At 52.5% G+C, this 57,671-nt stretch carries 51 protein-coding genes and 3 tRNA genes (2 of these 54 running past the window's edge); 14 read left to right on the top strand and 40 right to left on the bottom strand.

Going from position 1 to position 57,671, the window contains the following annotated elements:
- Positions 1 to 23: the beginning of a hypothetical protein gene (locus tag GSF27_RS05645; protein WP_160966526.1), read on the bottom strand. 1,210 nt of this gene lie to the left of the window's left edge; only the first 23 of its 1,233 coding nucleotides appear in the window; its start codon is at positions 21 to 23; its stop codon lies beyond the left edge, outside the window.
- Positions 24 to 232: 209 nt separating this feature from the next.
- Between GSF27_RS05645 and GSF27_RS05650 the strand changes: the two genes are divergently transcribed.
- The 3 genes from GSF27_RS05650 (at position 233) to GSF27_RS05660 (ending at position 2,712) form a co-directional block, all read left to right on the top strand.
- The gene (locus tag GSF27_RS05650; RefSeq protein ID WP_160966528.1) at positions 233 to 838 is read left to right on the top strand and encodes a TetR/AcrR family transcriptional regulator; all 606 of its coding nucleotides are present in this window, start codon (positions 233 to 235) and stop codon (positions 836 to 838) included.
- 79 nt (positions 839 to 917) lie between these two features.
- Complete coding sequence (locus tag GSF27_RS05655) at positions 918 to 2,192, top strand: cytochrome c (RefSeq protein ID WP_160966530.1); 1,275 nt, start codon at positions 918 to 920, stop codon at positions 2,190 to 2,192.
- A 157-nt stretch (positions 2,193 to 2,349) separates the two neighbouring features.
- Positions 2,350 to 2,712: a VOC family protein gene (locus tag GSF27_RS05660; RefSeq protein ID WP_370462581.1), complete on the top strand. Its 363-nt coding sequence runs from the start codon at positions 2,350 to 2,352 to the stop codon at positions 2,710 to 2,712.
- Positions 2,713 to 2,791: 79 nt separating this feature from the next.
- Here the strand turns inward: GSF27_RS05660 and GSF27_RS05665 are convergent.
- From GSF27_RS05665 to GSF27_RS05720, 12 genes are all read right to left on the bottom strand, one after another.
- Positions 2,792 to 2,868, bottom strand: a tRNA-Pro gene (locus GSF27_RS05665).
- Between the two features lie 98 nt (positions 2,869 to 2,966).
- Complete coding sequence (locus GSF27_RS05670) at positions 2,967 to 3,326, bottom strand: MerR family transcriptional regulator (RefSeq protein WP_160966534.1); 360 nt, start codon at positions 3,324 to 3,326, stop codon at positions 2,967 to 2,969.
- Complete coding sequence (gene ihfA / locus GSF27_RS05675) at positions 3,307 to 3,609, bottom strand: integration host factor subunit alpha (RefSeq protein WP_160966536.1); 303 nt, start codon at positions 3,607 to 3,609, stop codon at positions 3,307 to 3,309. The genes GSF27_RS05670 and ihfA overlap by 20 nt, the downstream gene beginning before the upstream one ends.
- A 26-nt stretch (positions 3,610 to 3,635) precedes the next feature.
- On the bottom strand, positions 3,636 to 6,035 hold the full coding sequence (pheT, locus tag GSF27_RS05680; protein ID WP_160966538.1) for a phenylalanine--tRNA ligase subunit beta: 2,400 nt from the start codon (positions 6,033 to 6,035) through the stop codon (positions 3,636 to 3,638).
- A gap of 452 nt (positions 6,036 to 6,487) precedes the next feature.
- Entirely contained in the window at positions 6,488 to 7,480 is a 993-nt protein-coding gene (gene pheS / locus GSF27_RS05685; RefSeq protein ID WP_160966540.1) for a phenylalanine--tRNA ligase subunit alpha, read from the bottom strand.
- Positions 7,481 to 7,692: 212 nt separating this feature from the next.
- Positions 7,693 to 8,049: a 50S ribosomal protein L20 gene (rplT, locus tag GSF27_RS05690; RefSeq protein WP_160966542.1), complete on the bottom strand. Its 357-nt coding sequence runs from the start codon at positions 8,047 to 8,049 to the stop codon at positions 7,693 to 7,695.
- Positions 8,050 to 8,091: 42 nt separating this feature from the next.
- A complete protein-coding gene (gene rpmI / locus GSF27_RS05695; RefSeq protein WP_160966544.1) occupies positions 8,092 to 8,286 on the bottom strand; it encodes a 50S ribosomal protein L35 in 195 nt (64 codons plus the stop codon).
- Positions 8,287 to 8,423: 137 nt separating this feature from the next.
- The gene (gene infC / locus GSF27_RS05700) at positions 8,424 to 8,963 is read right to left on the bottom strand and encodes a translation initiation factor IF-3 (RefSeq protein WP_160967527.1); all 540 of its coding nucleotides are present in this window, start codon (positions 8,961 to 8,963) and stop codon (positions 8,424 to 8,426) included.
- Between the two features lie 43 nt (positions 8,964 to 9,006).
- Positions 9,007 to 10,929 (bottom strand): threonine--tRNA ligase, encoded by a 1,923-nt coding sequence (gene thrS / locus GSF27_RS05705; protein WP_160966546.1) that lies wholly within the window; start codon positions 10,927 to 10,929, stop codon positions 9,007 to 9,009.
- Between the two features lie 153 nt (positions 10,930 to 11,082).
- Positions 11,083 to 12,156 carry a 5-(carboxyamino)imidazole ribonucleotide synthase gene (gene purK / locus GSF27_RS05710; RefSeq protein ID WP_160966548.1) on the bottom strand — a complete coding sequence of 358 codons (1,074 nt, stop codon included), beginning with the start codon at positions 12,154 to 12,156 and terminating at the stop codon, positions 11,083 to 11,085.
- Between the two features lie 63 nt (positions 12,157 to 12,219).
- Positions 12,220 to 12,708 carry a 5-(carboxyamino)imidazole ribonucleotide mutase gene (purE, locus tag GSF27_RS05715; RefSeq protein WP_160966550.1) on the bottom strand — a complete coding sequence of 163 codons (489 nt, stop codon included), beginning with the start codon at positions 12,706 to 12,708 and terminating at the stop codon, positions 12,220 to 12,222.
- Between the two features lie 278 nt (positions 12,709 to 12,986).
- Positions 12,987 to 13,063, bottom strand: a tRNA-Val gene (locus GSF27_RS05720).
- 251 nt (positions 13,064 to 13,314) lie between these two features.
- Here GSF27_RS05720 and GSF27_RS05725 point away from each other — a divergent pair.
- From GSF27_RS05725 to GSF27_RS05740, 4 genes are all read left to right on the top strand, one after another.
- Positions 13,315 to 14,232, top strand: a complete 918-nt coding sequence (locus tag GSF27_RS05725; protein ID WP_160966552.1) for an NAD-dependent epimerase/dehydratase family protein — start codon at positions 13,315 to 13,317, stop codon at positions 14,230 to 14,232.
- Complete coding sequence (locus GSF27_RS05730) at positions 14,226 to 15,257, top strand: glycosyltransferase family 4 protein (RefSeq protein WP_160966554.1); 1,032 nt, start codon at positions 14,226 to 14,228, stop codon at positions 15,255 to 15,257. The genes GSF27_RS05725 and GSF27_RS05730 overlap by 7 nt, the downstream gene beginning before the upstream one ends.
- Before the next feature lie 131 nt (positions 15,258 to 15,388).
- Positions 15,389 to 15,463: transfer RNA gene (locus tag GSF27_RS05735), tRNA-Asn, on the top strand.
- Positions 15,464 to 15,654: 191 nt separating this feature from the next.
- Positions 15,655 to 17,604 (top strand): nucleoside-diphosphate sugar epimerase/dehydratase, encoded by a 1,950-nt coding sequence (locus GSF27_RS05740; protein ID WP_160966556.1) that lies wholly within the window; start codon positions 15,655 to 15,657, stop codon positions 17,602 to 17,604.
- A 176-nt stretch (positions 17,605 to 17,780) separates the two neighbouring features.
- Here GSF27_RS05740 and GSF27_RS05745 read toward each other — a convergent pair whose 3' ends face one another.
- On the bottom strand, positions 17,781 to 18,074 hold the full coding sequence (locus GSF27_RS05745) for a GIY-YIG nuclease family protein (protein ID WP_160966558.1): 294 nt from the start codon (positions 18,072 to 18,074) through the stop codon (positions 17,781 to 17,783).
- Between the two features lie 243 nt (positions 18,075 to 18,317).
- On the bottom strand, positions 18,318 to 19,718 hold the full coding sequence (locus tag GSF27_RS05750) for an MBL fold metallo-hydrolase RNA specificity domain-containing protein (protein ID WP_160966560.1): 1,401 nt from the start codon (positions 19,716 to 19,718) through the stop codon (positions 18,318 to 18,320).
- Between the two features lie 180 nt (positions 19,719 to 19,898).
- Between GSF27_RS05750 and GSF27_RS05755 the strand changes: the two genes are divergently transcribed.
- The 5 genes from GSF27_RS05755 (at position 19,899) to GSF27_RS05775 (ending at position 24,325) form a co-directional block, all read left to right on the top strand.
- Positions 19,899 to 21,020, top strand: a complete 1,122-nt coding sequence (locus GSF27_RS05755; protein ID WP_160966562.1) for a glycosyltransferase — start codon at positions 19,899 to 19,901, stop codon at positions 21,018 to 21,020.
- Between the two features lie 51 nt (positions 21,021 to 21,071).
- Positions 21,072 to 21,623, top strand: a complete 552-nt coding sequence (locus tag GSF27_RS05760; RefSeq protein WP_160966564.1) for a histidine phosphatase family protein — start codon at positions 21,072 to 21,074, stop codon at positions 21,621 to 21,623.
- Positions 21,624 to 21,748: 125 nt separating this feature from the next.
- Positions 21,749 to 22,663 (top strand): glycosyltransferase, encoded by a 915-nt coding sequence (locus GSF27_RS05765; RefSeq protein WP_160966566.1) that lies wholly within the window; start codon positions 21,749 to 21,751, stop codon positions 22,661 to 22,663.
- 2 nt (positions 22,664 to 22,665) lie between these two features.
- On the top strand, positions 22,666 to 23,457 hold the full coding sequence (locus GSF27_RS18080) for a glycosyltransferase family 2 protein (protein ID WP_370462582.1): 792 nt from the start codon (positions 22,666 to 22,668) through the stop codon (positions 23,455 to 23,457).
- Positions 23,450 to 24,325, top strand: coding sequence for a sugar nucleotide-binding protein (locus tag GSF27_RS05775; RefSeq protein WP_160966570.1), 876 nt, complete (start codon positions 23,450 to 23,452; stop codon positions 24,323 to 24,325). The genes GSF27_RS18080 and GSF27_RS05775 overlap by 8 nt, the downstream gene beginning before the upstream one ends.
- 133 nt (positions 24,326 to 24,458) lie before the next feature.
- Here GSF27_RS05775 and GSF27_RS05780 read toward each other — a convergent pair whose 3' ends face one another.
- The 3 genes from GSF27_RS05780 to GSF27_RS05790 all read right to left on the bottom strand — a co-directional run bounded on the left by GSF27_RS05780 (position 24,459) and on the right by GSF27_RS05790 (position 26,923).
- Positions 24,459 to 25,199: a class I SAM-dependent methyltransferase gene (locus tag GSF27_RS05780; protein ID WP_160966572.1), complete on the bottom strand. Its 741-nt coding sequence runs from the start codon at positions 25,197 to 25,199 to the stop codon at positions 24,459 to 24,461.
- Between the two features lie 168 nt (positions 25,200 to 25,367).
- On the bottom strand, positions 25,368 to 26,039 hold the full coding sequence (locus GSF27_RS05785) for a hypothetical protein (RefSeq protein ID WP_160966574.1): 672 nt from the start codon (positions 26,037 to 26,039) through the stop codon (positions 25,368 to 25,370).
- Positions 26,036 to 26,923: a hypothetical protein gene (locus GSF27_RS05790; protein ID WP_160966576.1), complete on the bottom strand. Its 888-nt coding sequence runs from the start codon at positions 26,921 to 26,923 to the stop codon at positions 26,036 to 26,038. The genes GSF27_RS05785 and GSF27_RS05790 overlap by 4 nt, the downstream gene beginning before the upstream one ends.
- Before the next feature lie 238 nt (positions 26,924 to 27,161).
- Here GSF27_RS05790 and GSF27_RS05795 point away from each other — a divergent pair, with 238 nt between their 5' ends.
- Positions 27,162 to 27,875: a hypothetical protein gene (locus GSF27_RS05795; protein ID WP_160966578.1), complete on the top strand. Its 714-nt coding sequence runs from the start codon at positions 27,162 to 27,164 to the stop codon at positions 27,873 to 27,875.
- A 551-nt stretch (positions 27,876 to 28,426) separates the two neighbouring features.
- Here GSF27_RS05795 and GSF27_RS05800 read toward each other — a convergent pair.
- From GSF27_RS05800 to pyrF, 20 genes are all read right to left on the bottom strand, one after another.
- Entirely contained in the window at positions 28,427 to 29,833 is a 1,407-nt protein-coding gene (locus tag GSF27_RS05800) for an HAD family hydrolase (RefSeq protein ID WP_160966580.1), read from the bottom strand.
- On the bottom strand, positions 29,830 to 30,546 hold the full coding sequence (locus GSF27_RS05805) for a cytidylyltransferase domain-containing protein (protein WP_160966582.1): 717 nt from the start codon (positions 30,544 to 30,546) through the stop codon (positions 29,830 to 29,832). Before GSF27_RS05805 ends, GSF27_RS05800 begins: the two co-directional genes overlap by 4 nt.
- Positions 30,543 to 31,463 (bottom strand): NAD(P)-dependent oxidoreductase, encoded by a 921-nt coding sequence (locus GSF27_RS05810; protein ID WP_160966584.1) that lies wholly within the window; start codon positions 31,461 to 31,463, stop codon positions 30,543 to 30,545. The genes GSF27_RS05805 and GSF27_RS05810 overlap by 4 nt, the downstream gene beginning before the upstream one ends.
- A gap of 77 nt (positions 31,464 to 31,540) precedes the next feature.
- Positions 31,541 to 32,458 (bottom strand): hypothetical protein, encoded by a 918-nt coding sequence (locus GSF27_RS05815; RefSeq protein ID WP_160966586.1) that lies wholly within the window; start codon positions 32,456 to 32,458, stop codon positions 31,541 to 31,543.
- Complete coding sequence (locus tag GSF27_RS05820) at positions 32,455 to 35,067, bottom strand: rhamnan synthesis F family protein (protein ID WP_160966588.1); 2,613 nt, start codon at positions 35,065 to 35,067, stop codon at positions 32,455 to 32,457. The genes GSF27_RS05815 and GSF27_RS05820 overlap by 4 nt, the downstream gene beginning before the upstream one ends.
- A 145-nt stretch (positions 35,068 to 35,212) precedes the next feature.
- Complete coding sequence (locus GSF27_RS05825) at positions 35,213 to 37,282, bottom strand: glycosyltransferase family 4 protein (protein WP_160966590.1); 2,070 nt, start codon at positions 37,280 to 37,282, stop codon at positions 35,213 to 35,215.
- 99 nt (positions 37,283 to 37,381) lie between these two features.
- The gene (locus GSF27_RS05830) at positions 37,382 to 38,350 is read right to left on the bottom strand and encodes a glycosyltransferase (RefSeq protein WP_160966592.1); all 969 of its coding nucleotides are present in this window, start codon (positions 38,348 to 38,350) and stop codon (positions 37,382 to 37,384) included.
- 8 nt (positions 38,351 to 38,358) lie between these two features.
- Positions 38,359 to 39,654 carry a glycosyltransferase family 1 protein gene (locus tag GSF27_RS05835; protein ID WP_160966594.1) on the bottom strand — a complete coding sequence of 432 codons (1,296 nt, stop codon included), beginning with the start codon at positions 39,652 to 39,654 and terminating at the stop codon, positions 38,359 to 38,361.
- Between the two features lie 94 nt (positions 39,655 to 39,748).
- The gene (locus GSF27_RS05840; protein ID WP_202410271.1) at positions 39,749 to 41,053 is read right to left on the bottom strand and encodes a glycosyltransferase; all 1,305 of its coding nucleotides are present in this window, start codon (positions 41,051 to 41,053) and stop codon (positions 39,749 to 39,751) included.
- Complete coding sequence (locus GSF27_RS05845) at positions 41,050 to 42,621, bottom strand: polysaccharide deacetylase (protein ID WP_160966596.1); 1,572 nt, start codon at positions 42,619 to 42,621, stop codon at positions 41,050 to 41,052. Before GSF27_RS05845 ends, GSF27_RS05840 begins: the two co-directional genes overlap by 4 nt.
- Positions 42,618 to 43,985 (bottom strand): phenylacetate--CoA ligase family protein, encoded by a 1,368-nt coding sequence (locus tag GSF27_RS05850; protein WP_160966598.1) that lies wholly within the window; start codon positions 43,983 to 43,985, stop codon positions 42,618 to 42,620. Before GSF27_RS05850 ends, GSF27_RS05845 begins: the two co-directional genes overlap by 4 nt.
- Before the next feature lie 72 nt (positions 43,986 to 44,057).
- Entirely contained in the window at positions 44,058 to 44,813 is a 756-nt protein-coding gene (locus GSF27_RS05855) for an ABC transporter ATP-binding protein (protein ID WP_160966600.1), read from the bottom strand.
- Positions 44,814 to 44,830: 17 nt separating this feature from the next.
- The gene (locus tag GSF27_RS05860; protein WP_160966602.1) at positions 44,831 to 45,664 is read right to left on the bottom strand and encodes an ABC transporter permease; all 834 of its coding nucleotides are present in this window, start codon (positions 45,662 to 45,664) and stop codon (positions 44,831 to 44,833) included.
- An 8-nt stretch (positions 45,665 to 45,672) separates the two neighbouring features.
- Entirely contained in the window at positions 45,673 to 46,800 is a 1,128-nt protein-coding gene (gene wecB, locus GSF27_RS05865; RefSeq protein WP_160966604.1) for a non-hydrolyzing UDP-N-acetylglucosamine 2-epimerase, read from the bottom strand.
- 36 nt (positions 46,801 to 46,836) lie between these two features.
- Positions 46,837 to 47,121, bottom strand: coding sequence for an integration host factor subunit beta (gene ihfB, locus GSF27_RS05870; RefSeq protein ID WP_160966606.1), 285 nt, complete (start codon positions 47,119 to 47,121; stop codon positions 46,837 to 46,839).
- A gap of 1,243 nt (positions 47,122 to 48,364) precedes the next feature.
- Positions 48,365 to 50,047 (bottom strand): 30S ribosomal protein S1, encoded by a 1,683-nt coding sequence (gene rpsA / locus GSF27_RS05875; protein ID WP_160966608.1) that lies wholly within the window; start codon positions 50,045 to 50,047, stop codon positions 48,365 to 48,367.
- A gap of 764 nt (positions 50,048 to 50,811) precedes the next feature.
- Positions 50,812 to 51,981: a lipopolysaccharide assembly protein LapB gene (gene lapB, locus GSF27_RS05880; RefSeq protein ID WP_160966610.1), complete on the bottom strand. Its 1,170-nt coding sequence runs from the start codon at positions 51,979 to 51,981 to the stop codon at positions 50,812 to 50,814.
- Positions 51,978 to 52,319, bottom strand: coding sequence for a LapA family protein (locus GSF27_RS05885; RefSeq protein ID WP_160966612.1), 342 nt, complete (start codon positions 52,317 to 52,319; stop codon positions 51,978 to 51,980). Before GSF27_RS05885 ends, lapB begins: the two co-directional genes overlap by 4 nt.
- Positions 52,320 to 52,359: 40 nt before the next feature.
- Positions 52,360 to 53,046, bottom strand: coding sequence for a (d)CMP kinase (cmk, locus tag GSF27_RS05890; protein ID WP_160966614.1), 687 nt, complete (start codon positions 53,044 to 53,046; stop codon positions 52,360 to 52,362).
- A gap of 1 nt (position 53,047) precedes the next feature.
- Entirely contained in the window at positions 53,048 to 53,755 is a 708-nt protein-coding gene (gene pyrF, locus GSF27_RS05895; RefSeq protein ID WP_160966616.1) for an orotidine-5'-phosphate decarboxylase, read from the bottom strand.
- 153 nt (positions 53,756 to 53,908) lie between these two features.
- On the opposite strand from pyrF, the gene GSF27_RS05900 reads away from it, so the two are divergent.
- Positions 53,909 to 54,202: a helix-hairpin-helix domain-containing protein gene (locus GSF27_RS05900; protein ID WP_160966618.1), complete on the top strand. Its 294-nt coding sequence runs from the start codon at positions 53,909 to 53,911 to the stop codon at positions 54,200 to 54,202.
- Positions 54,203 to 54,685: 483 nt separating this feature from the next.
- On the opposite strand, the gene GSF27_RS05905 is transcribed toward GSF27_RS05900, so the two are convergent.
- Together GSF27_RS05905 and pheA are read right to left on the bottom strand one after the other, a co-directional pair.
- Positions 54,686 to 56,923: a bifunctional prephenate dehydrogenase/3-phosphoshikimate 1-carboxyvinyltransferase gene (locus GSF27_RS05905; protein WP_160966620.1), complete on the bottom strand. Its 2,238-nt coding sequence runs from the start codon at positions 56,921 to 56,923 to the stop codon at positions 54,686 to 54,688.
- A gap of 40 nt (positions 56,924 to 56,963) precedes the next feature.
- Positions 56,964 to 57,671, bottom strand: partial view of a prephenate dehydratase gene (pheA, locus tag GSF27_RS05910; RefSeq protein WP_160966622.1) — the 3' portion only. It continues 408 nt past the right edge of the window; the window shows 708 of its 1,116 coding nt (coding positions 409–1,116); its start codon lies beyond the right edge, outside the window; the stop codon is at positions 56,964 to 56,966.

Below are 57,671 nucleotides of genomic sequence, written 5' to 3' on the forward strand. Positions count from 1 at the left end.
CCGATACGATGGGATTTTTTCATTATTGTTTTTGCCGTAATCACTGTATTCGTTACCTGCAGCCTGAAGCTGACCGCAGAACCACAATTACTAACTGTAGTGTTAGAATTATTCTGACACCCCTGTTAGAATTGTCAACCAGTCAGCTGCAGTGCCCTGCCCCCACCCTGTAAATATTGGTTAAGGCCACGCACTACAGCAGCTCCAGATACCACAGACGGATACCCAAGCCATGGCCCGAACCCCTAGCGTGAGCGACGAAGAGATACTCAAAACAGGACAGGAAGTGCTCTCCGAGCGCGGCGCCAGCGCGTTTTCCATCACCGAAGTCGCCAAGCGGGTTGGACTCTCCCGCGCCGCCATTATCCTGCGCTATGAAAGTACCGACGCCCTTAAAGAGCTGCTGGTCGAACGGGGCGTACAGCGTTTTATCCAGCAACTGGGCACCCTGCCCAAGGAACCGGGTGGCGACAGCCTGCTCGCCATCGCCGGCTTTATCGGCCGCCATTTGGGCTCCCGCCGCGGCTCATCGGCGTTCTTTTCTGATCACTCGGACAAAATCAAAAACGGTGAGCTGGCCAAACTGGAATGGAAACGCGGCCAGGCGCTGCGGCAGGCGATTCTGGAGGTACTGCCACCCACGGCCATCAGCGCCGAATCTGCCGCCGCGGCCTTTGCCGCCCACCTGACCGGCAGCATATTTGCCTGGCTCTCCAGTGAGCATCCAAATGCCGAACTTTACCTGGGAGAGCGCACCCGGGAGTGGCTCACGCTGGCGGGTATTCCCTGTCCGGGCGCAACCCCCGTAACGGTATCGGACACAGCAACAGAGAGCTGAGCCTGCGCTAAAAGCTCACCCGACAACCCGTTTGCAATCCCGAAATTACGTTCCATAAAAACAATAATACGGAGGCTTGATGGCCCGTTTAACCCGGAAATATGTCGCTGCCCTGGCGGCAGTGAGCGTAGTCACAGCAATCGCTACCCTGATGTTGAAGTACCCCGACAGCGGCAACGCCCCGGCACCGCAGCTGAACACCCTGGGCGCCAGCGCCGAACAAGGCGAATACCTGGCCCGCGCCGGTAACTGTTCCAGCTGCCACACCACCCAGGACAACAAACCCTACGCCGGCGGTGTGGAGTTCAAGACCCCGTTTGGCACCCTCTACTCCACCAACATTTCCAGCGACAAGGAGACCGGCATTGGCGCCTGGAGCTTCGCCGATTTTTACCGTTCCATGAAACACGGCATCCGTCCCGATGGCAGTCATCTCTACCCCGCCTTCCCCTACACCGCCTTTGCCAAACTGTCGGACACTGACATCGGCTCGCTCTATCTGTACCTGCAAACCCTGGCCCCCGTGAACAGTCCGGCACCGCTCAACGAACTGAATTTTCCGTTTAATTGGCGGCCGCTGCTGAGCCTCTGGAAAGGGCTGTTTCACAACCCTGAGGCGTATGTTGCCGACAACAGCAAATCGGAAGAATGGAACCGCGGTGCTTACCTGGTAGAGGGCCCGGGACACTGCGGTGCCTGTCACACCCCCCGCAATTTGATGGGTGCAGAACAGGCCGGCCTCGCGCTGACCGGCGGCGTCTATCTGGATAAAACCAAGCTCGGTCACTACCGCAGCTGGTCGGCAGTTAACCTGACACCGGCCGACACGGGCCTCAGCAGCTGGAGCGCCGATGACATCAGCGGCTATTTGAAAACCGGACTCACCAACCGTTCGGTGGTGCACGGCCCCATGAACGAAGTGATCCTGAACTCCACCAGCCATCTGACCGAGTCCGATACCCGCGCCATTGCCACCTACCTGCAAGGCATACCTGCCAATTCCCAGCCCACCGGGCCGGCACCCGATGCCGAAAGACTGGCCGAGGGCGAAGTGGTCTACACAGTGCACTGTGGCTCCTGCCATCTCCCCGACGGGCTGGGCGATCCGATCCTGGGGTTACCACTGGCCGGTAACGCCATCGTCAATGCGCCGGACCCGTCATCACTGATCAATGTCATCCTCTACGGACCACACCTGCCACCGGCACCGTTTATTGCCGATCGCTCCCGCATGAAGATGATGGGAAAACGTTTGTCAGATGCCGATGTAGCAGCTGTCAGTACCTATCTGCGTAACAGCTTTGGCAATCGCGCCAGCGCCGTCACCCCGCAGCAAGTCAACATACAACGCTGAGCACCACAACCGGATGACGAATCCAACTGACCTGCGGAGAATACACATGAAAAACCGGCTGCTATTAATGATGAGCGGAGCAATAGGCGCCTGGGTTGCGAGCGCACCCGCCGCTCAAACTGATACCGTGACAGCCATGAGCCTGATGGGGGCATCCATGCCCTGTGCCGACTTCAGACGCTCCACAGACTTTTACACCCGGGGCCTGGGAATGACAGCAACCGCCGGTGCAGGCCCCAACGAACTGGTACTGCAATTCCCCGGTGGCGGCGCCGTGTTGCTGTGCCAAAAGCCGGTAGACACAGACAACACCCTGCCCTCACGCTACGGCACTTCGCGGCTGACTATTCTGGTGCCGGACCTCAAAGCCCTGGAGAAACAACTGACCGCTTCCGGTTACCCACTCCCCGAACCCATCAAAGTGCTGCCGCAATACAAAGTGGCCATCACTCACATCACCGATCCCGATGGCAACCAGCTGGAACTGTACAGAGGGGTGAAATCCGGCAGTAAGCGATAACCTGCTGCCGGGCCGGGCAACTACGCAGGTGACTAAAACGCAAAAGGCCACCCGATTGGGTGGCCTTTTGCGTTTAATATGGTCGGAGTGGCCGGATTTGAACCGACGACCACCACACCCCCAGTGTGGTGCGCTACCAGGCTGCGCTACACTCCGAAATCGCTGGATAACCCGTTGATTTCTATTGGGTTAACCGTAAAAAGCGAGGTGTGCATCATACCCAAAACGGGTTGGATTGCAAGTGATTTGTCGACTCAGGGACGATTGAGAACGACCAGCAACTCTTCCAGCTCGCTGATCATTTGCGCCACCAGCTGGGAGAACTGGGAGGCGTCCTGTTGGGCGTGCTCACCGCTCATCTGCTGACGGGCACCACCGATGGTGAAACCCTGATCGTAGAGCAGTGCGCGGATCTGGCGGATGGTGATTACATCCTGACGCTGGTAGTAACGGCGGTTGCCACGGCGCTTTACCGGTGTCAGTTGCGGAAACTCCTGCTCCCAATAACGCAGTACGTGAGGTTTTACCGCACAGAGCTCGCTGACTTCGCCGATGGTGAAATAGCGTTTGCCGGGGATGACCGGCAGCTCGTCGTTATTGGTTGGTTCCAGCATGATTTTCTACTCGAGCCTTGAGTTTTTGTCCTGGCCGGAAGGTAACAACCCTTCTGGCTGAGATGGGGATCTCTTCGCCGGTTTTGGGGTTTCTGCCAGGACGTGACGTTTTATCGCGCAGGTCGAAGTTGCCAAAGCCCGACAACTTGACCGGCTCATTATTTTCCAGGGCTGTCCTGATCTCTTCAAAGAAGAGCTCTACCAGCTCCTTGGCCTCACGCTTGTTGAAACCAAGCTCCTCGTAGAGCATTTCCGCTAAGTCCGCTTTGGTCAGCGCCGCCATGGCTAATGGCCTCTGTCTGCCCCGTATTACCGCAGGGAAGCGTTAAATGATTCCTCCAGAGATTTAACCACCGCATCCATAGAGGCATTAATTTCGTCCTCAGTCAGAGTGCGTGAAACATGCTGAAAGGTCAAGCCCATGGCGACACTTTTTCTATGTGGATCAATGCCTTTGCCCACATATACGTCAAAAACCTTTAACTCAGAAAGGTTGATTCCAGCGCCACTGCGAACCGCCTTTTCCAGCTCCAGAACCGGTACCGTCTGATCCACCACCACGGCGATATCACGGCGCACTGCCGGGAAACGGGAGAGTGGGCGGAACTCCGGCAGGCGGGCATTGGCAATGGCGGAGCGGCTGATCTCGAACAGGTAGGCTGCCTGTGGCAAATCCAGCTGCTTCTGGATCTGCGGGTGCAGGGTACCCACATAGCCCACAGGCTCACCGTTACTCAGCAGTACTGCGGTCTGGCCTGGGTGCAGCGCGGGATGCTCGCCGGCAGCAAATTCAAAGCGCTGCTTGTCTGCCACCAGCTCCAGTACGGACTCCAGGTCGCCCTTGATGTCGAAGAAGTCCACCGGCTCGGCTTTGCCGGTCCAGCTCTCTTCCAGGCGGCCGCCGTAGATCAGGCCTGCCAGCATAGGCTCCTGCTTGAGGTTGGCGACGCCCTCCCCTTCAGGAACGAAACGCAGGCCGCTCTCGAACAGGCGCACACGGCCCTGCTGGCGGTTGAGGTTGTACTGCAAAGCGCCCAGCAGGCCAGCCCACAGGCTGGTGCGCATCACTGCCAGGTCGGCGCTGATGGGGTTCTGCAACGGCACAGGCTCTACCGCCGGCTCCAGCAACGCCTGCATTTTGGGATCCACAAAACTGTAGGTGATGGCTTCCTGATAACCGCGCGCCACCAGCTGGGCACGCACCGCGCGCAGGCCGAGTTTGGCCTCCTGATGAGCAGGGATGGTCATATCCAGCGCCGGACTTGTGGTGGGCAGGTTGTTGTAGCCGTAAACCCGGGCCAGCTCTTCCAGCAGGTCTTCTTCAATACTGATGTCAAAGCGGTAGCTGGGCACCTTGAAGCGCCAGCCGCTGTCGGCCTTGACGGTCATTTCCAGACCCAGGCGGGTGAGGATATCCACCACCTCGTCGTCCTTCATGGAGAAACCAAGGCCACTCTTGATGCGGCTGCGACGCAGGGAGACTTCTTTCTCTTTCGGGCAGTGTTCGTTTTCCACCAGGGTAACCGGACCTGGCTCACCACCAACAATATCTAACAGTAGCTGGGTGGCACGCTCGATGGCCACTTCCTGCAGCTTGTAGTCCACGCCGCGCTCAAAACGGTGGGAGGAGTCGGTGTGCAGGCCGTAGCTGCGGGCACGACCGGTAATGGCAATGGGGCTGAAGAAGGCGCTCTCGAGGAAGATGTCTTTGGTGGTGTCGCTTACCGCCGTGTCATCGCCACCCATAATGCCGGCCATGGCCACAGCGTTGTCGTCGTCGGCAATGACCAGTACGTCTTCGCGCAGTTTGACAGTCTGGCCGTCCAGCAGCTTCAGCTCTTCACCGGCTTCGGCCATACGCGCCTGCACACCACCACTCAGAGTGGCCAGGTCAAAGGCGTGCATGGGCTGACCCAGCTCCAGCAGTACGTAGTTGGTGACATCTACCACCGCGTCAATGGTACGCAGACCGGAACGACGCAGCCGCTCCTGCATCCACAGCGGGGTTGGCTTGCTGACATCCACACCGCGGATCACACGGCCGGCGTAACGGGCACAGGCCTCGCCGGCGTTGAGGGAGACCTTCAGCGTGTCGTCAATAGTCGCCGCCACCGGTTTGATCACTGGTGGTTTCAGGTCCACACGGTTGAGTACCGCCACATCGCGGGCAATGCCGCGAATGGAGAAGCAGTCACTGCGGTTGGGAGTCAGGTCCACCTCAATACTCTGGTCATTCAGACCCAGGTATTCGATCAGGTCGGTGCCCACCGGTGCATCGGCTGGCAGCTCCCACAGGCCATCGTCATCTTCACCAAGCTGCAGTTCGGTCTGGGCGCAGAGCATGCCGAAGGATTCCACACCGCGCAGCTTGGCCTTTTTGATCTTGAAAGGCTTGCCGTCTTCACCGGGAGGCAGGCTGGCACCTACGGTGGCAAACGGGATTTTGATACCCGGACGGGCGTTGGGCGCGCCGCACACCACCTGGCAGATCTCGTCGCCATTGCCGGCCACCTTGCAGACACGCAGCTTGTCGGCGTCCGGATGCTGCTCGGCTTCCAGAATTTCGCCCACAACCACGCCGGTGAGCTCCGGTGCCACCGCTTCCACACCGTCAACTTCCAGGCCGGCCATGGTGATCTGTGCCACCAGGGCTTCACTTGTCAGCTTGGGACTTACCCACTCTCGCAACCACTTTTCGCTAAATTTCATCGAACCGTTTCTTCCAAATTTAAGTATGCCGCTTGCAGCATATGCATTGAATTTGTCTTTACTGCCTCAGCCCCGTCGTTGCGAGCGCAGCGTGGCAACCTATGCTCACTCCGGGCCAGAATCTGTGCCACACATGGATTGCTTCGTGGCTTAAAGCCCCTACTCCTGGCCCTGCGCTCCTCGCAATGACGGTCCACGTCGTTGCGAGCGCAGCGTGGCAACCCATGTTCACTTCGAACCCGAATCTGTGCCACACATGGATTGCTTCGTCCCTGCGTTCCTCGCAATGACGGTTCACGTCGTTGCGAGCGCAGCGCGGCAACCCATGTTCACTCCGGACCCAAATCTGTGCCACACGTGGATGGCCCAAGCCACCCTCTCTTGCCCCCGGGCAATTCACCTTGTTGCTTCGTCCCTGCGTTCCTCGCAATGACGGGCAATTTATCTGCGACTTACCGGAACTGCTTGAGGAACTTCAGGTCGTTCTCGAAGAACATACGCAGGTCGTTCACGCCGTAGCGCAGCATGGCCAGACGCTCAACGCCAAGGCCAAAGGCAAAGCCTGTGTACTGCTGCGGGTCGATACCGCTGGAGGTCAGTACGTTCGGGTGCACCATGCCGCAGCCGCCTACTTCCAGCCAACCGGTCTTGCTGGACTCCCACTGAATGTCGAACTCCGCAGATGGCTCGGTAAACGGGAAGAAGGAGGGGCGGAAGCGCACTTCCAGATCCTCTTTCTCAAAGAAGGAGCGCAGGAAGCCAACGATGGTGCCTTTCAGGTCGGCAAAGCTCACCTCTTTATCAATAACCAGACCCTCCACCTGATGGAACATCGGGGTGTGGGTCAGGTCGGAGTCGCAGCGATACACGCGGCCCGGACAGATGATGTAGATGGGCGGCTCCTGGGTCTCCATGGTACGCACCTGCACCGGCGAGGTGTGGGTACGCAGCACGTGGTCTTCGTCGATGTAGAATGTGTCGTGCATGGCACGCGCCGGGTGGTGCGCGGGAATATTGAGGGCATCGAAGTTGTGGTAGTTGTCTTCGATTTCAGGGCCCTGCTCTACCTTGTAGCCCACGGAGGAGAAGATTGCCTCGATGCGATCCAGGGTTCGGGTTACCGGATGCAGGCCACCGGTGCTCTGGCCACGACCGGGCAGGGTTACGTCCACCGTCTCTGCCGCCAGTTTGGCGTTGATGGCTGCCTGCTCCATGTCGTTCTTGCGCAGGGAGATCTGCTCCTGCACCTTGTCTTTGGCCTCATTGATTTTGGCTCCCGCTGCCGGACGCTCCTCGGCAGACAACTTGCCGAGGCTCTTCAGCAGCGCGGTGATCTGGCCCTTCTTGCCCAGATACTCCACCCGCACATGGTCCAGCGCCTCGAGATCCTGTGCCTCGGCCACCAGTTTGAGCGCTTCTTCAGTCAGCGCAGCCAGGTTTTCCATGCAAAACTCCAAATAGGGTTTAACCAAGTCTGTTCACGACAGATGACCAGCAGATGACCAACGCTGATAAGCTGTCGTGAGCAGACTGAATTGTGGCGCCGGAGTGCCGTGAGGAGGTGCTTAACGGTACGCGGGAGCCAGAAAACAAAAAGGGAGGTGCTGAACTACAGCCCTCCCCTTTCGCATTCGTACTGAATAGGAACGCCGGCCGATTAGGCCAGAGCTGCTTTTGCCTGGGCTACAACAGCTGCAAACGCTACCTTGTCGTGTACGGCCAGATCAGCCAGAACGCGACGGTCCAGTTCGATACTTGCTTTCTTCAGACCAGCGATCAGGCGGCTGTAGGACAGACCTTCCTGACGAGACTGGGCATTGATACGGGTGATCCACAGAGCACGGAAGTTGCGCTTCTTGACCTTACGGTCGCGGTAAGCGTACTGACCAGCTTTGATAACCGCCTGCTTGGCAACGCGGAATACACGTGAACGTGCACCGTAGTAGCCTTTAGCCTGCTTCAGGATCTTCTTGTGACGACGACGCGCCTCTACACCACGTTTTACACGAGCCATGGTTTCTTCCTCTTAAAATGTGTCTACGTTAAACCAGGCCAATTACTTGGCGCGGAGCATGCGATCTACTGCTGGTACGTCCGCTGCATTCAGCGTGCTGGTACCGCGCAGCTGACGCTTACGCTTGGTAGTCATTTTGGTGAGGATGTGGCTCTTGAAAGCGTGTTTGTGCTTGTAGCCGGCACCGGTTTTCTTGAAGCGCTTGGCGGCGCCACTGTGTACTTTAGCTTTTGGCATGAGAATACTCTCGATTTTAAGTTAAACAAATTCACTAACGCAGAACCGAAAACGACATTGCATCCGATACATCCGGGCGCAATGCCGAAAGTCCTGCCAAGTGCCATATAAAGTCATCCAGGCAGCTAAAAGCCCGATCACTTTCTCTTTTTGGGGGCAATAACCATGAGCAGCTGACGACCTTCCATCTTCGGATACTGCTCTACGGTGCCAATCTCTGCCAGGTCGGTTTCGATGCGTTTCATCATCTCCATGCCGAGCTCCTGGTGAGCCATTTCACGACCGCGGTAGCGGAGTGAAACCTTGACCTTGTCCCCTTCCTCGAGGAATCGACTAACATTACGAAGCTTAATCTTGTAGTCCCCGATATCCGTCCCTGGGCGAAACTTCATTTCTTTTACTTGCTGCTGCTTTTGCTTCTTTTTGTTGGCATTCTGAGTCTTCTTTTGATCGAAGAGGTGCTTGCCGTAGTCCATAATCTTACAGACCGGCGGCTCGGCATCACCGTTCATCAATACCACATCCAGGCCAGCAGCCTGAGCTTGCTCCAACGCGTCTTCCAGGCTGACAACACCCACCTGGCTTCCGTCCGCTCCAATCAGAAGTACTTCTGACGCCTCAATTTGATCGTTAATGGGCGCCTTCTTGGAACGTCCTTTGGAATTATCTCGTTTGATAGCAAAAATCTCCTAAATCCTGACCGCGCTTTATAACGCTGGCCTACAACGACGAGCGGCCGCGACGTGCAACGTCCGCGGCCAAGAGTTCTGCGAAAGCCTCTGTGCTCATCGATCCCAGGTCTTCGCCGGTGCGTGTACGAACGCTGACGGACCCTGTCTCCACCTCTTTATCCCCAACAGTAAGCAGGTAAGGGATCTTCTGAATGGTGTGCTCGCGGATTTTAAAGCCGATCTTCTCATTTCTCAAGTCGGAGATAGCCCGGAACCCCTTGTTTCTCAAGGATTCTTCCACTTTTTGCACAAATTCCGCCTGGTTGTCGGTGATATTCATGATCACCGCCTGCTGTGGTGCCAGCCAGGCCGGGAAAGCCCCCTCATAATGCTCGATGAGAATGCCGATAAAACGCTCGAAAGAACCCAGGATGGCACGGTGCAGCATGACCGGAGTCTTGCGGGAACCATCTTCCGCCACATATTGGGCGTCCAGGCGGCCGGGCATGGAGAAATCCACCTGAATGGTGCCGCACTGCCAAACCCGGCCCAGGCAATCCTTCAGGGAGAATTCGATCTTCGGACCGTAGAAAGCGCCCTCACCCGGCAGCAGCTCCCAGTCGTAACCCTGGGCATCCATGGCGTCCATCAACGCCTTCTCGGCCTTGTCCCACACTTCGTCGGAACCTACGCGCTGCTCCGGACGGGTGGAGATGCGGATAATCACATTCTCGAAGCCAAAGTCCTTGTAGACGCTGTAGAGCAGCGTCGTAAAGGTGGCCACCTCTTTCTGGATCGCCTCTTCGGCACAGAAAATGTGGGCGTCATCCTGGGTAAAGCCGCGCACGCGCATAATGCCCTGCAGGGTACCGGAGGCCTCATTGCGGTGGCAGGAGCCGAACTCCGCCAGACGCAGCGGCAGATCGCGGTAGCTCTTCAGGCCCTGATTGAACACCTGGATGTGACAGGGGCAGTTCATGGGCTTGACGGCGTAGTCGCGGGATTCAGACTCCACGGTAAACATGCTCTCGCGGAACTTGTCCCAGTGACCGGAGCGCTCCCACAGGGTGCGATCCACCACCTGCGGAGTCTTGATCTCCTGGTAGCCGTTATCGCGCTGCACCCGGCGCATGTACTCTTCAATAGTGGTGTAAATGCTCCAGCCATTGGGGTGCCAGAACACCATGCCCGGCGCCTCTTCCTGCAGGTGGAACAGGTTGAACTTCTTGCCCAGCTTGCGGTGGTCGCGCTTGACCGCCTCCTCCAGGAACAGCAGGTGCGCCTTCAGTGCTTTCTTGTCCGCAAAGGCCACACCGTAGATGCGCTGCAGCATTTTGTTGCTGGAGTCGCCGCGCCAGTAGGCGCCGTTCACATTCATCAGCTTGAAGTGATGGCAGAACTTCATGTTGGGCACGTGGGGACCACGGCACATGTCCACGTATTCTTCGTGATGATAGAGGCCGGGCTGATCGTCTTTGGCGATGTCGCGGTCGAGGATCTCCATCTTGTAGGACTCGCCACGGGATTCGAACACCTGCCGCGCCTCATCCCAGCTCACCTTCTTCTTGATGACGTCGTAGTCGGTCTTGGCCAACTCCAGCATGCGCTTCTCCAGCGCCTGCACATCTTCCTCGGTCAGCTTGTGGTCGAGGTCAACGTCGTAATAGAAGCCGTGCTCAATGGTAGGACCAATGGCCATCTTCACATCGGGCCACAGCTGCTTGATGGCATGACCCAGCAAGTGGGCACAGGAGTGACGGATCACCTCCAGGCCATCCTCATCTTTGGCTGTCAGGATGGACAGCTCCGCATCGTCGGTAATCAGGTCGCTGGCGTCCACGCGCTCGCCGTTTACACGGCCGGCAACGGTCGCCTTGGCAAGACCGGGGCCGATATCGGCGGCCACATCCATCACGGAAACGGGGTTGTCGAACTGGCGCTGGGAGCCATCAGGGAGGGTAATAACGGGCATGTCACATCCTGGATTCAGTGGTGATCCCTACGCAAGACCACGTGAAGTAAGAAAAAGTTAGGGCGGGAATTATAGAGAAGAGTGCCCGGGCTGGCTATCGCCACCCCGGAATCGGGCGCACATCAGGCAAAGAAACTGTCACAGGGTGCCGGATCAGCCTCCGGCGAGGGCATCCTCAACCCAGTCAATCACGCGACCATAGCGCTCGGGCAACAGCAGCTTGAGCTCATCAAGCCCCTGGATCAGGCGCTTGTCACCACTGTGGGTGAAGGTGATATGGCCCACTTTGCGGCCTTCACGCACCTCTTTGCCGTACCAGTAAGGCTCGGCACCGGAGATAGCCCACCAGCGCTCATCACGGGGAGTGCCCAGCAGGTTGATCATCACGTTCAGGCCTTTTACCTGTGGCTGTGCCAGAGGCACGCCGGCCACCGCACGCATGTGACTCTCGAACTGGCTGACGCTGGCACCGGCCTGGGTCCAGTGGGCGGTGTTGTGCACCCGGGGCGCCAACTCATTGACGATCAGTTCGTCGCCGACACGGAAACACTCCATGGCCATCACGCCCACATAGTCGAGACCGTCCAGCAGCTTACCCAGCATCTCCTCAGCCTTGGCCTGCAGCGGCTTCAGTCGTGGCAGCGGCGCCACGGAAGCCGTGAGCACACCGCCCAGCTGCAAGGTCAGGGTCAAGGGATAGAAGAATTTTTTACCTTCGCGATCACGAACGCCAACAATGGCCATCTCTTCGTCAAAGGCGATGCCTTTTTCGACAATGGCTTCGTTGCGCCAGTCGTCAGGGATTTGCGTGCCTTCAGCCTGCTTCAGCCAATACTGACCACGACCATCGTAACCGCCGGTGCGACGCTTCATCAGGGCGCGCTCACCCAGCTTACTGTAGACATCATCAGCACTGACGGTGTCATCCACCAGCAGCCACGGAGACGTGGCCAAGCCGAGGTCATCCAGCAACTGCTTTTGGGTGTAGCGATCGGCCAGACGGCCAAAGACATGCAGATTGAGGAAGTTGGGATGATTGGCCAGCGCCTGAGTGACGGGAGTGTCCGGCCACAGCTCGCGCTCGGCGGTCACCAGGTCGTCGGCAGCCAGCTCCGGCAACTGCTCGGAATCGATATCCACCGGGATGGCTTCCACCGCCAGAGGCATGGCAGCGTGCTTGAGCATGGAGCCCAGCTGACCGTGACCAAGAATCCAGACCTTACTCATCGCAACTCTCTTCAGGTAATCACCGGGGAAACGGTTACCGCCCCTCCGATGGCAACAACAGGATCAGGCGCGGGGGTCCGGGTTTTCCAGTACCGACTGCGACTGCTCGGTGCGGAATGCCTCAATGCGTCCCGCCAGCTCCGCATCCTGCAGAGAGAGAATTTGTGCGGCCATCAGGCCAGCGTTAAACGCACCGGCACCACCGATGGCCAGAGTACCAACAGCCACACCGCGAGGCATCTGCACAATGGACAACAGGCTGTCCTGGCCATTGAGGGCCTTGCTCTGTACTGGTACACCCAGCACCGGCAGGCGGGTTTTGGCGGCCGCCATGCCCGGCAGGTGTGCAGCACCGCCAGCACCGGCAACAATCACTTCAAAACCGTTATCCGCAGCGGTTTCGGCAAAGCTCATCAGCTTGTCCGGCGTGCGGTGGGCAGAAACCACTTCCACATGGTAAGCCACCTGCAGGCGATCCAGAATCTCGGCCGCCTCCTGCATGGTAGGCCAGTCGCTCTTTGAGCCCATGATAATGGCGATTTTTGGTTTCATGCTGTTATCCCCCGGGGTCTTCCCCCATGCTTCAGGGTGCCCCGGCTTCCGCGGAGCCCTAAACGAAAAAACCCGCAATAAAGCGGGTGCAGGCTACCAACAAATCCAATGCGTCATCGCGAGCGCAGCGCGGCGATCCAGGTCTACCGCTTGCACCGTATGGTGCCAGAATGGATTGCTTCGTCGCTGAAAAACGCTCCTCGCAATGACGAGGCGGGGTTTATCATCTGCCGGCAGCACCATTTCCCGCCGATAAGCATCGCCCGGGAAATGAAATTTGGTAGGACTACCCAGATTCGAACTGGGGACCTCTACCATGTCAAGGTAGCGCTCTAACCAACTGAGCTATAGTCCTGTGAATTCCTTTCTTCTCATTGAGGATGACGTCAGCCAGCCCTCAAACACCGAAAATACAGCATACGGCCCCGAAGAAGGCGCGTACTTTACCAGCACTACTGCAAGCAGGCAATACCCGGAAAACGGCTTATTTGACAGATTCTTAGCAGCCCCTCCAGCCTACTCAGCGCAGGGCTTTACCGCTAGACTGTGGCCAGAAAACAGGCCCGGACAGAAGCCTGCACTGAATAACAAGGATCATTCGGACAGATGCAAATAGCAGTTACCGGGGCAAACGGGTTTGTCGGCACAGCCCTCTGCAGCCACCTGGCCAAGCGCCAGCACCGGGTCATCGCCCTGCTCCGCAGCCCTGCTGCGCTCAACCAGTGGCCGGAAGACAGCAACTCCAGGGCAGTGAGCGTCGACTACAACGATGACTCCTCTTTACTTACCGTGCTCGCTGGCTGCGATGTAGTGGTTCACCTGATTGCCCGCACTCACTCGGCGGATTCCGCCGATGCCCTGAGGGACTATCTCAAGGTTAACCTGGAGCTGAGCGAACGTATTGCCAAACTGGCAGCCAGAGCCGGCATCCGACGCCTCGTCTACCTGAGTAGTATAAAAGCACTGGGAGAAGCCACCTGCGGCACTCCCTTCTCCAGCGGCAGCGAGCCACAGCCCACCACGCCCTATGGCATCAGCAAGCTGGAAACGGAGCAACGGCTGCAGGAACTCTGTCAGGAACTGGGCATGGAGCTGACAGTGGTGCGCCCACCCCTGATCTACGCCGCGCACGCCAAAGGCAATATTCACACCCTGCGCCGAGCCCTTGAGAAGGGCCTGCCCTTGCCGCTGGCCTCTATTCACAACCACCGCAGCATCGTGACCCTGCCCCACCTCTGCGAGCTGCTGCGCCACTGCTGCGAACTGCCACAGATGGCAGGGCAAACACTACTGACCAGCGACTGCCCGACACTTTCCACGCCGCAACTGGTGCGCAAAATTGCTGCTGATATTGGCCGCCCAGCCCGCCTTTTACCCATTCCGCCGGCACTGCTGCGATTAGCCGCTCGCTGCGTGGGCAAGAAGGAGATGGCCGATCGGCTGCTTGGGGACCTTGAAGTGGACGACAGCGCCACCCGCAAGCTGCTCGAATCCAGCTCAGCCACCCAGGGGGCCACATGCTGAACAGCCCCCACACCAGCTTCCTCATTCTGTTTTTGCTGCTCACCGTGGCCAGCTACGGGCTCACCTGGCTCTTTCTTTTATACGCCCGCCACCGCGGGGTCATCGACACGCCCAACGAGCGCAGCTCCCACAGCATCCCCACCCCCCGGGGCGGTGGCATATCCATCATTATCGGCTTTATCGCCATTTACCTGCTGACCGCCAACCGCGAGTGGATCCCCCAGGCTCCGGCCTGGGCCTTGCTGCTGGGGGGCTTACCGGTAGCACTGATCGGACTGCTGGACGACCACCACCCCGTCAGCAATCGCATTCGCCTTGCCGTGCACCTGCTGGCCGCAGCGGCTGCAGTTTGGGTGTTGCAACCACTGCCACACCTGCAGCTGGCCGGGCTCGATATTCGCCTGAGCGGTATCGGTGTGGTGTTTGTGGTCATCGGTATGGTGTGGATCCTGAATCTCTATAACTTTATGGATGGGATCGACGGCATCGCCGGTACCGAGGCGCTCTCCGTGATGGCCAGCGCGGCCATTATCCTGTTTGTCGCCGGAGAGGCGCACATCGGTGCCCCACTGTTGTTGCTGTGCGCTCCGGTGCTTGGCTTCCTGTTGCTCAACTGGAGTCCCGCGCGCATCTTTATGGGCGACGGCTGCAGCGGATTTCTCGGCCTGACCCTGGCCATACTGGCCCTCTACTACGCCAGCACCAGCAGCCTTAACCTCTGGTGCTGGGGCATATTACTGGGCTGCTTTATTGTCGATGCCAGCTGGACACTCGCTTATCGCCTGCTTAGCGGGCAGCAGTGGCACAGCCCTCATCGCAGCCACGCCTACCAGATTCTCAGCCGTCGCTGGAACTCCCACGCCAGAGTCACCCTGGCCACCGCCGCCGCCAACCTGCTCTGGTTGGCGCCCTGGGCGCTGGCAGCACAAGCCCTGCCGCAGTGGGGCTGGGCGTTTTTACTGATCAGCTACAGCCCGCTGGTGGTCCTTTGCGCCACCGTCAAAGCGGGTCAGCCGGACTCCTGAAGACTGCCTTTTTTGCTTATAAATCAATCGCTTAATTTTTAGATTATTTTGCCACTCAACCCTTGACGATACCGAATCGGCTCTATATTATACGCGCCATCTTGAGGGGCACAGACCACTCGGATACCCGTTCCGGCATAGCTCAGCGGTAGAGCAGTAGACTGTTAATCTATTGGTCCCTGGTTCGATCCCAGGTGCCGGAGCCACTTTCTAAAAGGCAGCTTATCAGCTGCCTTTTTTCGTTTTAGTCATACCCTCGGGCACTTCTACTGCCAGCACAGTCGGCTGCCTCACATTTCTCACTTCCCCTGCCGAAACACCTCATACTGACGCGCGTTTTTTTTTGCCGGCTGCTACACTGAGCGCATCTTGGCCACTTAACTTCGGATGCCGCAAATTGGATTTGCAACAAAGGGATCACAGCACGCTACGCAGACTGCTGGGAGCCGCAAGGCCCACCAAGCGTCTGGTCTCCGTTATCTATGACTCGCTGGCTCTGGGCGCTTCGCTTTATATCGCCTGGGCCCTGCGCCTTGGGCAACTGGACATCGCACCCACCCCGATTGATCTGACCTGCCTGGCAATCACCGTCGCCATTTCAATCTTCGTTTTTATCCGCCTTGGCCTGTACCGCGCCATCTTGCGCTATATGGCCCAGGAAGCCGTAGTCAGTATTGCCATTGGCCTGATTATCTCTGCTGTCACCCTGGCCGCCAGCAGCTTTTTCCTGAAGGGGACCATCCCCCGCTCTGTTCCAATCATCTATCTTCTGACCGCCTCCTTCCTTATCGGGCTGCCACGCCTGATGGTGCGCAATATCGTGCAGATGCTCTACCCCATCGGCGATATTAAGGTACTGATTTATGGCGCGGGCAGCGCCGGAAGAATGCTGGCAGATGCCTTGCGACCCAGCCGGGAATTTCAGGTAGTCGGCTTTCTTGATGACGATCCACGCCTGCGCGACACCCGTATCCGGGGCCTGCCGGTATACCCGGGCGAGGACGCTGGAGCACTGATCGCAAAACACCACTGTACAAAAGTTTTTCTCGCTCTCGGCGCTGCCGATCGGGTCGCCAAACTTGCGATCATCCGCCAGATGGAAAAATACCCAGTGCAGATCCAGACCATACCCCCACTGCTGGATCTTTCCCGGGGCGACGCCAACATCGAAGAGATTCGCAATATACAGATCGAAGAGCTACTGGGCCGCGACCCGGTACAACCTGTGCCCGAACTGATGCAGGCCAACATCCACAGCAAGGTGGTTATGGTGACCGGAGCCGGCGGGTCCATTGGCTCTGAACTGTGCCGACAGATTATCAAGCACGCTCCACAAACACTGATTCTGTTCGAGCTGAACGAATACAACCTCTACAACATTGAGGATGAGCTAAGTCACACCCCTGACCGCTCCGCTAACACAGAGCTGGTAGCCATGCTGGGTTCAGTGCAGGATCAGCAGCGCCTGGAAGCGGTGATGAAGCACTTTCAGGTGCAGACGGTATATCACGCCGCCGCCTACAAGCACGTTCCCCTTGTAGAGCACAATGTAATTGAAGGCACCCGCAACAATGTCTTTGGGACCTGGCACTGTGCACTGGCCGCAAGAAATACCGGCGTTGAAACTTTTGTGCTGATTTCCACCGACAAGGCAGTGCGCTCCACCAACATCATGGGCGCCAGCAAGCGGCTGGCTGAAATCGCCATTCAACTGGTCAGCAGAGATGCCCCCTCTACTCGCTTCGCGATTGTACGATTCGGCAACGTGCTGGGCTCATCGGGCTCTGTGGTGCCCAGGTTCCGCAGCCAGATTCAGATGGGCGGACCGGTTACGGTTACCCACCCGGATATTACCCGTTATTTCATGACCATACCCGAAGCCTCCCAACTGGTGATTCAGGCCGGGGCCATGTCCCAGGGCGGTGAGACTTTTGTACTGGAAATGGGAGAGCCTGTACGTATCGCCGACCTGGCTGCGGAAATGATTCGCCTGAGCGGCTACAGCGTGCGCGACACAGAGAACCCCCATGGCGATATAGAGATTATCTACTCTGGCCTGCGCCCAGGCGAAAAGCTCTACGAAGAGCTGCTACTGAGCGACAACGTTGTCGGCACGCAACACCCACGCATCACTCAGGCACGTGAACCGGAGGTAGACCCGGAAGAATTCCAGGAAGTACTTTCTTCACTACGAAAATCCTGTGAGGCACAGGACTTCCGAAGTGTCGCAGACATCATTCGCAACCTGAACTGCGTCTATGAAGGCAACGGATTTATTGTCGACAACCTTGCTGCCCCATCGGACGGGCCCGGCAGACATCCAAAGTTACACGTGGTTACCAAATAACAATCCATAAGCCAGGGTGTCATTGCGAGCGCAGCGTGGCAACCCATGCTCACTCCGGGCCGGCATCTGTGCCCACCATGGATTGCTTTGTCGTTGCACTCCTCGCAATGACGACGTGAGAAAACTTCCCGTCATTGCGAGCACAGCGAAGCAATCCATATTTGGCACAGCCCCCTTCAACCACACAGCTCCGGGTACAAATCCCTCCATTCAGGATTCATTCCTTCTATGAGAGCAATCTTCCTTGCTCTAGAGCCACCTTTGATTTGCTTCTCCCGCTCAATCGCACTGGTTATGCTCTCTGTCAGCTCAAAGTAGACCAACCGATCTACCGAGTACTTCGCTGTAAAGCCAGGCAGCAACTTCGATTTATGCTGCCAGATCCGATGTATCAGGTTACTGGTCACACCGGTATATAGCGTGCCCCGGTATTTGCTGGCCAGAATATAAACCGCCGGCTGTTTGTTCATGGCACCTCCTTGTGCACCCTAAAACATCTTGTTATCTCATATCTTGCCACACATGGTTTGCTTCGTTGCTGCGCGCCTCGCAATGACGGCCAGGAGAGAAATCCTTCACCCCCCAAACCCCGTCGTTGCGAGCGCAGCGCGGCAACCCATGTTCACTCCATACCCCAGAAACAGCGCCCATCGCAGACTCAACACCAGCCCCCGACAAAGCACATCAGGAAGAGAGCATTTTGCAATCTCAATTCACACCAATTCCGACGCTATACCCACCTCCCGCAAGGCATCTTTAAAAGCTTCACGTGCTTCGTCCTCACCGTGGACCACCCTAATCTCCCGGGGCGCCACCGGGATCCCCCGCACAAAACGCAACAGATCGGAACGACCGGCATGCGCAGAATACCCCCCAACCTGATGCACCCGGGCGTTGATGGTATAGCGCTCCCCATCCAGCTCAACCCAGCCATGACGCGGGCCATAAGTCAGGATATCCCGCCCCGGCGTGCCTGCGGCCTGATACCCCACAAACAACACATCGTTACGCTTATCCCCAAGCAGCGCCTTGAGATAGTTGACCACCCGACCACCGGCACACATACCAGAACCGGCGATCACGACACAGGGACGCCCGGATCGCGCCAGATGATGAACAACACGCAGATGGTCGTCATGAGAGTTAACCAGCATCATCTGCTCAAACGACAACGGATGCCGCCCGGACTCCACCAGCTCCCGGGCCTCCTCATCCCAATAGGGCTTAAGCTGCCGGTAAATGCGGGTGAATTCAGCAGCCAACGGGGAGTCCACTACCACAGCCAACTCCTTCCAGGGCAGGGAGGAATCCCCCACAGTTTTGTCACCAAACTCTGCTATCAACCCCTCGATTTCATACAACAGGTCCTGGGTGCGACCAATACTAAAGGCCGGGATCAGTACCGTACCGCCATCGGACAGGGCATTTTCCAACACCCGCTTCAGGCGGTAACGCCGATCCTCCCGGCTTTCATGATCCCGGTCACCGTAAGTGCTTTCGATGACCAGTCGGTCAGCGCGCTCGGGGGATTGCGGCTCCGGCAACAATGGCGCGTGAGGAGCGCCGAGATCCCCACTGAATACAACCCTCTCTGTGCTTCCTGAAACCTGCGCATCGCACTCCACGTATGCGGAACCGAGAATGTGGCCGGCACGTTGCAACCTGACCGCCAAAGAGCGCCCCTCTTCAGCGAAAACCTCGTGCCACTGATTGTAAGCAAGCGGCACAATACGGGAGCGAATGGCACCGAGTACCCGCTCAATCAGCCGCCGGTCGCGAGTGAACCCGATCCGCAGCGCATCCTCCAGAATTTCCGGCAACATAATCGCCGATGGCCTGGAGCAAATAATGGGGCCGCGAAAGCCGGCAGCCAGCAGATAAGGGATGCGCCCCACATGGTCAATATGCACATGGGTCACCACAAGCGCCCGGATATGGGCTATGGAAAAGTCGATGGCGAGATTATTGGCCGACGCCTGATGGCCCCCGTCCCGCCCCTGAAACAGACCGCAGTCCACCAGAATACCGGCTCTTTCCTCGGCATCCCCCAGCGACAACTCGTGACACGAACCGGTGACGCCACTAAAGGCGCCATGATGTTGAATGGTGATCATAATTACACTCCCTGTGTAGAAACCGGCCTCCATGGCCGAGCCAGAGCTATTGGGTTAGGATACAATGATCCCACTCTGGCATTGGGATCACCGACAGGCGCCGCACAATAAATGGAAAAAATCCGTCCCAATCCCAAAGCAGCTCCTGCCAACTCAATTTACCGCAAAGATCCGCTTTGAATGTATAACGTCCTTCACATCTACAGAACTTTCTTTCCGGACACCCAAGGCGGCGCGGAAGAGGTAATCCGTCAGCTCGCCAATGCCGCCATCAATAGCGGTGAAGCCCGGGTGCGTGTATTGGTGCCCAGCAAGCAGTGCCGAAACGTCGAGAAGATCACCTTCGAGAATATTGAAGTCATCCGTGTACCGGAACTCTTTGAGATCGCGTCCTGCAATGTTTACCGCGGTGGCTTCAGGGAACTGTGGAATCAGGTGAAATGGGCGGACATCGTCCACTACCACTTCCCCTGGCCCTTTCAGGATCTGCTGCACTTTGCCTTTGTGGCACCGCAGAAGAAGAAGACCGTGGTCACCTACCACTCCGACATTGTCCGGCAAAAACTGCTGGGGGCACTCTACTCCCCTTTACAGAACCTGTTCCTGAAATCGGTGGACCGTATCGTAGCCACCTCCCCCAACTACCTGGAATCCAGCCCGGTACTGCAGAAATTCAAGCATAAAGTGGATGTGGTGCCGCTGGGGCTGGATGAGGCCACCATGGCACAGCCCACTCCGGAAGCTACTGCCTGGGTGGAAAAGCAGTTTCCCCAGCCGTTTTTCTTCTTTATTGGCGTACTGCGGTATTACAAGGGCTTGCACTTCCTGATAGAAGCGGCCGCCCAAACCGGACTGGAAGTGGTCATTGCAGGTGATGGCCCGGAGCGTGAGAATCTACTGGCTCTCAAACAACAACTTAAAGCCGACAACGTTCATATCATTGGACGCGTTACCGATGAACAGAAAGCGGCCTTATTTATGGCCTGCAGGGCGTTTGTACTGCCCTCTCATGTACGTTCTGAAGCCTTTGGCGTGGTTCTTCTGGAGGCTATGTACTATGGCAAGGCGATGATTACTACCAACCTGGATACAGGAGTATCGTTTGCCAACTCGCACAATGAAACAGGCCTGAAAGTAAGTCCAGCCACGTCGTCTGAGCTGGGCACGGCGATGCAGGAACTTTCAACCGACCAAATACTAGCCAAATCGATGGGGAAGGCTGCACGACGAAGATACGAAAACCTGTTTACTATGAGCCTATTTAGTCATAGCCACTTAGAAATATATGGGCAGCTGCGCTAGAAATAGCCACACACTCCACCCCTGCAATCAAAAAAGCGAAAGGATAAAACGTTGGCAAAGCTTATTATTATGCGGCACGCAGAAGCGTTCAACCAGAAACTACATGTATTATCAGGCGATTCTGAGTTTCCGTTAACCGCAAAGGGGATCGAACAAGCGCAGAGACTACCGGTCGAGTACGCTGATTTAATATCTGGAATCAGCAAAATATACTGCTCTAACGTCGGTCGATGCCTACAAACTATTCAACCCATGTTAAAATTACACCCAGAAAAAGAGCTCATTGAAGAGCAAAGTCTTAGAGAGATAAACGTTGGCACCCTTTACTGCCAGGATTACGACTCTATCATTGGGCAAGAAGCATATTCCGACTTCGGCTATAGCTCCGGTGCTGCGTTTCCTTCTGGCGAAGACTTTTCACGCTTTAGCGAACGCGTACTAAACTTTTACCACAACATCAAAAACTCTCAAGAAGACTGTCTTCTGGTAAGCCACTCCGGAGTTCTGAATATTATTTTACATCACTATTACTCTATAGACTTCAAACAATTTCCTTTCTTCAACATCAAAAATGCATACCCCTATTCCCTCGAGTACAAATGAAAATACTTTTTTATCTGCACAACTATCAGATTAACGGCTCGAACATGGCCGCCCTTAACTTTATGCTGGGAATACGGAGTCAAAGCAATTACACATTTTCGGCCTCTGCCAAAGAGCGGGGCCCAATGCAAAACCTCTTCAACTCATATAAAATTACTAATTTTGTAGAGGAACCATGCACTGAAACCGCACTGCAACATGATCAAATTATCGTAAACTCACTTATTCGGTTTGATGCTATATCATTTGTTTGCGCGCAAAAAATACCTTTTCTCCAGTTCGTACACGAAGACTGGGCACCATCGGATTTCATAGGCGGCATACATCCAGATTGGGGGTGGTACTTACCGATCTGGGAGGACCTTCAGGATAATATTGGCCAAGCTAAAAGCATTGTTTTTCCAGCAAAATACTTAGCATCACACTATTCTTCCTACAACACCTCTGTCATATATAACCCGGTCAATGGCGAAAGCTTAACGGGAATAAAGAGAATGGAAACCCACAGTAAAAAGCTGGACATAATCAATATCGGAACAATAAACCGCCGAAAAAACCAAGGAATGATCATTGATTATTGCGTGAACAGTAATGACGTCGAATCCGCAAGATTTTTTGGACTTAGAACCATAAGAGACCATGAAACTGAATATGCCCAAAATCTGATGAAAAAAGCAGCATCAAATCCACACTGCAGATTTGAATTTAACGAGACTCACTTTCCCCTATCTTTTAAGTTCTCCGATAAAACCATTTTCGCACTCACCTCAATTGGAGAGGTCCTTCCCTGTACGATCCAAGAAATGATGCACATCGGCATCCCGGTTGTAGCGCCTGCAATGTTCGGCATCCCTGAAATAATCAACCCAGAAAAGACGGGAATGCTCTACACACCCAACGACATGTCTTCCTTGAGCAACGCAATCAACTTGGCCTACTCCAGAAGAAGCAGTATCTCTAAGGCCGCAAAAGCTTTTTCTGAAGAAAACTTTAGCCTAAACCGACAATCTAAAAAGCTATTGGACTTACTGGAAATCTGATGATGTACTCTGTAGTGATCCCCTACTTCAACCATGGCTTATATCTACCAGAACTACTCCATTGCCTCGAAAATCAATTCAGGCACATAGGTGAAATAATTTTTGTTGATGACGGCTCAACGACCGGGGACCTGTACACACGACTAAAAAACTACAAAGGCCCTGTCAAGTCAAAGATTGAGTACATTCACAAAATCAACGGCGGTACACATAGCGCTTTAAACCTTGGTATCGTGCGTGCTAGTCATGAACACATAGCGATCCTAAACTCTGACGACCTTTTTGACGCGTACAGACTCGAACGATGTGATGACTTACTACATGATCATCAAGCTGACCTAATCTTTGGGAAAGTTACCTTCATCGATACCAATGGAGGCGCATACCCCGCCCCAATGCGGCATGAATGGTACAACATTGGATTGAACGCGGTTTCCAACTATGAATTTTTTCCCGCTTTACTTATTCAAGAAAACATAGCTGTAACCACATCCAACTTCACATTCAAACGGTCACTATTCAATACTCTTGGCGGATTTAGGCCGTTCAGGTATGCAAACGATTTGGACTTTCTGATAAGGGCGACACTGAATTCCCCCTACCACTTTGACCAAGAAGAGGTTCATACAAACTACAGGCTACATGATAGCAACACAATATCCGAGAGCGCCGACCTGACCACTCACGAAGTATCTTGTATTGCTCGTGACCTACGAAGCCAATTTCACGAAAAAGGCTCTAGTGTATACCGCGAATACCTGAAGGCTTGTGAAATCCGAGGCCTGAATGTCTAAGAAAGTACACATCATTGGATCAAACGGTTACGTTGGAAAGGCAATTTTTTCTGAGCTGTCAAAAACTGAGTCGATACATACGACAGGGTTTAGCAGAAGACTGATAGATAATTCATGCCACCCGATAGAATCGGCGAAAGATTATGCCAGTTATCTAACCAAAGAAAAGCCGGACTTTTTGATCCTGGCAACCGGGAGCCCGTCGGTTGACGCCTCACAGATTGACCCTGACACGAGCTTAAGCACCAACTTTATCGAACCAAGTACATACTTAAACGCACTGCTGGAATTATCACCAAACACCATCCCGGTTCTTATTTCTAGTATTTATGTATTTTCACCACAAAACAATAACCCTTTAAAAAGCACTTTCGATGAACTCTCACCTCCAAATCCTTCAAGCGTTTATGGTCAACACAAACTCCTATTGGAAGACTATACCATTGATAATTTTGAAAACTTTCTAATTCTTCGGCTTCCTTTTCTTCTTGGCAATCAACACTCCAAAAGCGACTTTATAAATACGGTTGTTAATTCTTCAAGTATTCTTGATAAACTCGAGATATCAGATACCGGACGAAGGTTTCCTACAGATGTAGTGTGGACTGCAAAAAAAATCAAACAGCTTATTGAGCAGCAGGTTACCGGAATAAGACACCTTTCGGGATCAACAGCGATGACCAAATATGCCTTGGCCTGCAAAATCCTAGAAGAACTAGGAAACGCGCCGCAGAGAGAGATATCCATCGGAACAACGAATGAGTCCTGGAAACGGCCAGACTATCTACAGCTTAGGTCACACTACATTTCAGAGGAGCGAGACTCATTCGATCTAAGGAAAATCCTTATTCGCTATGGCCTAATATAGGCATTACAGGTAACTCTAAGCACTGGGTGACTTTTCTGAGCTCCTCCCCAACATTAGTCACAGACATAAATGCAATGCCACATACAGAAAATCCTCTTTCTGAACGGTCGGCCTAAAACGTCCGCATCGTCTCCTAAAAAACTTTTGAATAACCACTTTGATAGTCACGAATCATCTTGGCCTCGCGCATGAATTCAGCGTTAAGAATGAGAACAGTTTCGTGAAGCATGGAACGAACATCCCTACAAAATAGCGTGAAGGCATCAATCATCGCGCCACCGCCCCAATTCACACACTCCTGAAAAACAACATGTCCCCCAGAATTTTTTACCAACTCTGCATAGTTATATGCACTTACGTCTTCACCTCTATCATGCTTGTTATCCGTCCCAGCACCTGAGTCAGCCCAGTTTGAATGATGGATGAATGCAACACCATTTTGGCTAAGCTTGGATAGAATCTGAGGAACATAAGTTTGGTGCACGTCCATATTTACATGCACAAGGGAATCAAATGAAAATACAAAGTCGAAACTGCCATCCTCGACGCAATCAAGTGATAATCCGTCGTTGACGTGAAAGTCTACTCCCTCAATGCTTGAAAAGCGTTGCTTACAGAATTCAACACATTCCGCAGAGAGGTCGACTCCTTTGTATAACCCATAGCAATATTCCAGCAGGTAACGGCTAAACTTCCCATACCCAGGCGCTATTTCCAAAATATTTCTAAAAGGAAGAAAGCGATGCAACCTTGGATAAAGACTGCCAAACCATTGAGCCTCACTCCCACCCCAGCTTTTGCTCCACTCCTCCCCGTACTCACTCCATGTATAGCCCCCGTCCCACCATGCTTTATTCCACCCTAAATCTGGCATACCGACTCCTTTAGTGTTCTACGCCAAATTGACTTGATGCGAGGCTTCTGCCAACCCCTACCCGTTCGTGTTAGGATACATAATTTCAGTAAGCACAAGATAAAAGGTTGACTCCAGTGAGAAATTCTTTTTGATTCAATCGAAAAAGTAATCGGCCCGTCAGAGACCCTAACAATCTTGATGCTCTTGAGAAAAGCAAAGAGTACATCGTCTTTCTGAATCAACTATTTTTGAAAACTTCCTCGATGACAGGAATACAATATCATCACATCCCAGTTCGGCTTTTAATTCAGACATTTTTCTATCGACATCACCTGAATTGACACCAGGATCCAATCTTCGATCCACATCCCTGATAACACGTAGAGGGCAATAATTTATCATTGGCGGAGAAGCAAAGGCGAATGAGTAGCTCTTTATTTTGTTCTCCTGTGCCCAAGAAGATATCGCTGTTGTTGTAGTTCCGCTTATCAAAGCCTCATCGACAAAGAGTATTTTCTCATGAGAGATCTCATGCTCAACACGTGACAAAAATCGTTCATAGTACAAACTTCTTTCTCCCGTAGCCATCCCCAGAGTTCTTGAAACTTTTTGCCTTCGAAATATATCAAGATACTTGAGCCCCAGCGCTTCGGCCATAACAGACGCGTACTGTATTCCTGTATTTGGAATTGGAACAACGCATTGATACTCAATACCACGCTTTACAATCTCCTGGGCAAGCGCTAGCGAAAGATCACGCCTGTATTCCTCAACAGAAATTGAATCGACAACATGTTCCTTACTATATGTGTATATAAGATTAAAAGAACATTTATCTGGGGTAATCTCATACATCATAAAATATTCAACACCATACGTTTTGCAACAAAATCACCATGAAATGGAGATAATTGTTGCGGTCGCTTAACTTTTAATACTGAAAAGTTCGTGGAAAAATTCGCAATCAGACAAAGTTCTTTCAACTCTGAAAGCACAGGATTCTCTTTATGCAGGATAACCGCCCCTCCAAGCCAAAGCTTCTCCAGCAGAGATGAAGTTATCCGGAGATTGGGTTCATATAGATACTTCGAACTCTTAAGACTGGAGTACCAATCTGAAGATCCATGTGAAAGCCGTCTGCCAATGTCACACAGTGACAAATCCCTGCCAAGCAATTCATCCCAGCGCTTTAGTTCAGCATTAGAAAAAATCGTAGCCCTTGAATCCAACTCATGTAACAACAACTTAATATTCTGTGATCGTTCCGGCTCCGCCATGACCAACAATTGAATGTCCATATCATGACGCTCAACAGGCTCATCCTCCTCGCCCAAGTATTCAAATGGATAAATAAACCATTGGCACCCAGAGATCACCGCCTGCCCACCAAAAATAGCAGTCAAACTACTATCCTCTTCCCGACTGCGCGAATAAAAATAAATCTGAGTGCTCTTGATAGACTTCAGTTCGTCGACCGGAAAATTGCAAAAATCATCTAGAAAAGGAATTACTATACTTTTCGAGCCCTCAGGCAGGGACCGCAAAAATGACACTACCTCAGGGGTACAGGTAAAGAAAATAAACAGGTCGTAATCAACTACACTAGAAGACTCAAAGCTCAGTACATCTGTTTTATATCCGGCGAGCCTAAAACCATGAAGTAAAGCCCGGGCTTCAATTTCCCCACTACCCGGATTAACTATACTTCTACTAGGATGAACAAAAAGAACCCTACCCTTCACAAAACCTCCGGATTAACGACCCCATACTCCCTTGCAAGTCAGCGAATAATCTAAACAGCACATCCGCCTCCCCCGAATTGAAGCTTGGGGGGCGGCTTCATTATATACCCAACCAAATTACGCATATGAATGTGCATCGTCTCCAAGTTTTGGGGGGCGAACAATATCCGTAGTTGTTGGTAGCAAATCATGGAGCTGATAAAATAGCAAAAATTCTGACCTGACCGCCAGCGCACTCATGAAAATTGAATCGTCAACTACCAAGCAAGCTGTAACAATCAAAATCTACCAGACTTATTATCTCAATGAACATCAAGATTTTCTTGACCCTAAATTCCACCCGCTTGATGTCTCAAACAACCCTAAAAATGAACATTACGAAATCGAGTACCTTAAATCTTTCTTTCTAAGCCAGGAATTCCTGACCGCTGATTATCTGGGGCTGGTTTCCTGGAAGCTAGCTGACAAAACTCGCCTGACTGCCAACGAGATATTTCAGTTTGTTCAAAACTCGCCAGGAAAAGACCTCTACATATTTTCAAAGTACCCCCATATAGCAAAGCAGGATTTTAATGTATGGACCCATGGCGAACAACGACACCCCGGGATCTGTGCCCTTGCAGATAATCTGTTTGAAAAAGCCGCTCTTCCCTTTAGGACATCCACAACTGGACGCAATGATATAGACTCACTTTCCTGGTGTAATTTTTGGGTCGGGAACGCCAAGTTTTGGTCATATTACGGCGAAGTACTTATTAAATTACTCAAGACCATTGATCACATGCCTGAAGATGAAAGGCAAAAGTATTATGATTCAACACTTCACTATGGGGAGTATAAAACTCCAATGTTTCCGTTCATCTTCGAAAGGTTGATCTCAACGATATTGAAGCACAACCCAAACTTTAGTCATATAACTTTCCTTCAAGCTAATTGCGATATACTTAAGTAATAGGTCCTGAAAATCCAAAAGAAATATCACTCACTTTGCAGCGGTAAACTAATTCTGGACAGTGATATAGGGCTTTCTTCTTGCACTGCTGGTGGCAATCAATTGTAAAACTTCCCCGTTCTCGAAAGATCGACAGGAATTGTTAATTTTTACATTTTGACAACGACAACACTCTGCCCCATGAAAGCCAGAAAATCTATACTCTTAAGCATCTCGTAGTCGTCACTATTCAATTTGTAAATTTCTTCAATCTTATCACGATCATGATCTCGAATTACTCCCTCTCTCTTAAAAGACAATCGATCAATTTCGCCAAGCTCATTGTGTACACAGCGACCAGCCTTATTAGTATTAAATTTTGTACCTATCAGGTCCAACTTTATGTAGTCATTAAAAAATGTCATCGCCAGTAAAATCCTTTTTATAGAACATGAACTCCAAGAAATCCCTTCAGACAAATACCTAAAAACTGCAATCAAGATCTTATTACTTGAGGCCTAACGATGCAGTTAGGTCTCAAATAAACCAAGCTTATGTATTAGATCCTTTAGCTAGCCGTATAGTACGCCTTCTATTGAATTGAAAACCTCAAGCATATTATCTTCTCGAGTCTCATGAGAAACATAACCCCACTTTGCCTGCATCACCTTTAGCCGCTCCACCCAACTACACTTCTCCAAATGCTGTTCGGAGTCGTCTACAAACAAGGCCTCCCGGATATGATTCCTCTTAATGTAATCATCCATAAAGTTCGCCTTTCCGCCATACTCTTCAAACGTTTTAGCATCAAATATCTCTAAATCTCTAGCCAATCCATGATTTTGTAACAGCGCATTTACAGTAGTTTTATCTTTAGTCGTTACGATCACTATATTCTGGCTATTATTGATATATTCAACAAATTTTTCCGCCCCATCATACATACGGTTCAGGGCGAGCCACTCCTGCCAGAAATTATTTCGGATGACTTGTCTTGTCGCAAAAAACGCAGCCTGAAAATCCTTAGCACTCGCTCCAGGCTCTGACGGCAGGTAGTCCGTGAAACACTCATCATTACCGTCATCGATTGACTTTAACAGGTAGTGGTAATTCCAGGCAGGTCCGATCAGATAGCGCTGTGCCATGAATCGGCGGGAATGTTCACTACTTAAGTCTAATTCATCCAGACGCTTGATTCGCTGCGTCGTCAGCAGCGCTATGGCATAGGCTTCTACGACTGAATCAAATATCACCCCATCAAAATCAAGAAAGACAACCCTGTCACGTTCACACCTTTGCTTTTGATGCAATGCAGACAACGCCTCAACCGCCTCCAAATCCTCTTGGGCATTAATGTCCAACCCGGACAACTTAGAAACTTGAAACTTATAGGGCTTCTTGCCGACGTAATAACGCTCCCTTAAAATGGCCTCTCTTTCGCGCATAAAGAGTCCATTAGTAACTTTGTAGGTTGGGCTGAGGCCTAGCCTCCTAGGTTGTTGGGAGTCACAATTGTAATTCAGAGGCTGCACGTCGGACCAAAGATAATCGTAAATACGATTAACCGCCATAAGGCTGTCATACTCACCACTGCCAAAAATCTCAAAATAGCACTGGAATGCGAGCATATAGTCACGCTCATCCATCAAAGGGCAAACCGCCGATACCCAAGCGACATGCTTATGGGGGATATCTCTTATAACATCCACAATGACATCACCAAAAGGTCCCTGACTTTCAGAAGCCAGATCTTTCGAACGATGATGAACATTCACTCCTTCCGTTAATGCTAGAGCTTTCACCTCTTCCGAATAGGAACTAACATATATGTGATTCGAATCGACCACGTGTTTAAGCTGCCGTATTTTCCAGGTCAGCAGAGGTGTTTCGTCGCTACCAAACTTTGCCAGCGCATTTCGAATAAGATCATTCCCACCCTGTTGAGCTGGAATTACGACTGCCAGGTCATCGATTCTCATACAATATTATTCTCCCTGAGCCAACGCTCAGTTCTTAATATATCTTCCCGGTTATGGACGTCAAATGAGTTTTCCACAATGATCGGGTGAACATTTTTCCCAAGAAATGCCCAAGGCTTAAAGCCATCTTGCCTGGCAATTGATTGCTTAACATTCAGCGCCCAAAAATTATGGCAGAGAAAATAATTCGCTGGTAAATCTTGTCGATTGGACGAAATATCCTGATCCCCGAAGTCGAAATAAGGTACCAAAGCCCCTTTCTCGTTAAGCTTCTTAGCCCTAAATGGGTGATGATCCTGCTCAACATATGCAGGTACAACCGCAGATATAGACGGGTCAGTAGTTAGCATGCTGATGGCCTGCGATAACCATTCGGACTTAATGGTTGCAGAGTTTGCCAACATGACGATCAATATATCTATTTCAGAGCCGCTCGCCTTTTCAATTTCGCCGATACCGTGAAGTATGGTATCTACATGGCGTGAATCAGGGGCAGCGAGCTCGGCTGGGCGCTGAATCCTCCCGAATCCACAATCCTCGCCCGCCTTCAATATCTTTTCATCGTCGCTGCTAATATAACAATTTTCAATATTAACTACTTTTGACGCTGCTCGAGCTGGATAAGATAGCAACGGCTGACCAAACACAGGTAACACGTTTTTATCGGGTAATGTGTTATTTCCACGACCGGTCAGCAAACAGAACACATTCATAGTAGTACTCGCATCGCATCGGCATAGGTGGATTTTAACCCCACCTCAAGAGAGACTTTTGGGTTCCAACCGTAACTTTGTAGCTTTTCACAGTTAGCATAGGTTCCGAACTGATCACCTTCAAAGCCACCTACATTAGTGATTTTCACATCTTTTTGCCCTGACTCCCGAACAATATGAGCAATCAGTATATCCACCGTCGTCTTGACTCCCGTTCCAACATTGAAAATCTGCCCATCCAAAGAATTATCTATACCCATGATTAATGCATCAACAACATCATCTATGTAGACAAAATCACGATATCTTGATAGCGAACCCGTCACATCAATCTTTCCGCTCTGGATAAGTTGAGCAACATAGATACTGAGCATTCCCTGTTTCAAATTTGCCAAATCCTGACCCGGACCATAAACATTAAACAGACGAAATATCGTTGATTTAACACCCCTTTTTCGAAAAAGCTTTATGTAAGTTTCGGCGCAAACTTTTGAAACTCCATAATTGGAACAAGGTTCCATCTGAAAATCTTCAGATATAGGAAGCTCATGGTCGCCATAGACCGCCATAGAAGAGGTAAAAATAATTTTGCTTTGCATGGCATGAGCCAGCCTGCATACATTTAAAGATCCTTTGACGTTTGTATCCACATCAAGAGTCGGATTCTCCTGCGAAATAAGGCCAGATGTCTGAGACGCGAGATGAAATATTACATGGAACTTTTCCTTAACCAATTTCCACAATGAATCGACATCAGAAATATCTCCACCTACATATTTAACGCCCTGAACAGGATTCTCCAGCGATTCGATTTTTACAGAGAGATCAAAAACAACCACATTATGTAGCAAATCCACAAGCCGTCCGGCCAGCGCAGTTCCAATAAAACCCGCACCACCGGTGATTAACACGTTCATTTATATTCACCTTACAAGCGAAGAACAGCCATGATTACGGCATGACTCTAGTAGCGCCTGGTCAAAAAAACTGAAGTTCAAGAAACTGGGAATTCGGAACGCCAAAACACTCTTTGGTCAATGCTCTTAACCCCTTTCGAGTTAAGGTAATCTCTAACGGAAGGGGGAAGGTAAGGGCTAACTTCCGGACCTAACTCCTTCAGCTGCCGCTTCATATTGTTAATCGCAAATATATTGGATGGCTCTGATTCTGTAGCAACCGTGAAAAATATGGAAGATCTCTCCCCTACCACACTTCTGAACAGCTCCAGAAGTTCACTGTCTTTTTCACTCTTGGGAATTTTCTTTTGCTCCACCATACTAACTTCATCAACTATACCATCAAGAATGGCTTGCCCTCGTTCCGTCCGGGGCCCAGGTATAGGCGATAGCTGACCTGTATGTGAAAGACGTGCATCGAAAATAAGAATATCACCTACTTCAACCTCCAAATACTCAATCTCGCTTGAATCGTCTCTTATAATTTGGGTCCTATGCGAACGGGGTACGATGGTCAGGCCATCATCAAAGTCCTTATGAGACTGAAGATATATGGCAATCTTATAAACATTCGGCTCATCAATATGATAGCCAGGGCCTCCAAAGTAACCTCCATCCCCGTAACTCATGCCATCGTCCTTATGCCAGCCGTTAAGGGCATTAAAGTGGAGATCAGCATGATTCGTAATAAACCAATCCTCGGACTCAAATACCTCCGAAATTATAGCGATCAGTTTTTCACATTCGAAAATGTCTTTAATGAAGGGCGCTGTTCTGAAAGCATGAGGCTGTCGTAGTCCGTAATGCTTTCTTACTCCTGCACCCATTTGGCCGTGCAGGATAGCCAACTTTCTTATATTATCCAGCAAGTCAACGGGGATAATATTTTTTGCCAGGTAAAATCCATTCTCTAAAAGCTCTGATTTTATACTTTCCATTTTTAATCCATTATTCATGAAAACTTTCCGTAAAGAATCTCTTGTGTCTTTGATTTGTACTGACTCAGCAACAGCGACAACGAAGAACCATAATGGACAACATAATCGAAGCAGGTTGCCGCCAATTCAGTTACCGGTGAATCGCCAAGAATTTCTGTGAGATCTATTAAATTAGGAAGCTTTCCTACTGGATAGAGAGAAAGCTTTTCCAACGCAGCAGAACGTGTTGCATCTGATATTCTGTCCGATGGATGGAGGATAATATATGTTTTATCGCTGCTTGTATTACCTGAAAATATTGGAGCAAATTTGCTGTCGCAGGGAGTAATCTTCGGCAAATGAAACGGATACCCACCACTACTCGGCAGAAGAACCAGAGTCTTCACGGGCCCAAGCTTATCCTTATAAGCGTCTTTAAGTACTGTCTCCCGAGCCGAAGGGTGAAAGAGCTTTTCGGACCCCGCCATACCACAAAAGGCCTTTGAAACAGTGTATAAATGGTGCTCATTCAACATTTTCGGGTGCCAAAAATAATAGCGCTTGAAAGCCAACAGCGGGAAATAATTTCTGGTGTGGAAATACTCCTCAACAGAAGAGAAGCACCTATCAAACATCAACTCAGACGCATCTATTAAAGAAGCGTCAGGAAAAATTTCAGCTATCATCCCATGACTGAACAGATCAAACTCGGTGGAGCCAACTCTAGCAACGATACTGTTGGCCGCATCCAGTGGAGAACTTCGATTGATCAAATTCGCTGTGCTGGCATACTGTAAGGTCTTCGTAGCATACTCGGCCTCCCAGGTCGGGACAGAGGAAAGATTACCTTCTTCAATCAAATTGGTACTTATGCATGCGGGATGCATTCCGAGGACATAGCTAAATACTGCGTTATAATGGTGTGCGTAAAAGTGGAACAACCTGCCCGCCAGAACGTCCAATAGTCTGTTACAAAAATTCATAACTGACATCAGACTTTCCGAGCCCGTCAATGTCTCGATATCCGGCAAATTCGTGGATATCTGAGTAAATCCGGAAAGCATTTCCGAGGTGCAGTTCAACCGGTGGACCAGAATTATGACATCGGATCTCTTCAACCCAAGGTATTCAATTGTTCTATTTGCCGCGACCTCTGCGATTGGGTTATTAACCACAAAAACGTGGATCACTCCCTTCCCCTCTGGCAACTCAGGCCGACGCTCCCGAGCGCGCCAAGACTTAAACCTGTCAATCGATTGCCGGTGAGGCGTCATGGAATTATCGTAGAACTGGGGAAAATTGTCGGGGACACGTCTTAAATACTCAGGGAACGCAAAACTCCTATACTGCACCGCTTGGAGCAGTAACAAATCGTTCACTTGATCTATGTTGTATCTTGATTCAGATGGGATTGGTATCAACGAATCTCCGAAAATAATTTTAATGCGCTCTTTTTCGAAAACCCCTATCAGCCTGAAGTTAAATCCATATTTTCCGTCCGTAATGTCGGGAACAGGTTGAAAGCCGCAATCCATAACCGATTCCTGTGAAGCAACAATGGAATTGTCGACCATTATAGAAACCAAAAACCGTCTTGCAGGTTGAACCAAATCCAGAACATAACCCGAAACTATCGTTTCACCGTTACTTTTAACAGCCACATCGTAGCAACTGCACAGCTCTGAATTTTCCCTTTGCCGGCCAAATTGATTAGCTCTTACAATTAATTCAGATCGCTTGTCGATCCGTTGGAATTTTTCTATTTCTTGCCCCGCATAATTCGATTCCTCTGAGATCAGCGACGGCTCAAACCAACATAGGCGCCCACTCAGGTCAACAAAGGTACAGACAGAGGACCCATTCACATTGAACGGCTCAGAAAGCAAAAGGCTTCGTTCGACAAAATGTTCCAGAGCACCATCTACGTTATTGGAGCCCTTTCGAGACTCACTCTCAAGCCAGTCCTCATCTGATATAGGTAAACTACGATATCGATTGACGCCGGCCCGATTTAACCAGTAAAAGGATCCAGACATAACTGTAGTATTGATGACATCTTCGACGGAAAGTTCGCGGCCCAACCTGAGAGACACTTTTTTAAGCCAATACTGATTTCCAAGCCAGTGCTTAGCCTCGGTTCGAGTCAGTGTTTGCTCCAACACCGGCGCAATAAAACATGTTTCTTTGGCCTCTTTCCGCACAAAGTATTTTTCGATATTTTTAATTGTACTCTCAGTTCCGCAGAGTATACGGATGGAGTTTCGCCGCCAATCACTTCCATCCTGTCGATGCCTGCTTAGCTTTCCATGAAGCTTGCAAACCAGGTCGTACTTATCAAGCACACCTAATTGCACCAACTTCCAAAACGGATAAATATCCCGGCCAACATTATTGAAAGTGTAAACAACAGCTCCCACAGATTTTTCCAAATACTCTCCGTACTTCGCCCCTACGCTTCCATTTACTGTGAAAATCTTGTCGTAATCTCCCCCAAACTCATTCATTGTCTGAATTGATTCATGTATCAACTCAGGAAAATGAAGGTGGTATACCGCGACCTTTTTGTTTTCCGAATGAAAACTCCCAGTCTTATCGATTAATAGCGTATTAATCTTAGGATTAGAATACGAACTACAAGATTTTTTCAAGCCAACACCCCTAATTAAGATTTTCCTTTCCAGAAAAACATATTTTCGATTTTTATAACTAGTTAATAAAATTCAACCATGTTTCACCAGATACACTTAACTGCTCTTTGCAATCGCTCAATATGTAGTTAAATAAATCACACTACTATACCGACCTTTGATCTTCGCTCCGGGCCAAATTGGAATATACGGCCTCTATTCTGTCCTTATAGGCTCTTGCGACAGCTTCCTTCGAATAGACCTTTTCGATAAAAGCTTTCCCGTTAGCAGCCTTCACCCTTCTCAATTCTGAATCGTTATAGACTAATCTCATCTTACCAGCAGCGTCATCCAGGTCTGGATCGTACCAATATTGACCATCGTCGAAAAGATAATGTCCGGCTGGAACAGGAACAACCTTTCCTGCCACACAGAACGCAGTATCGTCATTGCAGAAATCTGCATTTCCTGAAAACGCAGATGCGACAACCGGTTGACCCAACAACATAGCCTCTGCTATTCCTCTTCCAAATCCTTCAGACCTATGCAGAGACACATAGCAATCTGCAGTTGCCATTAAATCAACCATATCATCACGATTAAGGCTTTCTGTAAAAACTACAATTCTTGGATCGCCCGCAACCAACGTCAGAATTTCACTCCAATACACATCCTCTCTGACATTAATGGCCTTGATCAACAAACACACATTCAGATCACCACAATTTTCCATTGAAAAAGCTTTCAAAAATGCTTTCACCACTGCGACGGGATTTTTTCTGGTTATGAAGGAGTTCCCATCAAACGTGGCGTAAAAAATAAAGTCCTCATTACTAAAACCCCAACGCTCACGACATCGATCGGGAGCCTTAGTCAAAGTCACTCCCATTGGCATTTTCACTACATTTGGGTGCCCCAATCGCCGAAAGCAATTTGCCACATATTCACTTTGAGCCCAAATCTCATCAACTACATGAAGAATCTGGCAATATCTCTCAGGCCATTCGGGCAGCTCCCACGGCCAAGCACCAATTCTATACCCTGAAGCGGCCACAAAATCTCTTCCCCCCTCCAATCCCAGGCGAATCATATCGGTCGGCGGTAAACAAAATACTGACACTTGGTATTCAGGGTTATCTATTACACGGGTACTAGGATCTAATTCGATTAGTCTTTTCGGCCCCTTGATTGGTGCTTCGATCAATGCACATTCAATGCCCGCGGCGCTAAGGCAAAGCCCCATTTGGCGGGCGTCCTCACCCAGCCCAAGCATGCCAAAGGGATAACCAATAATATTTACACCTTCTTTTTCACCTGCGCCAGGTCGGTCCGCTGATTTAAACTCTCCTGATACGCTTCCGCCCTTAGAAGATGGCGGCGAAAGAGCCTTTTCCTTGGTGACAATACTGTGCAGACTCTTGAGCTCATAAGCCCCCGAGCTTTCCCACCAAGTCTCAAGAGCATCCTTCAATCCAAGACCGCCTCCTGTCTTCGTCAGAATAAGATCTGGTCTATCCTTGGCTATCAAGCTCTGAAAAGGCAACAATTCAGCCCCTTCAATTTCTGAGCACAATAGCTTCTTTGCCAGCTCCAGCTCCGACGCCGTAGATCGTCTTAATATATGGTCAGTGATACGAACCAGGGGCGAAAATTTAAGACCATCGTCCAAGTCTGGAGAGTACTGAATAAACTCATATTCTTTGCCCCCAAACTTACTCCACCAGTTGAGAAATTTTTCGCAGCCTTCCTTCCGGCTTAGATTAAAATGTTTTTTAAGATCAGGTCTGCTAAGCCATATATGGTAAAGAGCCAAAGGTATCTTATCGGCGCACGCCGGTGATGGCTTTGACAGCCACCTGAGAATATCATCAGCTCTTGATGAGATCAGTACGGCGCAAATAATGCTTGTGCTTGTTCTGGTTAGCGCTTGACATACTGTTTCACAAACCACTGATAATTGGCGGCTATTAAGGAAATCCAATATCTTTGCTGGAGGAAGATCCCATCTCATCTCTGGATAGACATCACTGAGCTTTGCACACCAAAAAAAATACGACCGCATTAGCTCAGCTTCGGATTCGGATTCGGATTCGGATTCAAGACCGCTAATGATTTTCCAGCTCCTATATTCAAACAAAAACTGAACACCCAATGGAACTTTATATACTCTTCCCGCTGATCTTGAAGAATCTTCATCTAGCCAAGAATATAACTCATCATGATCTATGCTATTCATCGTAGTTGCACCAATAGCTTTTCGCCTTCCATAAAACCTCCACCGCTCCTAAGGAAATAAACTTTATCTTGCCAAGTCTCTTCTCAATAATGCGTTTCTTTATGCTCGTGCTTTTTCATAAGCCGCCTCTAACTCCTCCGCTACCCGATCCCAGGAAAATTCCCGGACTCGTGTTTTTAACAACTCCGGATCAGAAGCCTGCACCATCGCCTTGACAAGACTTTCCGATATTTCTTCGATGTCTGTGGGGTTTACGTAGAACGCATGGTCACCAAAATACTCCTTAGCACATCCTTCCTTGGTTATGACTAACGGCACACCTGCCGCCGCCGCCTCCAAAGCCGCTAACCCCGGAGTTTCCAACAAGCTAGGCAGTGCAAATACACCACAGGCTGCATATGCAGACCTGAGCAGTGGATCACTGTGGTCAATATGCCCAACGTACTTGAAATGGCCTTCGCTCCGCCTGCAGAGCGTCTGGTAATAGTCTTCATCCCTAACGTCACCAATTAAAACCACTTCCAAACCTACCAATTTTGCGGCTTCGACAAGCGATATCTGATTTTTCCTGGGCTCAACATTCCCAACACAGAGAATAAAGCCGGAGTTAATATCAAATGTGCGGCAGAATGCATCAGGTTCCACCTGCTCAAAAAAAACTGAATCAACGCCATTGTGCGTGACACAATATCGCTCTTCAGGTAAATCAAAGTGTCCTAAAAATCGATCCACTTCTGCTTGGGAATTGGGACAAATAACATCCGACGCGCTTAGCATGTATCCTATCTCACCCATCGCGTACTGTTCAGTATTGTCGGATAGCCACAGTATTGGACTCAAGACCAGTGGAATATCATGACTATGTAGATAAGCAACCAAATTGTAGAAGCCGCCCTGCACAGAGAACTGATGAACAACATCGGCATCTGCAAGGTCATGCTCCCACTGGTTAAACAATACAACTTCGTGGCCTCGACGCTCCAAAGCCTCTTTCGACTTAAGGAGTTGTATTTCCCCACCGCCTGGACACTGAAAAGCCACTGGATAGGTATAAAAATAAATCTTCATATAGTTTCTTAATTCATGTTTTGGTTGTAACTCTGACGAAAGACCTTAACATCCTTCTCATCGGGACAACCTAAGGAAGAATCCGAGTCAAGAAACTCCAGCATTTCGTCGATTCCTGGAAGCTCCTCTCGTCTCGACCGCCGCCATTCCATTTCCTGTAGCTCTAGACTTTTGGCTTCCAAAGCATCAACCGCTCTTTTTGCGCTGAGCGTCCAGGAGAACTTTTCAGGCTGAACTCGGGCATGAGCAATCAAGCGTGAGCGAAATTCTTGGTCACTAACTATACGTGCCATTTTTTCGGCTATTGATACAGTGCTGAAAGGGTCAAAAAGTGCCTCTTCATTATCAATGACTTCCGGTATACACGTTTGATTCGATGCGAGTACTGGCGCACCACAGAGCATTGCTTCCAATACAGGTAACCCGAACCCCTCGTGCAACGATGGAAAAACATAGCCTGTGCACCCTGAATACAGATGGATCAGCTCCTTATCCTCAACATAGTCCGTTAATATTACCTTACTTGAAGAAAGACCATTGGAGGCAACGTTATTCTCTACAGATTCCCTATTGCCAGGGTAGAGCTTACTGGCAATCACTAGTGTTTGTTGCTCCCTAATATCGGCAGGCAGCATTGCGTATGCCTCAATCAGACGCCCAATATTTTTCCTTGGATCAAACCCACCCGGGGCGTAAAGAAAATATCCAGAGCCAATGCCGAACTTTCGAAGCGTGGCTTGAACTTCTTTGCCAGTCACACTGAGATCTAAAAACAATTCATCTGCTGCTGACGATATGTTCACCACTTTATCGGCATTGAATTCGAGCAATTCAATGGCTTCCTTACGTGAGTAATCAGAAATTGCCAGAAGCAGGTCTGCCTTTCTCACGCCTGCGAGCTTTTTCATGTAATAGTCTTTGAATGGCCCTTCAGGCATGTAGTCATCCGACATTGCCAACGGGATAAGATCGTGTTGGGTCAACGATGTCGGAATATACACGCCCAATTCACCTACAGAACCGACTGCATCATCCCCCCAACCATCGGCCAGGAGCGCTGGCACATGAACAAAATCCGGCTCCAGACAAGCAATGGCATGCTCCCGCAGTAACCGAGCAGCCATCTGCCGCCAGGCATTCTCCGGTACAGCTGCCGCACAAGGAGTAGGCACACTGAAAGACACAACTCTGGCGCCAGGAATGCGGGCGGAAATATCGCCCTTCAACTCCTCCAAACCGTCTGGAAAAGCTTCACTCACCAGAAAGATGACTTCATGCTCTCTGGCGATCAACTCTTCTGCCATGGCCAACATCAGTGCCCGGGAACCTCGGCCGACACCCCGATATTTGCTCGCTGACTGGCAAGCCTGAAAATCCAATACAACGCGCATATAAACTTTATCTATCTATCAATGAATCCAGAGATAACGGAGACTGCTGACGAAATAGTTCTCGTAGCATTCTGCTTAGACGTCTTTCCCAGGTATTCTCGCCTACAATATTTAAGGACTCTTTTTCACTCCAGCCCCCTCGTTGTAACACGCTCGCCACTGCTTCCCTGAATTTTTGTTCACCCAATGCCGTCGCAATCTCAATGTTCGGCGACCGTGTAAAAGCCAGAGGTGTTGCAACCACGCGTTTCCCGGCTGAGATATATTCGAAGTATTTCATGGGAAACATGGAGTCTGTGTATTTGTTTATCAGACTTGGCAAGGTTGCTACTTGAAAGCCGGCGAGGTAGCCGGGCAGGTCTCTGTAAGACTTATGCCCTAAGAAGTGGACATTGGGTATTTCCCGTAGCTGCCGAAGGAGTTCACTGGATTGTCCCTCTCGTTCCTCACCAATCAGTACCCAATGCCAGGCAGGTTCAGCACGGGCTACCTGAAAGATCAGCTCAAAGTCCACTTTGAAATCTGACAGGACACCAACATAGCCTAGTCTGGGCTCCGGTATGGCAGACAAATCTGGCGGTAACTCATGGACTTTTCGTGCAGCCGAGAAGTGCTCGTAATCAACGACGTTAGGCAGGTAGTGGGTATTAAGGTTGAGCTTCCTGCAATGCTCCGCCAACGCCGGGGCAGTTGCAAAAACTGCATCTGCTCGCCGCAATAGAGACTCCTCGGCACTCCTGAAGGCTTGGGCATCCACACCAGGTACCGCGGCGAGGTCGTCGACGCAGTGATATAACAAAGGCCCACTTTTATCGATAACCACATCCAGCATGAACGGGTGATAGGTCCAGATCAGTGGTTTATCGAAGCACAATTTCTTGCCCGCACGACGCAGCATCGACCCCAGCAGTACTTTGTTCAGCCAACGTAAGATTGAAAAACGATAGCCCGCTGGAATTACCAAGGGAGAAAGCACAAAAACTCCCTTATCTCGCTCCACAGCACCTAGTGAAAACGACGCTAATCCTTTCATTGCACGGCTTATAAGCCGCCGCCAGTCTTTCTTACTAGCCGCCTTTGGGCCTCGTAATCCCACACTTTCGACATACAGAACCTTGGTACCAACCGCCGCCAACGACTTGGCGCAATGTTGCTTGTTTGTCCAGTAGGGTTCATCCCAGTCAGCGGTCGCGAACATAATGCAGCATTCGGGCGCCAGAACTTCTTCAAGTGATCCATCAGCTACTGACATTTCAACGTTAGCGGCTTTGTCTCTTGTCCTGTTCAACGCACTGGGGCTTCCGCTGCTCATGATTCAACAACCTTCATTCGAGCGCCACGATACTCGTACTCCAGTTGCCATCCATTGGGCGGTAAAAGCTGTGTCCATAGCTCTAACCCATCACCTGATACGGTTGCCCTGACAGCACTCTTTGCACCAAGAAAATCAAACGCGTCATCCAGATTGGCAAACAGGACGTTGCCGCTTGTCTGCCGGATAAAGTCCAGAAATGTCTTGTGGGCATTGATACGCTGCTCTTCGGATTGCCAGCCGTAGGCGTAGCGCTCGGAGAATGGATGATCCAGATATCCAAAAAAGTGCTGTCCTGCCTTAGCTGTGGCGAACGCTTGCTTGAACACTGTGAGAGGATCCTCCGCTTGCTGCATGCAGTCGCCATGGAGCATGCACTGCTGTGGAAACCCAATAAACCCTATTCCCTGCCCTACCGCATTCCCACTACGCGCTGTCATGTAATCCGGGTCATTGCAGATAATTCCGCCAACACAGCCTTCATAACCGGCATCCGCAAGTGCTTTGCGTGCATATACCGGTGTATGGTGGAACGGTGATACGGCATAACGGACCTTGTGCCCAATCGCTGACTCTATGGCAGCCATGGATTCGCAGCCTTCATGCAGTGCTGCCAGGTAACTCCCCCCCCAGTTAGGAGCGTGAGTCAGGGTATGCGACAGAATTGACCCACCTGAAGCCAGTACGTCTTTCGGGAGTTGATGGTGTTTACTGTCCGGCAATACCGCCGCGTGAAGCGCCAGGGATAAAGGCACATTTTCAGCACAATAGGCCTGCCAAAGCTGTCGGGCAGACTCTACATCCTCATCGCAGTCCAGGCGCATAGTCACGGCGCAGTCATAACCTGCCGGGATTTCACTAACAACCGGAGCACAAGCGAGCTCATCACTGCGGTAGTGCGCCAGATAAACCTCCACCAACCGCCATTCTTGGGAGTCGATTGGACCAACGGCTCGAGCAAACCAGAACAGGCTACCATTGAAGTCCCATTTCGCGGCATAGGCCGCCAGCGCGTGTTCACCAGCCATGACCTCGGCCACAATGGTGCTTGCAGGAGCCTGCAGGCAATCCGCCAACGCCCAAGGGGTGTCGTCGACGGTGATGGCTCCGTATCCCATGTTGTTCCACTCTTCCATAAAGTCGTAGCGACTGAAGTAGCGGGTTTGCAGCGGGGATATCTGATCAGATATTGGTCGACGATATTCAATGCGGGCTTCACTGCAACCTTCACCATAGGTTGGAGCGGGTGGGGCTTTTGCTAATTGGGCAAGCTCCCCAACCTCGCCGCTTTTCGACAATCCCAGGTATTGCCACAGGCTTTCCGGAACAGAGCCAAACAAGAGCACCTTATTAGCCGAATCCCGGAGTAGTGCTTGCAGTGAACCGCCCCAACAGGCCAGGGGATTAATCAGGACCCAGATATGTTCCGAATCCCCGCGCTCGACAGAGGTATGCAGTTGCGAAGCACAAACTCGCTTAACAAGATTGGAGGGCACCGAACGACACAGCGCAGCAGTAACGAGGTCACCGGCATAATCGCTGTCTCCAGCGCTCAGGACGTAGATCATTGGGTCACCACATGACGAAATTTGGCGTGACGCCCGACCCTGACGAAATCACTGTGGCCGACAAACTGCAGATCGAAAGCCGTGCCCCAATATTGGTTAACCTTGGCGCTGATATGTTCCGGATCTACGTGTCCCTCGGGCACGATTTTCAGCAGCGGCTTGCCACCACGAACATCAATCTGGAACTCCTGAATACCACCAACCCGGTGATCCAGCATGTCCTGAATGGTGTGGGTGGCATAATCAACCCCGTCTAGCGTCACCACATCATGGATGCGACCCACGACATTGTTCAGAACAAATCCCCGTTCTCCTGCCTCTACCTCGGCCAGATCGCCAGTCTGATACCGGATCAGTGGCATCAGGCGGTTGCGGAAACCGGTAAAAATCAATTCGTGGCCATGCTCTCCCGGAATGGATTCGGGCCAGCCCTCAGATTCCAGAACCCGCATACCCGGTTTGCCATCCAGCTCATAGGCCATAACCCCGAGTTCCGCCAAACCATAGCGATTCACCACACGGCACTGTAAGGCTTGGGCGATCTTGTCTCTCTGGTAAGGCTCCAGTAACTCACCACTGGGCTCAAATACGTCAAAGGCCCTAGCCTTACCCTGAGTGCGCTCGATGTAGCAGGCCAGAGCATAGATAGTCGATGGGTGCCCGTGCACCATGTACGGCTTGCGGGCTTTCAGTGTTTGCCAGATTTCTTCGAGGCCTGCATCATCAAGGCGATCAAAGAAGATATTCGAGCGGTTCATGGCAAAACATTTGAAATCTTCCCGGGTCGGCCAGGATTCGTAGTCTGCATCCGGAAAACGGCAGGCAAAATGGAGTTCTGGCTGGCGCTTGGTATTGCCAACGCTCTCACGGCAATACAGCGTGACGGCAGACGAGTAGTCTGCGGCCAGCTGGTCATACTCGATCACTGTCGAAAGCCCGGTTGATCCCCCGGTTTTGCAGCTGTAGTGACGAAGTCCTTGCAGGGGCGAGGACAAGAGTCGATCACCCTGCTCCCGAATAATGTCTTTGGTCAGTAATGGCAGGTCATTGAGGTAGGCTGTATCTGCTTTCAATTTGGCAGGATCAAATTTCAGCGTCGCAAACAGATCACGGTAGTAGGGCACACTGTGCCCGGCAAAAGCGACGATGTCCGCCAGCTTCCCACGGGCGATGTCCATACGTTGGGATTTAGGCAACCGGTAGTGGTGACGCAACTCGCGCAGCTTACTGGTAACATCACGCTGCTCTCGTCGCTGGGCAATAGGATAGGCGATATACGCGCTGGCCACTCCCTTGATCCAGCGACCCGGCTGACGGGCAAAGATGGCTTCACATGATTTCAAAAAAGGGTGACTTCGTTTCATTTCTACCGTCAAAAGGACAATTAGTGTCAACAAGCTCTCAATCAGTGACTACAAGCGCAATAGGCGATGAGGCTACAGGTTCACCACCTTTTGCTGTTCTGGCGAGTAGCGCTGGCGCGGATCAAACTCTTCGATAACGCTACCGTGCTCCAAATGCAATACCCTGTTGCAGACTCTGGCTAACAGCTCTTTGGAGTGTGTAGCCATGACCAGAATTGAGGCGTTCTCCACCATCTGATTCAACCTCACCGCCGCCTTCTCTTTAAAAGTATCGTCACCCACGCTTAACCATTCATCCATGATGACGATATCCGCCTCCACGCTGGTAGAGACCGCGAATGCCAAGCGCAAATGCATACCGGATGAATAGGTACGAATAGGCATTTCCAGATACTCTCCCAGCTCGGTGAATTCGGCGATTTCATCCACCTTGGTGCGAATTTCCTGTGGGCTCATCCCCATCATCACGCCACGCAGAAAGATGTTCTCGTAACCAGTAGCGTCCTGATCCATCCCCATAGTAATGGCCAGCAAAGACGCCACCCGTCCTTTAGTTTCGAGATAGCCTGAAACTGGCTCGTAAGCGCCCGCCAATACCCGCAGTAGGGTTGTCTTGCCTGAGCCGTTATGACCCAACAGGCCGATTCGGTCACCGGGCGTGGCTTCAAAGGAAATATTATCAACAGCTCTCACCAACAACTGCTTACCTGCACTTCTGGCCAGGCGGCCACCGGTGCTGGCGTGAAGAATGGTATTTTTCAATGAACGGTGCGCATTGGAAAAGACCGGGAACTCTACCGTTACGTCTTGTGCTTTGATGTAACCCAACGTTCTGTCCTCTTAACTCAACCGACCCAGTAGGCAATTCGATGCCTGAAAAGGGTGTAAATCAGAATCGCGAGAACTGTCATTATTCCCGTCAGCCCCAACGCAAACAACCAGGAATCAACCGGGATTCCTTCACCCAGTGCCGGGGAACGCACAATATCGATCAGATGATGTGCCGGGTTTATCTCCACCATCCAGGCACGGTCAGTCAGAATATCTGCCCTCCAGAAAATGGGCGTAAGGAAAAACGTTACCTGAACTACACTGCCTACCATCGGAATTATGTCCCGGAAACGGACGCACATGACGCCAAAAATAATGCCCAAAAATACGCCCAATATGGATAACAATAAAATCGCAGGCAATAAGGACAGCAGCTGTAAAACGTCATCATTACCAACTGTAACGATAACTACCAACAGGATGATGGCGTTATGGGCGAAAATAATCAGGTTACGAAACACCATTCGACAAACATAGGTGGTAAAGGGTTGCCTCACCTGTTTGATCATATTTTCCGCGGAGATAAACACGTTACATGCTTCGAGAACGATACTGGAAACGAAGCTCCAGACTATGTAACCAACTGCAATGTAGGGAACATAATCAGTCAATGATTGTTTGAATAGCTCTGAATATAAAAAGCCCAGAGCTGAAACAAAAATAGCGGAGGTAATGGTCAACCAGAATGGACCCAATACCGAGCGACGGTAACGCTGTTTGATATCCTGTTGGGCCAAAGCGCTCCACAAGTTGCCGCGGTACAATACGCCCTCAACGATATCCTTGACCGCTTCGTGAAAGCGGCTACCTACCGTCCTACTCTCCTCGCTGTAAACCAAAGTTTCCATAACACTAATTACCTGAACAGGTCTTCCAAAATATCGCCAATACGCCCGCTGCTCTTTCCATCCCCATAGGGGTTTTTTGCAACTGACATCTCTTCATACAGACGCGGATCATTGAGAAGCTGCTCCACATTCTCGACAATAACACTTGAATCCGTACCCACCAGCCTGACCGTTCCCGCATCGACCGCCTCAGGCCGTTCGGTTGTATCTCTCATGACCAACACCGGCTTTCCAAGAGACGGAGCCTCCTCCTGTATACCACCGGAATCAGTCAATATGATGTCTGCCCTGCCCATCAGATACACAAACTGAGGGTATTCCAGCGGTGGAATCAGGTGAATGCCCTGGCAATCCCCCAAAGCCTCGGTTACTGGCCCACGGACATTGGGGTTCAGATGGACTGGATACACAATCTGAAGGTCTGGATTGTTGATGGCCAGCGCCTTCAGGGCATGACAGATTTGCAGGAACCCTTCTCCAAAGTTTTCCCGGCGATGGCCAGTGACCAACAGCAGCCTGGAGTCACTTCTCAGAAAAGGAAAGTGTTCCTCCATTTGCACCATCCACGTTTCAGTTTCCGCAAGACGCTCTGAAACCTGCATAAGCGCATCAATAACAGTATTGCCGACAATGTGGATCGCTTTGTGTGGCACGCCCTCTTCCAGTAAATTGGAAGCGGCTTTTGGAGTGGGAGCAAAGTGCACTGCAGCCAGTACTGAAGTCAGCTTTCGATTAGCCTCTTCAGGCCAGGGGGAGTACAGATTTCCCGTTCGGAGCCCAGCCTCTACATGAGCAACAGGAATCTGCTGATAGAACGCCGCCAGGGACGCGGCAAAAGTGGTGGTGGTATCACCATGAACAAGCACGATATCAGGTCTCCATTCCTTAAAGACCTTGCTCAACCCGAGCAAGATATTGGCCGTAAGCCCTTCCAGGGACTGCTTGATGGACATCAGGTCCAGGTCGAAATCCGGCTCCAGCCCAAAAAGATCCAGTACCTGATCAAGCATTTCCCTGTGCTGGGCCGTCACACAGAGCTTGCTGTCAAACCTCTTTCTCTTATTCAGCTCTGCTATCACCGGGGCCATCTTGATAGCTTCGGGGCGGGTACCAATAATCGTCAGAACTTTGGTCATACTCGATTTTACGGTCCGCTTACGCTGTTGGAGAATCTAAATGGACTCGTTCACCCTGTCCCGCATCTCTTTACCGGGCTTGAAGTGCGGCACGTACTTACCCGCCAACTCCACAGAATCACCGGTTTTGGGATTGCGGCCCACGCGGGGTGCGCGGTAGTGAAGGGAGAAGCTGCCGAAGCCGCGGATTTCGATCCGCTCCCCGTCTGCGAGGACGTGGGACATGTGCTCCAACATGAGCTTTACGGCAAGCTCAACGTCCTTCAGTGACAGTTGATCCTGCTGTTCGGCTATCCGTTCTATCAGCTCTGATTTTGTCATGGCCAATCCTTCGTCAGTTAATCAGAAACGTCTTCAGGGACCAGTCTTTGCCCTGAGGTAAGGCACTCTGTAACTTATTGTTTTCAAAGGAGTATACGAGCCACATCAAATGACAGCAAGCGACTAATGCTAGCTCCGTCACAGAAACCCAGCAATAAGACCTTGGTCAGGGTTGTGGCTGGCCAGGCAAAGATCAGCACGAAACACCGCCCATTCCCACAAATATGTCCCTGTAACACCCAGCTCCAAGGGACAAAAATCCCGGAAACAAAAAAGCCGGCACCTTCCGGCGCCGGCTTTTTGCTTACCGCTTAGCATCCATACTTCGCTCCGGCCATCCTGGCCAGGGTGTCGCAACTTCCTGCTGCAATACCCCTTGCAATAGACGCTTCCTTTGACCTTACCTGGCCCACATACACATCCGTGTCGCTTCCTTGCCTGAGTATAATCTCGCATATTCCCCGTTGGTGCTATTGGCAGATTTCCCTAATTCTTGTGAGATATATCCTACAAGCGGTGGTACTTTTTGACCAAGTTGCTGGTTATCACCTCAAAGGTGATCAAAAATTCAGCTGATTTCGCTACTGTTCGGGGCAAGGGGTGTCGCAGCTACCTATTTCAGGAGGAGGCATGGGTTGCCGCGCTGCGCTCGCAACGACGGGGTTTGGGGGCCCCAGTAGATCTTCCTCGATACCACCTATGCCGTCATTGAGAGGCGCTCAACAACCCCTCACCGTCATTGCGAGGAGCGCAGCGACGAAGCAATCCATGTATGGCACGCCGCCAGTACCGAGTGAACTTGGGTTGCCGCGCTGCGCTCGCAACGACGGGGTTGTGCTGGCGGAGGGTTCGGGACTGGGACTCTCGCGATGGCCTCTTTCCGGAGGGGACATGGGTTGCCGCTCTACGCTCGCAACGACGGGGTTGTGTGCCGGTGTCGTAGTTAGATCCTCCTCCATACCCCCAACGTCATTGCGAGGAGCGCAGCGCCAACAGTAGGGGCTTTAAGCCACGAAGCAATCTATGTGTGGTACGGAGCCTGTGCGGAGTAAATATGGGTTGGAATGCTGCGCTCGCAACGACGAGGCTGTGCTGATGGAGGGTGCGGGTTTGGGGTAGCGGCTCTCGCGATGGCCTCTTTCCGGTGGGGGCATGGGTTGCCGCGCTGCGCACGCAACGACGGCACAAAAAAAGGGCGACCCGAGGGTCGCCCTTTTGTCAGGAGCTGATTTCCGTCAGGAAATTACTTGTCCTGACTTTCCATCTGCGCCTTGATCAGGTCACCGATGGTGGCAGGAGCAGCAGCTTCCTGTGCCTTCTGAGAGTGCTCTTTGATAGCAGCGCGCTCTTCAGCAGCATCTTTGGACTTGATGGACAGGTTGATGGAGCGATTCTTGCGGTCAACGTTCAGAATCACTGTCTCAACTTCCTGGCCTACGCTCAGGGCGTTGCGGGCGTCTTCTACCTTGTCACGGCTGATTTCAGAAGCCTTCAGAACGGCTTCAACGTCATCGGCCAGAACAACGATGGCAGCTTTAGCGTCTACTTCTTTAACGGTACCGGTAACGATGGAACCTTTATCGTTAGTCGCTACGTAGTCGGAGAACGGATCGTTGTCCAGCTGCTTGATACCCAGGGAGATACGCTCACGCTCTGGGTCGATCGCCAGGATAACGGTTTCCAGCTCGTCGCCTTTCTTGTACTTGCGTACGGCTTCTTCACCGGCTTCGTTCCAGGAGATGTCGGACAGGTGTACCAGACCGTCGATACCGCCATCCAGACCGATGAAGATACCGAAATCGGTGATGGACTTGATCTTACCGCTGATCTTGTCGCCCTTGGCAGACTGCTTACCAAACGCATCCCAGGGGTTTTCCTGACACTGCTTGATACCCAGGGAGATACGACGACGCTCTTCGTCGATGTCCAGAACCATCACTTCCACTTCGTCGCCAACGTTGACAACTTTGGATGGGTGGATGTTCTTGTTGGTCCAATCCATTTCGGATACGTGTACCAGACCTTCAACGCCCTCTTCGATCTCGGCGAAGCAGCCGTAGTCAGTCAGGTTGGTAACCTTGGCCTTGGTGCGGGTACCTTCAGGGTAACGGGCAGTGATTTCGACCCATGGATCTTCACCCAGCTGCTTCAGACCCAGGGAAACGCGGTTGCGCTCGCGGTCGAACTTCAGGACCTTAACTTCGATCTCGTCACCCACATTTACGATTTCGGATGGGTGCTTGATGCGCTTCCAGGCCATGTCGGTGATGTGCAGCAGGCCGTCAACGCCGCCCAGGTCTACGAAGGCACCGTAGTCGGTCAGGTTCTTAACGATACCTTTAACCGCCATACCTTCCTGCAGGCTGGCCAGCAGCTCTTCACGCTCGGCAGAGTTGGCTTTCTCCAGAACCGCACGACGGGATACAACCACGTTGTTGCGCTTCTGATCCAGCTTGATCACTTTGAATTCGAGGTCTTTGCCTTCCAGGTGAGCGGTTTCGCGCACTGGACGGACATCTACCAGGGAACCTGGCAGGAAGGCGCGGATGCCGGCTACGTCAACGGTGAAACCACCCTTAACCTTACCATTGATCACGCCCTTAACAATTTCGTCAGCCTCATGAGCCGCTTCCAGCACTTTCCAGGCTTCAGCGCGCTTGGCTTTTTCGCGAGACAGCTTGGTCTCACCGAAACCGTCTTCTACGGTTTCCAGGGCTACCTGAACTTCATCACCGATGCTCAGAGTCAGCTCGCCGTTCTCATTCAGGAACTGGGCGGCAGGGATAACACCCTCGGACTTCAGGCCTGCGTGAACAGTAACCCAATCTTTATCCAGGTCGATTACAACGCCGGTCACGATGGAACCAGGCACCATATCAACGGATTTCAAACTTTCTTCAAAGAGTTCTGCGAAAGATTCGCTCATTAGGACAACCTATAAGGTAACAGCGGAAATTCATCGCGGGGGCCTCTGCCGAAATCAGAAGCGTCCACCAGGGACAAATTTGCCATCCACACCGCCAGTCGTGTGGGCCGATTCATATTGATAGGGAGCCCGCTACAAGCTGGCTAATACAGGCGCCCTACCTCACCACGCACGGGGTTAACCCAGCAATGGTGGCGGCGGAGCTTACCAGAAGTACAGAAACTGCGCAATAGATGGGGTAATTGGCCTGGATATAGGCCAATATCCGGGGTTGGTAGCTGTTGCGGACCGACCAAGAACTACGTCGTTGCGAACGTAGTGTGGCAACCCGTGTCTACTCCGTATCGCCACCTGTGCCACACATGGATTGCCGCGTCGCTGCGCTCCTCGCAATGACGGGCGGGAAAGATGCAGGGGGAGATCGGGCTACAGTACCCGAATCCCGTCGTTGCGAGCGTAGCGTGGCAACCTATGTTCACTCCGTACCATCATCCGTGCCACACATGGATTGCTTCGTCGCTGCGCTCCTCGCAATGACGGTGGGGGGGATATACAGGTAGTTCTGACTGAAGTACCCCAAACCCCGTCGTTGCGAGCGCAGCGCGGCAACCCATGTTCACTGCGCACTGGCCCTGTGCCACACATGGATGGCCCAGGCCACCCTCTCTTGCCCTGCGGGCAATTCACCTTGTTGCTTCGTGGCTTAAAGCCCCTACTGTTGGCGCTTCGCTCCTTGCAATGACGAGTTGTTTCGATAATCGATCTTAATCGACCGGCTTTACACTCCCCCAGGTCTTGCAGCTCGGGCAGAGCCAATGCAGGCGGTGGCCGGCGAAGCCGCAACTCAGGCAGCGATAGCGCGGGTGCTGGCGATTGAGCTCGTCCAGCATCTGTTCCAGCTGCAACCACTGCTGGCCGGGCTCACGCTGGGCGGTGCACTGCAGGTGCAGCAGCTGCCGCACCCCGGCAATTGTGGGATTTTGCAGGATATACCCCCGCAGGAACTGGGCGGCGGCCTCCGGCCCTTCTGTAGCCACCATCAGCTCCGCCAGGCGGATGGCCACTGACAGTGAGGCGCCCTGATTGAGCAGCTCCTGCAGGTACTCCCGCAACTGCGGCAGCAACCCCCCATGCCGGTAGCAGGTTTCCAGCATCGGCAGGGCCTCCGGCAGCATGGCCGGGTCCTGATAGAACACCTGCTTGAGGGCTTTTACGGCCTCGCGATGATGACCGAGGTTGATTTCCAGCTCAGCCAGCAGCAGGCTGGCCCGGGCTGACTGGCGGTCGGCGGCCATGGCCGCCCGCAGATGACGGCGTGCCGCCAGATAGTCCGAGCGGGCCAGGGATTCAGCGGCCAGTTCACAGTAGAAATGCGCCTGTACCAACCGCCAGCGTTCCGGAATGCGGGTAAAGCGCCGCCCCGGCAGCCGACTGATCACCTCAATCGCTTTGGCCCACTCCTTTTCATCCCGGTAGATCTCAATCAGGTACTCCTGGCACTCGGTGCGCAGGGGGTAAGAAGCGGAATCCGCCAGCTCCCGTAACAGCAATTCGGCCCGATCCAGCAGGCCGGATTTCATATAGTCCCGGGCCAGCTCCAGCTGCACCTGTTGGCTGCGCTCGGGGTCCAGCCTCGGCCGCGCCAGCAGGTTCTGGTGGATTTTGATGGCACGCCCCACCTCCCCGCGCTTGCGCAGCAGGTTACCCAGGGCAAGATGAGTCTCCAGGGTGGAGGGGGTTACGTCGAGAGAATCAATAAAGGTATCAATGGCAGCGTCGGGCTGCTCATTAAGGAGGTAGTTGAGCCCGCGGATGTACTGCGCCTGGACTTCCGTATCCTCATCACCCTCTTCATCCTTGCGCCTGAGTCGTCCGAAGAAAAAGCCAATGGCTACGGCGACCAGCAACAGCGCAAACAGCGCAACATCGGTCATTCAATAAGACGCCTCTGGTCGCCGTTTTTACTGTTGGTCGCAGCCGGTGCGGTCATGCCGCGCAAGCGATCCAGCTCCTTGTCGCGACGGCGGAGCTTGCGGTTGAGGGAGGCAATGCGATTACGGGCCCGCAGCAACCAGGGAAGACTCATCACATAGCCCACCAGAGCCCCGGTGAGCAGTGCCAGTGTGATGATCAGCCCAACCGGCAGCTCAGGCGCATCAAAGCCGTAGACTTTGAGCACCAGTGGCTGGCTGTTTTCGACACAGAACCAGATCCCCAGCAGCAGCCCCAGCGCTGCAACCACCAGGACCGCCAATTTTCTTACAAGCTGCACCCGTCAGAACTCCTGTTATTTTATGTCCTTCGGTAGCCCCTCAACGCGCCGCGGCGCTGCCTGACAGACTGTCCTGCACCAGCGCCAGCACCTGGGCCAGCACCTCTTCAATACCCAGATGAGTGGAATCCAGCTGCACCGCGTCATCCGCCGGTTTCAGTGGCGACGTGGCGCGTTCCCGATCCTGTCGGTCACGGGTTTCAATATCGGCCAGGATGGCCTCGTAGTCCGGCGTCTCGCCTGCCAGTTGCAGCTGCAACACCCGCCGCCTGGCACGCTCTTCGGCACTGGCGGTCAGGAAGACCTTGACCGGCGCATCGGGAAACACCGTCGTCCCCATGTCTCGACCATCCGCCACCAGCCCCGGCTCTTCAGCGAAACTACGCTGGCGCTGCAGCAGTGCAGCGCGCACCGGCTGGCACGCGGCAACCCGCGAGGCATTCATGCCCACCTGTTCCTTGCGAATGGCGCTGGTGACATCTTCTCCAGCCAACCACACCTTAACGCCGCCGGCCGATGGTTCAAAGCGTACCGCCAGGTTTTTCGCCACCTGCGCCAACGCCTCTTCGTCACCCCAGTCAGCTGCCTGCTTCTCGGCCGCCAGGGCCGTCAGCCGATAGAGCGCGCCGCTGTCAAGCAAGTGAAAACCCAGGGATTGGGCGAGGCGCTGACACAGCGTGCCCTTGCCGGCTCCGCTGGGACCGTCCACAGTGACCACAAACGCCATATCAGCCACCCTGCCCGATTTCACGGAGAATGTTCTGGCACGCCTGCACCGGGTCCGGGGCCTGTGTAATGGGACGACCGATCACCAGGTAGTGACTGCCAGCCGCCAGCGCATCCGCCGGCGTTACAATCCGGCGCTGGTCGTCGGCCGCTGCCGCTGCCGGGCGAATACCCGGGGTTACCAGGCAAAAATCGCTGCCCAGCTCACGACTCAACATAGCCGCTTCCTGGGCCGAGCAGACCACCCCATCCATACCACTCTGTTGCGCCAGAGAGGCGAGACGTAATACCTGCTCGCGTGGCTCGCAGGCGAGACCGATCTGCTGCAGATCGGCGGCTTCCATACTGGTGAGCACGGTCACAGCAATTAACAGTGGCGCCGGGCCAGAGCGCTTTTCCAGTTCGTTGCGGGCCGCCTCCATCATGCGGGCCCCGCCGGATGCGTGCACATTGACCATCCACACACCCAGCTCCGCCGCCGCCTTCACGGCCTTGGCCGTGGTATTGGGGATATCGTGAAACTTGAGATCCAGAAAAATATCGAACCCGCGGTCCATCAGACTCTCTACCACCGCCGGACCGGCAACCGTGAACAACTCCTTGCCCACCTTCAGGCGACAGAGCGAGGGATCGAGCCTGTCGGCCATTGCGAGACAATCCGTCGCGTTGTCAAAATCCATCGCCACCACGATTCTGGGCGCTTCAACCATGCGCTAATACCTTTCTGTATGCTGCAAAACGGCCATTGTACCCCGCAGGGGTTGGCTCGGCGAGAGGACCGGGACAGGCCACATACTTTCTTCCGATTTGCTTTCCGGCGTATTGGGCTAGTGTAGCCGCTCCACACAACAAGGAGGTGTACCATGAAAACCCTGAAATATCTGGCTCCAGCCCTGTTTACCCTGTTACTGGCCATGAGCACCGGCATTTTCCAATCGGCCCTGGCCGCTGAACCGGCCGCGCAGATCAACATCAATACCGCCAGCGCGGAGGAGATTGCCGCCGCCCTCAACGGTATCGGCCTGGCCAAGGCGCAGGCCATCGTCGCCTGGCGCGACCAGCATGGCAAATTCACTGACGCCAGCCAACTGACGGAGATCAAGGGCATTGGCGAATCCACCCTGGCAAAAAACAGCGCACTGATTGTGCTGCAGTAATGCCTGTCTGCAGCAAGGTTCTGGCCTGGATTTAACCTCCAGTCTGAACTGATACGCCAGAAAACCAAAAAGCCCGTGAAGTGCTGCTTCACGGGCTTTTTTCGGTCATGCGTCAATGAGACCTGGGGAGACGCCGAATGCGTGGATCTGAGGCCTCCACACCCGTCGTTACGAGCGTAGCGCGGCAACCCATACTCACTCCGAACCACCATACGTGCCACATATAGATTGCTTCGTTGCTGCGCGCCTCGCAATGACGGTGAAGGGATATTAAACGTACTTCTGACTAAAGAACCAACCCCGTCGTTGCGAGCGCAGCGCGGCAACCCATGTCTACTGCGGCCCGCTATCCGTGCCACACATGGATGGCCCAGGCCACCCTCTCTTGCCCTGCGGGCAATTCACCTTGTTGCCGCGTGGCCTAAAGCCCCTACTGTTGGCGCTGCGCTCCTGGCAATGACGGAGGAATGGAAGCAGGACTTCTTAGCCCTCTTCCACCTGCAAGGCAATGCCCGCCTGTTGGGCCAGCGCAATAAAGGTGGGGAAAGAGGTCGCCACATTGGCACAGTTACGAATCACAATCTCGCCACCGGCACGCAGGGCTGCCACGGTGAAGGACATGGCGATACGGTGATCGCCGTGACTCTCCACTTCACCACCACCAAAACTGCCGCCTTCGATCACAATACCATCGGGAGTCGGGTCGGCTTTCACACCCAGGGTCTGCAGGCCATCGGCCATCACCTGAATACGGTCGCTCTCTTTCACCCGCAGCTCTTCGGCGCCACGCAGGATAGTGGTACCTTCGGCGCAGGCAGCCGCCACAAACAGGGCCGGAAACTCATCAATGGCCAGAGGCACCTGATCTTCGGGAATTTCGATACCCTTGAGCGGCGCGTACTTAATGTGAATATCCGCTACCGGTTCACCACCCACTTCCCGCTCGTTACTCAGGGTCAGGTCGGCGCCCATGAGACGCAGGATATTGATCACACCAACGCGGGTCGGGTTGATGCCGACATGAGTCAGGGTGACATCGGAACCGGGCGCAATTGCCGCCGCGACCATAAAGAAGGTAGCCGACGAGATATCCGCCGGCACTTCAATGGCGGTTGCGGTGAGTTTGCCGCCGGACTGCAATTTGGCTGTTGCACCTTCGCGGGCCACCGGATAGCCGAAGCCATTGAGCATGCGCTCGGTGTGATCGCGGGTGGGGGCCGGCTCTGTTACCACGGTTTCACCGTCGGCGTAGAGACCCGCCAGCAGCACACAGGATTTCACCTGGGCACTGGCCATGGGCATTACGTAGTTGATGGCCTTGAGCTTGGCACCACCCTTGATCTTCACCGGCGGCAGGCCGCCTTCAGCGGTTTCAATCTCGGCCCCCATCTCCCGCAGCGGGTTGGCCACGCGATTCATGGGACGCTTGGACAGCGACTCGTCACCGGTCAGCTCGGCATCAAAATCCTGGCCCGCCAGCAAACCGGCCAGCAGGCGCATGGAGGTGCCTGAGTTGCCCACATACAGTGGACCGGGAGGTGCCTGCAGACCATGCAGGCCAACGCCGTGAATACGCACGCGACCGTGGTCGGGGCCTTCAATGACCACACCCATGTCGCGGAACGCCTGCAGGGTCGCCAGTGCGTCCTCCCCTTCCAGGAAGCCCTCAACGTCGGTCACACCGTCCGCCAGTGAGCCCAGCATGATGGAGCGATGGGAGATGGATTTGTCACCTGGCACCCGCAGCTGGCCGCTGACACTGCCACCGGGCTGTACCCGGTAAGTAATCTCTTTGTCTTGCATGGAGGGACTGTACGCCTGCTTGGTTAACATTTTGGTAAAGTGATCGCGAGCAGCCTTGGCGCGGGTAAAGACCCCCAATAACTGCTCGCTGTCCTCGCGCTCAATAGCACCGCGAAGACGGGAAAGATTCTCTGCAAACAAGTCCAACGCCTTCAGCACACTGGTCTTGTTGGCTTTCATAATATCGTGCCACATCACCGGATCGCTGGAGGCGATGCGGGTGAAATCGCGGAAACCGCCAGCGGCGTAACGGAAGATGTTTTCATTTTCCGAGTCGTGCGCCAGGGTATCCACCAGCGAATAGGCAATAGCGTGAGGTAAATGACTGGTGGCCGCCAGCACATCGTCGTGCTCCTCCACCGGCATCATCAGCACCTCAGCGCCAACTGCCTGCCACATGGCCTCAACCAGGGCCAGATGCTCTGCACCTGTCTCCGCGGTAGGAGTCAGGATCACCCGGTGCTGGCGATAAAGATCCGGGTTGCTGGCTTCAACGCCACTGCGCTCGGAACCGGCAATGGGGTGCCCGGCAACAAACTGCGGGGGCAACTCACCGTAGATGGCGCACACCGCCGCAACCACGGAACCCTTGACGCTGGCGCCATCGGTAATGGTTACGTCCGGCGAGACCACCGCTTTAATATCGGCCAGCACCTTGTCCACTGTCAGTGTAGGCACGGCGATAAAAATCACATCGCCAGCACCCAGCTCCGCGGCGATGTCACCAATAGAGAGCACCGCCCGGTCACAGACGCCGAGACGCACTGCGTCTACGCAAGTCTGCTCACGGCGAGCCACGCCAATCACTTCGCGGCAGGCTCGCTCCTGCTTCAGGGCCGCCGCCAGGCTACCGCCGATCAGGCCGATACCCACCACCACCAGTTTATTGACGCACCTTTTCTCGGTACTAACGGTCACTCTTTATTCCTGTTGCATTAACGGGGTGTAGCGAATGCTGTCAGAGCACAGCCTGGGGATAGGAACCCAGCACTTTCAGGTCAGCCGCCCGGGAGCCCACTTCTTTCAAAGCAGACTGCACCGACGCTTCACTGACGTGCCCACTGAAGTCGATAAAGAAGACGTAGTTCCAGTTACCGCTGCGGGATGGGCGGGTTTCCACCCGGGTCAGGTCGATACCGAAGCGCTGGAACGGCTCCAGCAAATCGTGCAACGCGCCAGGCTCATTGCGCATGGCCACCACCACCGAGGTTTTGTCCTGACCACTGGGACCGGCTTCCTGGTTACCAATAATAAGGAAGCGGGTGGAGTTATCCGGGCGATCCTCGATCTTCTCCGCCAGTTTAATCAGGCCATACTTGTCGGCCGCCATTTCACCGGCGATCGCCGCCGCATTCCATTCACCCTTCAGGCGCTTGGCCGCTTCGGCGTTACTGTTTACCGCAATACGGTCTGCATGGGGATAATGCCCGTCCAGCCATTTGCGGCACTGGGCCAGAGACTGGGAGTGGGAGTAGATACGGGTAATGCTGTCGGTTTTGGTTACGTCCGACACCAGCAGGTGCTGGTGAATGCGCAACTCCACCTCGCCACAGATCTTGAGGTTGGAATCCATGAAGCTGTCGAGGGTGTGGTTCACCACGCCTTCGGTAGAGTTTTCCACCGGCACCACACCGTACTGCACGGCACCGGCTTCCACTTCCCGGAA

The sequence above is a fragment of the Pseudomaricurvus sp. HS19 genome (assembly GCF_009857815.1).
In the GTDB taxonomy this organism is placed as follows: domain Bacteria; phylum Pseudomonadota; class Gammaproteobacteria; order Pseudomonadales; family Cellvibrionaceae; genus Pseudomaricurvus.

Coding starts and splice junctions, on each gene's coding strand:
- GSF27_RS05650 (WP_160966528.1), top strand. CDS start 233: ATGGCCCGAACCCCTAGCGTGAGCGACGAAGAGATACTCAAAACAGGA.
- GSF27_RS05655 (WP_160966530.1), top strand. CDS start 918: ATGGCCCGTTTAACCCGGAAATATGTCGCTGCCCTGGCGGCAGTGAGC.
- GSF27_RS05660 (WP_370462581.1), top strand. CDS start 2,350: ATGCCCTGTGCCGACTTCAGACGCTCCACAGACTTTTACACCCGGGGC.
- GSF27_RS05670 (WP_160966534.1), bottom strand. CDS start 3,326: ATGCTGGAACCAACCAATAACGACGAGCTGCCGGTCATCCCCGGCAAA.
- ihfA (WP_160966536.1), bottom strand. CDS start 3,609: ATGGCGGCGCTGACCAAAGCGGACTTAGCGGAAATGCTCTACGAGGAG.
- pheT (WP_160966538.1), bottom strand. CDS start 6,035: ATGAAATTTAGCGAAAAGTGGTTGCGAGAGTGGGTAAGTCCCAAGCTG.
- pheS (WP_160966540.1), bottom strand. CDS start 7,480: ATGGAAAACCTGGCTGCGCTGACTGAAGAAGCGCTCAAACTGGTGGCC.
- rplT (WP_160966542.1), bottom strand. CDS start 8,049: ATGGCTCGTGTAAAACGTGGTGTAGAGGCGCGTCGTCGTCACAAGAAG.
- rpmI (WP_160966544.1), bottom strand. CDS start 8,286: ATGCCAAAAGCTAAAGTACACAGTGGCGCCGCCAAGCGCTTCAAGAAA.
- thrS (WP_160966546.1), bottom strand. CDS start 10,929: ATGCCCGTTATTACCCTCCCTGATGGCTCCCAGCGCCAGTTCGACAAC.
- purK (WP_160966548.1), bottom strand. CDS start 12,156: ATGAGTAAGGTCTGGATTCTTGGTCACGGTCAGCTGGGCTCCATGCTC.
- purE (WP_160966550.1), bottom strand. CDS start 12,708: ATGAAACCAAAAATCGCCATTATCATGGGCTCAAAGAGCGACTGGCCT.
- GSF27_RS05725 (WP_160966552.1), top strand. CDS start 13,315: ATGCAAATAGCAGTTACCGGGGCAAACGGGTTTGTCGGCACAGCCCTC.
- GSF27_RS05730 (WP_160966554.1), top strand. CDS start 14,226: ATGCTGAACAGCCCCCACACCAGCTTCCTCATTCTGTTTTTGCTGCTC.
- GSF27_RS05745 (WP_160966558.1), bottom strand. CDS start 18,074: ATGAACAAACAGCCGGCGGTTTATATTCTGGCCAGCAAATACCGGGGC.
- GSF27_RS05750 (WP_160966560.1), bottom strand. CDS start 19,718: ATGATCACCATTCAACATCATGGCGCCTTTAGTGGCGTCACCGGTTCG.
- GSF27_RS05755 (WP_160966562.1), top strand. CDS start 19,899: ATGTATAACGTCCTTCACATCTACAGAACTTTCTTTCCGGACACCCAA.
- GSF27_RS05765 (WP_160966566.1), top strand. CDS start 21,749: ATGCAAAACCTCTTCAACTCATATAAAATTACTAATTTTGTAGAGGAA.
- GSF27_RS18080 (WP_370462582.1), top strand. CDS start 22,666: ATGTACTCTGTAGTGATCCCCTACTTCAACCATGGCTTATATCTACCA.
- GSF27_RS05775 (WP_160966570.1), top strand. CDS start 23,450: ATGTCTAAGAAAGTACACATCATTGGATCAAACGGTTACGTTGGAAAG.
- GSF27_RS05780 (WP_160966572.1), bottom strand. CDS start 25,199: ATGCCAGATTTAGGGTGGAATAAAGCATGGTGGGACGGGGGCTATACA.
- GSF27_RS05785 (WP_160966574.1), bottom strand. CDS start 26,039: ATGATGTATGAGATTACCCCAGATAAATGTTCTTTTAATCTTATATAC.
- GSF27_RS05795 (WP_160966578.1), top strand. CDS start 27,162: ATGAAAATTGAATCGTCAACTACCAAGCAAGCTGTAACAATCAAAATC.
- GSF27_RS05800 (WP_160966580.1), bottom strand. CDS start 29,833: ATGAGAATCGATGACCTGGCAGTCGTAATTCCAGCTCAACAGGGTGGG.
- GSF27_RS05805 (WP_160966582.1), bottom strand. CDS start 30,546: ATGAATGTGTTCTGTTTGCTGACCGGTCGTGGAAATAACACATTACCC.
- GSF27_RS05810 (WP_160966584.1), bottom strand. CDS start 31,463: ATGAACGTGTTAATCACCGGTGGTGCGGGTTTTATTGGAACTGCGCTG.
- GSF27_RS05815 (WP_160966586.1), bottom strand. CDS start 32,458: ATGAATAATGGATTAAAAATGGAAAGTATAAAATCAGAGCTTTTAGAG.
- GSF27_RS05825 (WP_160966590.1), bottom strand. CDS start 37,282: ATGAATAGCATAGATCATGATGAGTTATATTCTTGGCTAGATGAAGAT.
- GSF27_RS05830 (WP_160966592.1), bottom strand. CDS start 38,350: ATGAAGATTTATTTTTATACCTATCCAGTGGCTTTTCAGTGTCCAGGC.
- GSF27_RS05835 (WP_160966594.1), bottom strand. CDS start 39,654: ATGGCAGAAGAGTTGATCGCCAGAGAGCATGAAGTCATCTTTCTGGTG.
- GSF27_RS05840 (WP_202410271.1), bottom strand. CDS start 41,053: ATGAGCAGCGGAAGCCCCAGTGCGTTGAACAGGACAAGAGACAAAGCC.
- GSF27_RS05845 (WP_160966596.1), bottom strand. CDS start 42,621: ATGATCTACGTCCTGAGCGCTGGAGACAGCGATTATGCCGGTGACCTC.
- GSF27_RS05850 (WP_160966598.1), bottom strand. CDS start 43,985: ATGAAACGAAGTCACCCTTTTTTGAAATCATGTGAAGCCATCTTTGCC.
- GSF27_RS05860 (WP_160966602.1), bottom strand. CDS start 45,664: ATGGAAACTTTGGTTTACAGCGAGGAGAGTAGGACGGTAGGTAGCCGC.
- wecB (WP_160966604.1), bottom strand. CDS start 46,800: ATGACCAAAGTTCTGACGATTATTGGTACCCGCCCCGAAGCTATCAAG.
- ihfB (WP_160966606.1), bottom strand. CDS start 47,121: ATGACAAAATCAGAGCTGATAGAACGGATAGCCGAACAGCAGGATCAA.
- rpsA (WP_160966608.1), bottom strand. CDS start 50,047: ATGAGCGAATCTTTCGCAGAACTCTTTGAAGAAAGTTTGAAATCCGTT.
- lapB (WP_160966610.1), bottom strand. CDS start 51,981: ATGACCGATGTTGCGCTGTTTGCGCTGTTGCTGGTCGCCGTAGCCATT.
- cmk (WP_160966614.1), bottom strand. CDS start 53,046: ATGGCGTTTGTGGTCACTGTGGACGGTCCCAGCGGAGCCGGCAAGGGC.
- pyrF (WP_160966616.1), bottom strand. CDS start 53,755: ATGGTTGAAGCGCCCAGAATCGTGGTGGCGATGGATTTTGACAACGCG.
- GSF27_RS05900 (WP_160966618.1), top strand. CDS start 53,909: ATGAAAACCCTGAAATATCTGGCTCCAGCCCTGTTTACCCTGTTACTG.